This is a genomic window from Heterorhizobium halophytocola, from assembly GCF_017873095.1.
Taxonomy (GTDB): domain Bacteria; phylum Pseudomonadota; class Alphaproteobacteria; order Rhizobiales; family Rhizobiaceae; genus Allorhizobium; species Allorhizobium halophytocola.
The window spans coordinates 224,453-279,360 of the sequence record NZ_JAGGJU010000006.1 but is presented as its reverse complement, the minus strand read 5'-3'; the positions used below and the strand labels follow the sequence as shown (position 1 = coordinate 279,360).

54 protein-coding genes and 1 tRNA gene (2 of these 55 running past the window's edge) are annotated in these 54,908 nt (G+C 64.1%); 22 read left to right on the top strand and 33 right to left on the bottom strand.

All coding sequences use genetic code 11. The annotated features are described in order from the left end of the window. A protein-coding gene (locus J2Z17_RS13015) for a hypothetical protein (protein WP_209945630.1) crosses the window boundary here: on the top strand, positions 1 to 5 show its end. It extends 199 nt beyond the left edge of the window; the window shows 5 of its 204 coding nt (coding positions 200-204); its start codon lies beyond the left edge, outside the window; it ends in the stop codon at positions 3 to 5. A 79-nt stretch (positions 6 to 84) separates the two neighbouring features. On the opposite strand, the gene J2Z17_RS13010 is transcribed toward J2Z17_RS13015, so the two are convergent. Together J2Z17_RS13010 and dusA are read right to left on the bottom strand one after the other, a co-directional pair. Then, complete coding sequence (locus tag J2Z17_RS13010) at positions 85 to 684, bottom strand: J domain-containing protein (RefSeq protein WP_209945628.1); 600 nt, start codon at positions 682 to 684, stop codon at positions 85 to 87. A gap of 338 nt (positions 685 to 1,022) precedes the next feature. Then, positions 1,023 to 2,084 (bottom strand): tRNA dihydrouridine(20/20a) synthase DusA, encoded by a 1,062-nt coding sequence (gene dusA, locus J2Z17_RS13005; RefSeq protein WP_209945626.1) that lies wholly within the window; start codon positions 2,082 to 2,084, stop codon positions 1,023 to 1,025. A gap of 513 nt (positions 2,085 to 2,597) precedes the next feature. Here dusA and J2Z17_RS13000 point away from each other — a divergent pair. Further along, positions 2,598 to 3,761, top strand: coding sequence for a trans-sulfuration enzyme family protein (locus J2Z17_RS13000; RefSeq protein WP_209945624.1), 1,164 nt, complete (start codon positions 2,598 to 2,600; stop codon positions 3,759 to 3,761). Between the two features lie 258 nt (positions 3,762 to 4,019). Here J2Z17_RS13000 and J2Z17_RS12995 read toward each other — a convergent pair whose 3' ends face one another. The 3 genes from J2Z17_RS12995 to J2Z17_RS12985 are packed head-to-tail and all read right to left on the bottom strand — an operon-like array spanning position 4,020 to position 7,767. Further along, the gene (locus tag J2Z17_RS12995; RefSeq protein ID WP_209945622.1) at positions 4,020 to 6,314 is read right to left on the bottom strand and encodes a xanthine dehydrogenase family protein molybdopterin-binding subunit; all 2,295 of its coding nucleotides are present in this window, start codon (positions 6,312 to 6,314) and stop codon (positions 4,020 to 4,022) included. Next, the gene (locus J2Z17_RS12990) at positions 6,311 to 7,294 is read right to left on the bottom strand and encodes an FAD binding domain-containing protein (protein WP_209945620.1); all 984 of its coding nucleotides are present in this window, start codon (positions 7,292 to 7,294) and stop codon (positions 6,311 to 6,313) included. The genes J2Z17_RS12995 and J2Z17_RS12990 overlap by 4 nt, the downstream gene beginning before the upstream one ends. Then, positions 7,291 to 7,767 (bottom strand): (2Fe-2S)-binding protein, encoded by a 477-nt coding sequence (locus tag J2Z17_RS12985; protein ID WP_209945618.1) that lies wholly within the window; start codon positions 7,765 to 7,767, stop codon positions 7,291 to 7,293. Before J2Z17_RS12985 ends, J2Z17_RS12990 begins: the two co-directional genes overlap by 4 nt. Positions 7,768 to 7,992: 225 nt before the next feature. Here J2Z17_RS12985 and J2Z17_RS12980 point away from each other — a divergent pair, with 225 nt between their 5' ends. Beyond that, entirely contained in the window at positions 7,993 to 8,604 is a 612-nt protein-coding gene (locus J2Z17_RS12980; protein WP_342454404.1) for a TetR/AcrR family transcriptional regulator, read from the top strand. A gap of 53 nt (positions 8,605 to 8,657) precedes the next feature. Here the strand turns inward: J2Z17_RS12980 and J2Z17_RS12975 are convergent, their stop codons facing one another. Next, positions 8,658 to 9,194, bottom strand: a complete 537-nt coding sequence (locus J2Z17_RS12975) for a DUF6428 family protein (protein WP_209945614.1) — start codon at positions 9,192 to 9,194, stop codon at positions 8,658 to 8,660. A 43-nt stretch (positions 9,195 to 9,237) separates the two neighbouring features. Here J2Z17_RS12975 and J2Z17_RS12970 point away from each other — a divergent pair, with 43 nt between their 5' ends. From J2Z17_RS12970 to J2Z17_RS12945, 6 genes are read left to right on the top strand one after another with little or no spacing between them, the layout of a single operon-like run. Continuing rightward, positions 9,238 to 9,594, top strand: coding sequence for an ArsR/SmtB family transcription factor (locus J2Z17_RS12970; RefSeq protein WP_209945612.1), 357 nt, complete (start codon positions 9,238 to 9,240; stop codon positions 9,592 to 9,594). Next, entirely contained in the window at positions 9,591 to 10,622 is a 1,032-nt protein-coding gene (gene arsB, locus J2Z17_RS12965; protein WP_209945610.1) for an ACR3 family arsenite efflux transporter, read from the top strand. Before J2Z17_RS12970 ends, arsB begins: the two co-directional genes overlap by 4 nt. A 3-nt stretch (positions 10,623 to 10,625) precedes the next feature. Next, a complete protein-coding gene (gene arsC, locus J2Z17_RS12960; RefSeq protein ID WP_209945609.1) occupies positions 10,626 to 11,048 on the top strand; it encodes an arsenate reductase (glutaredoxin) in 423 nt (140 codons plus the stop codon). Further along, entirely contained in the window at positions 11,041 to 11,751 is a 711-nt protein-coding gene (arsH, locus tag J2Z17_RS12955) for an arsenical resistance protein ArsH (RefSeq protein ID WP_209945607.1), read from the top strand. The genes arsC and arsH overlap by 8 nt, the downstream gene beginning before the upstream one ends. Beyond that, entirely contained in the window at positions 11,748 to 13,067 is a 1,320-nt protein-coding gene (gene arsK, locus J2Z17_RS12950) for an arsenite efflux MFS transporter ArsK (RefSeq protein WP_209945605.1), read from the top strand. The genes arsH and arsK overlap by 4 nt, the downstream gene beginning before the upstream one ends. Then, a complete protein-coding gene (locus J2Z17_RS12945; RefSeq protein ID WP_209945603.1) occupies positions 13,067 to 13,480 on the top strand; it encodes a (R)-mandelonitrile lyase in 414 nt (137 codons plus the stop codon). The genes arsK and J2Z17_RS12945 overlap by 1 nt, the downstream gene beginning before the upstream one ends. Positions 13,481 to 13,507: 27 nt before the next feature. Here J2Z17_RS12945 and J2Z17_RS12940 read toward each other — a convergent pair whose 3' ends face one another. Beyond that, positions 13,508 to 13,945: a DUF1489 family protein gene (locus tag J2Z17_RS12940; protein ID WP_209945601.1), complete on the bottom strand. Its 438-nt coding sequence runs from the start codon at positions 13,943 to 13,945 to the stop codon at positions 13,508 to 13,510. A 75-nt stretch (positions 13,946 to 14,020) separates the two neighbouring features. Further along, the gene (locus tag J2Z17_RS12935; RefSeq protein ID WP_209945599.1) at positions 14,021 to 15,421 is read right to left on the bottom strand and encodes an L-serine ammonia-lyase; all 1,401 of its coding nucleotides are present in this window, start codon (positions 15,419 to 15,421) and stop codon (positions 14,021 to 14,023) included. Between the two features lie 591 nt (positions 15,422 to 16,012). Here J2Z17_RS12935 and J2Z17_RS12930 point away from each other — a divergent pair. Genes J2Z17_RS12930 through J2Z17_RS12920 form a run of 3 tightly spaced genes read left to right on the top strand, consistent with a single transcriptional unit; the run spans position 16,013 to position 18,215 of the window. Further along, positions 16,013 to 16,774: a DUF599 domain-containing protein gene (locus J2Z17_RS12930; protein ID WP_209945597.1), complete on the top strand. Its 762-nt coding sequence runs from the start codon at positions 16,013 to 16,015 to the stop codon at positions 16,772 to 16,774. After that, positions 16,771 to 17,736 carry an acetyltransferase domain-containing protein gene (locus tag J2Z17_RS12925; RefSeq protein WP_245224075.1) on the top strand — a complete coding sequence of 322 codons (966 nt, stop codon included), beginning with the start codon at positions 16,771 to 16,773 and terminating at the stop codon, positions 17,734 to 17,736. The genes J2Z17_RS12930 and J2Z17_RS12925 overlap by 4 nt, the downstream gene beginning before the upstream one ends. Positions 17,737 to 17,747: 11 nt before the next feature. Beyond that, complete coding sequence (locus J2Z17_RS12920; RefSeq protein WP_209945595.1) at positions 17,748 to 18,215, top strand: methyltransferase family protein; 468 nt, start codon at positions 17,748 to 17,750, stop codon at positions 18,213 to 18,215. 70 nt (positions 18,216 to 18,285) lie between these two features. Here the strand turns inward: J2Z17_RS12920 and J2Z17_RS12915 are convergent, their stop codons facing one another. Together J2Z17_RS12915 and mgtE are read right to left on the bottom strand one after the other, a co-directional pair. Continuing rightward, a complete protein-coding gene (locus tag J2Z17_RS12915) occupies positions 18,286 to 18,681 on the bottom strand; it encodes a MerR family transcriptional regulator (RefSeq protein WP_209945593.1) in 396 nt (131 codons plus the stop codon). A gap of 166 nt (positions 18,682 to 18,847) precedes the next feature. Beyond that, positions 18,848 to 20,269, bottom strand: a complete 1,422-nt coding sequence (gene mgtE, locus J2Z17_RS12910; protein ID WP_209945591.1) for a magnesium transporter — start codon at positions 20,267 to 20,269, stop codon at positions 18,848 to 18,850. Positions 20,270 to 20,443: 174 nt separating this feature from the next. On the opposite strand from mgtE, the gene J2Z17_RS12905 reads away from it, so the two are divergent. Beyond that, the gene (locus tag J2Z17_RS12905) at positions 20,444 to 20,953 is read left to right on the top strand and encodes a peptide deformylase (RefSeq protein ID WP_209945589.1); all 510 of its coding nucleotides are present in this window, start codon (positions 20,444 to 20,446) and stop codon (positions 20,951 to 20,953) included. 57 nt (positions 20,954 to 21,010) lie between these two features. Then, positions 21,011 to 21,508 carry a BON domain-containing protein gene (locus tag J2Z17_RS12900; RefSeq protein WP_209945587.1) on the top strand — a complete coding sequence of 166 codons (498 nt, stop codon included), beginning with the start codon at positions 21,011 to 21,013 and terminating at the stop codon, positions 21,506 to 21,508. A 101-nt stretch (positions 21,509 to 21,609) separates the two neighbouring features. Here J2Z17_RS12900 and J2Z17_RS12895 read toward each other — a convergent pair whose 3' ends face one another. Continuing rightward, positions 21,610 to 21,945 (bottom strand): hypothetical protein, encoded by a 336-nt coding sequence (locus J2Z17_RS12895; RefSeq protein ID WP_245224074.1) that lies wholly within the window; start codon positions 21,943 to 21,945, stop codon positions 21,610 to 21,612. 381 nt (positions 21,946 to 22,326) lie between these two features. Beyond that, positions 22,327 to 22,411: transfer RNA gene (locus J2Z17_RS12890), tRNA-Leu, on the bottom strand. 194 nt (positions 22,412 to 22,605) lie between these two features. Between J2Z17_RS12890 and lipB the strand changes: the two genes are divergently transcribed. Continuing rightward, positions 22,606 to 23,322, top strand: a complete 717-nt coding sequence (lipB, locus tag J2Z17_RS12885) for a lipoyl(octanoyl) transferase LipB (RefSeq protein WP_209945585.1) — start codon at positions 22,606 to 22,608, stop codon at positions 23,320 to 23,322. Between the two features lie 27 nt (positions 23,323 to 23,349). Here the strand turns inward: lipB and J2Z17_RS12880 are convergent, their stop codons facing one another. After that, entirely contained in the window at positions 23,350 to 23,754 is a 405-nt protein-coding gene (locus J2Z17_RS12880) for a helix-turn-helix domain-containing protein (protein WP_342454403.1), read from the bottom strand. A 294-nt stretch (positions 23,755 to 24,048) separates the two neighbouring features. Here J2Z17_RS12880 and J2Z17_RS12875 point away from each other — a divergent pair, with 294 nt between their 5' ends. The 4 genes from J2Z17_RS12875 to J2Z17_RS12860 all read left to right on the top strand — a co-directional run bounded on the left by J2Z17_RS12875 (position 24,049) and on the right by J2Z17_RS12860 (position 27,836). Beyond that, positions 24,049 to 25,026 (top strand): DMT family transporter, encoded by a 978-nt coding sequence (locus J2Z17_RS12875; protein ID WP_209945583.1) that lies wholly within the window; start codon positions 24,049 to 24,051, stop codon positions 25,024 to 25,026. 85 nt (positions 25,027 to 25,111) lie between these two features. Continuing rightward, positions 25,112 to 26,419, top strand: coding sequence for a hypothetical protein (locus J2Z17_RS12870; RefSeq protein ID WP_209945581.1), 1,308 nt, complete (start codon positions 25,112 to 25,114; stop codon positions 26,417 to 26,419). A 293-nt stretch (positions 26,420 to 26,712) separates the two neighbouring features. Continuing rightward, positions 26,713 to 27,162 carry a YaiI/YqxD family protein gene (locus J2Z17_RS12865; RefSeq protein ID WP_209945579.1) on the top strand — a complete coding sequence of 150 codons (450 nt, stop codon included), beginning with the start codon at positions 26,713 to 26,715 and terminating at the stop codon, positions 27,160 to 27,162. A 17-nt stretch (positions 27,163 to 27,179) separates the two neighbouring features. Beyond that, complete coding sequence (locus J2Z17_RS12860) at positions 27,180 to 27,836, top strand: DUF1345 domain-containing protein (protein WP_209945577.1); 657 nt, start codon at positions 27,180 to 27,182, stop codon at positions 27,834 to 27,836. A gap of 6 nt (positions 27,837 to 27,842) precedes the next feature. On the opposite strand, the gene J2Z17_RS12855 is transcribed toward J2Z17_RS12860, so the two are convergent. From J2Z17_RS12855 to J2Z17_RS12815, 9 genes are all read right to left on the bottom strand, one after another. After that, entirely contained in the window at positions 27,843 to 29,450 is a 1,608-nt protein-coding gene (locus J2Z17_RS12855; protein ID WP_209945575.1) for a glycoside hydrolase family 43 protein, read from the bottom strand. Positions 29,451 to 29,566: 116 nt separating this feature from the next. Then, complete coding sequence (gene mgrA, locus J2Z17_RS12850; RefSeq protein ID WP_209945573.1) at positions 29,567 to 30,613, bottom strand: L-glyceraldehyde 3-phosphate reductase; 1,047 nt, start codon at positions 30,611 to 30,613, stop codon at positions 29,567 to 29,569. Positions 30,614 to 30,742: 129 nt separating this feature from the next. Continuing rightward, positions 30,743 to 31,876, bottom strand: a complete 1,134-nt coding sequence (locus J2Z17_RS12845) for a Gfo/Idh/MocA family protein (RefSeq protein WP_209945571.1) — start codon at positions 31,874 to 31,876, stop codon at positions 30,743 to 30,745. A 27-nt stretch (positions 31,877 to 31,903) separates the two neighbouring features. Then, positions 31,904 to 32,665, bottom strand: a complete 762-nt coding sequence (locus J2Z17_RS12840) for a sugar phosphate isomerase/epimerase family protein (RefSeq protein WP_209945569.1) — start codon at positions 32,663 to 32,665, stop codon at positions 31,904 to 31,906. Between the two features lie 73 nt (positions 32,666 to 32,738). Next, entirely contained in the window at positions 32,739 to 35,192 is a 2,454-nt protein-coding gene (locus tag J2Z17_RS12835) for a beta-mannosidase (protein WP_209945567.1), read from the bottom strand. Positions 35,193 to 35,272: 80 nt separating this feature from the next. Next, positions 35,273 to 36,364: an ABC transporter ATP-binding protein gene (locus tag J2Z17_RS12830; RefSeq protein WP_209945564.1), complete on the bottom strand. Its 1,092-nt coding sequence runs from the start codon at positions 36,362 to 36,364 to the stop codon at positions 35,273 to 35,275. Positions 36,365 to 36,370: 6 nt separating this feature from the next. Beyond that, positions 36,371 to 37,312 carry a carbohydrate ABC transporter permease gene (locus tag J2Z17_RS12825; protein ID WP_209945562.1) on the bottom strand — a complete coding sequence of 314 codons (942 nt, stop codon included), beginning with the start codon at positions 37,310 to 37,312 and terminating at the stop codon, positions 36,371 to 36,373. Continuing rightward, positions 37,305 to 38,207, bottom strand: coding sequence for a carbohydrate ABC transporter permease (locus tag J2Z17_RS12820; protein ID WP_209945560.1), 903 nt, complete (start codon positions 38,205 to 38,207; stop codon positions 37,305 to 37,307). Before J2Z17_RS12820 ends, J2Z17_RS12825 begins: the two co-directional genes overlap by 8 nt. A 192-nt stretch (positions 38,208 to 38,399) precedes the next feature. Continuing rightward, entirely contained in the window at positions 38,400 to 39,638 is a 1,239-nt protein-coding gene (locus J2Z17_RS12815; RefSeq protein WP_209945558.1) for an ABC transporter substrate-binding protein, read from the bottom strand. Between the two features lie 448 nt (positions 39,639 to 40,086). Here J2Z17_RS12815 and J2Z17_RS12810 point away from each other — a divergent pair, with 448 nt between their 5' ends. Continuing rightward, positions 40,087 to 41,121 carry a LacI family transcriptional regulator gene (locus J2Z17_RS12810; RefSeq protein WP_209945556.1) on the top strand — a complete coding sequence of 345 codons (1,035 nt, stop codon included), beginning with the start codon at positions 40,087 to 40,089 and terminating at the stop codon, positions 41,119 to 41,121. 130 nt (positions 41,122 to 41,251) lie between these two features. Next, complete coding sequence (locus tag J2Z17_RS12805; RefSeq protein ID WP_209945554.1) at positions 41,252 to 42,055, top strand: ion transporter; 804 nt, start codon at positions 41,252 to 41,254, stop codon at positions 42,053 to 42,055. Positions 42,056 to 42,154: 99 nt separating this feature from the next. Here the strand turns inward: J2Z17_RS12805 and gndA are convergent, their stop codons facing one another. The 5 genes from gndA to ccoG form a co-directional block, all read right to left on the bottom strand. Next, positions 42,155 to 43,588, bottom strand: coding sequence for an NADP-dependent phosphogluconate dehydrogenase (gene gndA, locus J2Z17_RS12800; protein ID WP_209945552.1), 1,434 nt, complete (start codon positions 43,586 to 43,588; stop codon positions 42,155 to 42,157). Between the two features lie 105 nt (positions 43,589 to 43,693). Continuing rightward, a complete protein-coding gene (gene ccoS / locus J2Z17_RS12795) occupies positions 43,694 to 43,849 on the bottom strand; it encodes a cbb3-type cytochrome oxidase assembly protein CcoS (protein WP_209945550.1) in 156 nt (51 codons plus the stop codon). Beyond that, positions 43,846 to 46,164: a cation-translocating P-type ATPase gene (locus J2Z17_RS12790; RefSeq protein ID WP_209945548.1), complete on the bottom strand. Its 2,319-nt coding sequence runs from the start codon at positions 46,162 to 46,164 to the stop codon at positions 43,846 to 43,848. Before J2Z17_RS12790 ends, ccoS begins: the two co-directional genes overlap by 4 nt. Continuing rightward, a complete protein-coding gene (locus J2Z17_RS12785; protein WP_209945545.1) occupies positions 46,161 to 46,658 on the bottom strand; it encodes a FixH family protein in 498 nt (165 codons plus the stop codon). The genes J2Z17_RS12790 and J2Z17_RS12785 overlap by 4 nt, the downstream gene beginning before the upstream one ends. After that, positions 46,655 to 48,241 carry a cytochrome c oxidase accessory protein CcoG gene (ccoG, locus tag J2Z17_RS12780; protein ID WP_209945543.1) on the bottom strand — a complete coding sequence of 529 codons (1,587 nt, stop codon included), beginning with the start codon at positions 48,239 to 48,241 and terminating at the stop codon, positions 46,655 to 46,657. Before ccoG ends, J2Z17_RS12785 begins: the two co-directional genes overlap by 4 nt. Before the next feature lie 224 nt (positions 48,242 to 48,465). Between ccoG and J2Z17_RS12775 the strand changes: the two genes are divergently transcribed. After that, positions 48,466 to 49,893, top strand: coding sequence for a DUF2235 domain-containing protein (locus tag J2Z17_RS12775; RefSeq protein ID WP_209945541.1), 1,428 nt, complete (start codon positions 48,466 to 48,468; stop codon positions 49,891 to 49,893). 122 nt (positions 49,894 to 50,015) lie between these two features. On the opposite strand, the gene ccoP is transcribed toward J2Z17_RS12775, so the two are convergent. From ccoP to J2Z17_RS12745, 6 genes are all read right to left on the bottom strand, one after another. After that, on the bottom strand, positions 50,016 to 50,879 hold the full coding sequence (ccoP, locus tag J2Z17_RS12770; protein ID WP_209945539.1) for a cytochrome-c oxidase, cbb3-type subunit III: 864 nt from the start codon (positions 50,877 to 50,879) through the stop codon (positions 50,016 to 50,018). Positions 50,880 to 50,882: 3 nt separating this feature from the next. Further along, a complete protein-coding gene (locus J2Z17_RS12765) occupies positions 50,883 to 51,035 on the bottom strand; it encodes a cbb3-type cytochrome c oxidase subunit 3 (protein ID WP_209945537.1) in 153 nt (50 codons plus the stop codon). Between the two features lie 11 nt (positions 51,036 to 51,046). Then, positions 51,047 to 51,775: a cytochrome-c oxidase, cbb3-type subunit II gene (ccoO, locus tag J2Z17_RS12760; RefSeq protein ID WP_209945535.1), complete on the bottom strand. Its 729-nt coding sequence runs from the start codon at positions 51,773 to 51,775 to the stop codon at positions 51,047 to 51,049. Positions 51,776 to 51,787: 12 nt separating this feature from the next. Then, a complete protein-coding gene (ccoN, locus tag J2Z17_RS12755) occupies positions 51,788 to 53,416 on the bottom strand; it encodes a cytochrome-c oxidase, cbb3-type subunit I (protein ID WP_209945532.1) in 1,629 nt (542 codons plus the stop codon). Between the two features lie 273 nt (positions 53,417 to 53,689). After that, on the bottom strand, positions 53,690 to 54,100 hold the full coding sequence (locus J2Z17_RS12750; protein WP_209945530.1) for a hypothetical protein: 411 nt from the start codon (positions 54,098 to 54,100) through the stop codon (positions 53,690 to 53,692). A gap of 284 nt (positions 54,101 to 54,384) precedes the next feature. Beyond that, positions 54,385 to 54,908: the 3' portion of a lipid A biosynthesis lauroyl acyltransferase gene (locus J2Z17_RS12745; protein WP_209945528.1), read on the bottom strand. It continues 406 nt past the right edge of the window; 524 of the gene's 930 nt are visible here — the last part of the coding sequence; its start codon lies beyond the right edge, outside the window; it ends in the stop codon at positions 54,385 to 54,387.

Below are 54,908 nucleotides of genomic sequence, written 5' to 3'. Positions count from 1 at the left end.
TCTGAGCGCGATCGCCAGAGCGGCAAGAGCGACAAGAGCTGCAAGACCGGGCAGCCAGGCTGCCGGTCCGGCCGGACGCCAATTCTATTCCGCCGCCTTGGCGTGTTCTTCGTCCATGTCCGTGCGGTCGATTTCGTAGGAATAGGATTCGAGCATGGTATAGGCCTGCTCGATCGCGTCGATCTGGATCTCCGACTGCTTGATCGCCTCGGAAATCGACTGCGAGCGGGCCCGCAGCATCGATCCCAGCACGTCGGTGTCCGGCCGCTTGCCGAGCCGGTCCATGTGCTTGCGCACCCGGGCGCGGTGACGCTCCAGCTCGAGAATGTGGAACCGGTTCTTCAGGATATCGTCGGACAGCTTGCGGCGCATGGCCGCCACCGGGTCGAAACTGCCGGGTTCGCGCTCGTCGAGAATGAAGTCGTTGACCAGCGTCTCGATCATCATCAGGACCTTCAGGTCCTTCTGGTCGGCCATTTGCGGGTCGTAGCCGGTATCGTCGTAGACCCGCCGGCGCACCGGATCCTTCAACAGGTCGAAGGCGCTCTGCAGGCGGGCGAACTGTTCGCTGTCGCCGCCGGAATCGGGATGCGCATTCTTGGCTGCCTTGCGATAGGCAGACTTGATCTCCTGGTCGTCCGCATCGCGTTCGATGTCGAGCATCATATAGGGATCGATTACCATCGCCAACCTGTCTTCAGTCGTTCAATTGCGTCCCAGACGAGCCGCCATTTCACGCCCAGACCTCTACCGGGTTGGGCCGGTCGCTACACGTCTCGCCAGTCATGCCGCTCGCGTGGCGGCAACTACGCGAATACCGGGAGTCGCTGCCGTCACCGCCGAATGCTGCGGTATACAAAGGGCGAGATTGTGGTGAAACTTGACTCTTGCAGGCTTCATCCCCAAGCGGCCACCCCTTGTTTCCGCTCATTGAGAGACAGCGGATTAGTATATGCATTGTCGGAAATTCTCAAGCGTCGGGCCCCGGTGTCCTGAGGATATGGTTAGCGTGCGCAGCAATCTCACTCTGCGGCCTGCGCGTCAGCCGCTGTCGGCGGCGCCGCGGAAGGCCGTGCGGTGCCTTCCGTCTTGGGTCCGCCGGCAATGTCGACAGCCGAAAAGGCGTCGAGGATCACCTGCGGCGTCGCGCCGGGCTTCGTTGCCTCCGACGACAGGATCTGGCGATAGCGCCGGGCTCCGGCATAGCCCTGGAACAGGCCGATCATGTGTCGCGTCACATGGTTCAGCCGGCCGCCCTCGTCCATCCAGCGCGCGGCATAGGCCGCCATCGTGTCGCGCACCGCATCCCAGTCCGCCGCGATTGCCGGCGCGCCGTAGATCGCGGCATCCACTTCCGTCAGCAGGGTGGCATTGTGATAGGCGGCACGGCCGAGCATCACCCCGTCCATCACCGTGAGATGGGCGACGGCATCGTCGATCGTCGCGATGCCGCCATTGATGCCGAGGAAGACATCCGGGTTCTCGCGCTTCATCTGATGCACGAGATCATAATCGAGCGGCGGGATGTCGCGGTTTTCCTTCGGTGAAAGCCCCTGCAGCCAGGCCTTGCGCGCATGGATCCAGATCGCGTCGGCCCCGGCGCCGACCATGCGGGCGAGAAAGTCCGGCAGCACGACCTGCGGCGCCTGGTCGTCGACACCGATCCGGCATTTGACGGTGACCGGAACGGGCGAGACAGCCTTCATCGCCGAAACACACGCGGCCACGACATCCGGTGTGCGCATCAGGCAGGCGCCGAAGGTACCGGACTGGACCCGGTCGGAGGGACAGCCGACATTCAAATTGATCTCGTCATAGCCGAGGTCCGCCGCGATCTTCACCGCCTCGACCAGCTTTGTCGGATCCGAGCCGCCGAGCTGCAGCACGACGGGATGCTCCTCCGGCGAAAACCCGAGCAGCCGCTCGCGCTGCCCATGGATGATCGCATCGGCGACGATCATCTCGGTGTAGAGAACCGCATGCTGCGACAGCTGCCGGTGGAAGAACCGGCAATGCCGGTCGGTCCAATCGATCATCGGGGCGACGGCGAAGATTTTCTCGCCGTGAAGGTGTTGATTCGTCATGGTTTAATTCTGCTGTGCCGGGCGGCGATCGTAAGCCGCCTTTTCAAATTTGGCACTCTGTAACACATCCAACCCTTTGAAACCACTCGATAGCCAGTTGGGCAGATCCCGGCCTGTGTCAGGAATTGTGCCAGCCGTCGTGCGCGATTGTGCCAGAACGGGCTCTTGCGTGATGCAAACGCCTTCCTGCGTTCGTCAGCTATCCAGCCTTCATTTGGTTGATATTTGCCGGCATCGGGACGGATGTTAGACGCTCTCGGCCAATCACCCGGCATAGCGGCGCGAAAAACTCAGCCTGCAAAACGCCATCGATGTCCCGGCGTCCCCCTATCGACCATATGCAGACGCCCTGCGCAGATCACCAGAGGCACGGCACTACCGGCGGGGCCTGGCCGTATGGCGAGACATCGCGAGGGCGCCCGAGACAATTTGGCCGTGGAGCCGAAGCGATTGCAAATTGTATCTCCGGTCCCGCTCGTCATAGGGTGCCACAACTGTCAATGAGGACCTGCCATGCGTGACGAAACCCTATGCGTGAAGAAACCAGTCGTCTCCGAGGAGGGCTTCGCCACCCTGGCGACGCCGACCTACCGGGCCTCGACCATTCCGTTTGCGGATGCCGAGGCCTATGCCAGCCGCGGCGAAAGGGGGCCGGACGGTTATACCTACGGCCTGCATGGGACACCGACGACGCGGACGCTGGAGGCGGCGCTATCGGCGCTGGAGGGGGCTGAACGCACGGTCCTGGTGCCATCCGGCCAGGCGGCGATCACCGTGGTCCTGTTGGCGGTGCTGATGCCGGGCGATACGGTACTCATCCCCGATACTGCCTATCCGCCGGTCGCCGGGTTCTGCGAGAACTACCTGGCGCCGCGCGGCATCTCCCACCGGGTCTATGATCCGATGATCGGTGCCGGCATCGAAGCGCTGATCGACGACACGGTCAAGCTGATCTGGATGGAATCGCCTGGCTCGACCACCATGGAAGTGCAGGATATCCCGGCGATCGTCGCGGTGGCGAAAAGGCACGGCGTGCTGACCGGCTGCGACAACACCTGGGCGACGCCGCTCTATTTCAAGCCGCTCGCCCATGGCGTGGATTTTTCCGCCCAGGCGCTGACCAAATATGTCGGCGGCCATTCCGACCTGCTGATGGGCTCGATCGCCGTTGGCGATCTCGATCTGCGATCGAAGCTTAAAGATGTGCTGCGGATGATCGGCATCGGGGTTTCCCCCGACGATGCGGCGCTGGCGCTGCGCGGGCTGGAGACCATGGCGGTGCGGCTTGCCCATTGCTCCCGCGTCGCCAGGGACCTTGCCGAGCGGATGGCGGCGCGGGTCGGCGCCGACAGGGTTCTGCATCCCGCCCTGCCCGGCTGTGCCGGCCACGCGGTCTTCGAGCGCGATTTTACCGGCGCCAGCGGTGTCTTCTCGCTGATCATTCCGGCCGCGGCAGAGGAGGTCCTGCAGCGCCATCTGACGGCGGCAAAGACCTTCTCGATCGGCGCATCCTGGGGCGGCACCCACAGCCTGCTTGCGCCGATGCGCATCCGCAGGACGGTGCGCAAAGAGGGTCATCAGGGCACCTATCTCAGGATCAATATCGGCATGGAGGCGCCCGAGGACCTCTGGGCCGATCTGGAGCCGATTGTCGAGGCCGTGGCCGCGACGCGCTGACCCCAGTCGAGACACGCCCGAGGCGGGGCAAGACGGAGGAGGACGCGGCGGACGGCAGTCGCCCCGGGCGGAAGGCAATCGGGCTTGTGGCCGAAGTCTCTGCTCCCCCGTTTTGCGGGGCAGCGCAGTACGCTTCTTGCGCGATTCCGGCCGTGCCGTGCGATGGTGAGCGGCGGGCAAGGTCGCCCACAAAAAAGGCCCCGCCGCGGGGGAGCGACGGGGCCGGGTACTGCTCTTCAGCTTTTCAGGCGACGGACCTCAGAGCAGATCTTCGATGCTGATCGGCAGGCTGCGGACGCGTTTGCCCGTGGCGTGATAGACGGCGTTGGAAATTGCCGCCGCGACGCCGACGATCGCCAGTTCCCCCACCGCCTTGCCGCCGAGCGGGGTTGCCTGGAAGTCCGGCACCCCGACGGAGATGGTCTGGATCTCCGGGACATCGGCATTGGTGGCGATCCGGTAATCGGCCAGATTGGCCGAGAGAATGCGGCCGTTGCGCGGATCGGTGACGCCCTCTTCGAGCAGCGCCATGCCGATCCCCATGATGATGCCGCCCTTGAACTGGCTGTCGGCGAGCTTGGTGTTGTAGAGCCGTCCGGCATCCACTGCCGTCACCACCCGCGAGACCCTGACCGTGCCGAAATCCTCGTCCACGCGCACCTCGATGAAGTGGGCGCAGAAGGAATGGCGCGAGACGGCAAAGTCGCTTTCCTTGTGCCCGCTGGCAAAGGTGGCGAACATCTGCCGGCGTTCCTGCGGCGTGCGCTCGGCCTCAGGCAGCGTGTCACGGGTAAGCTCCACCGCGTCCCGGCCGGTCGCCGCCAGCAGTTCGGCAAGGGTGATCCCCTCGCCTGCCGGTGTGGCGATGCGGCCACCCGACAGCATCAGGTTGTTGGCCTTGTCGCGCAGCGGCGAGTTCGGATCGGAAAGCCCGAGCTGCACCAACTCGTCGCGCACCGCCATCGCCGTCTTGTGGACTGCGCCGACCATCAGGTTGGCGAGCTTGGAGCCGCCGGCCACCGGCGCACCCGCATAGCGGCTGTCGCCGAGCTTGACCGCGACGCGCTCGACCGGCACGCCCAGCGCATCGGCGGCCGTCTGGGCGAGGATGGTATAGGTGCCCTGCCCCATGTCGATGGCGCTGGAGGACACCTCGACCGTCCCGTCGGCCTTGACCGAAACAGTCGCCTCGCCGCCGCCGGAATAGACCGGGTGGGTGCCGACCGCCATGCCCCAGCCGATCAGTTCATGGCCGTCGCGCATCGAGCCGATCTCGGGATTGCGCTTGTCCCAGCCGAAGGCTTCGGCACCTGCGGCATAGGCTTCGCGCAGCTTGCGCGTCGACCAGGGCTTGCCGGTCTCCGGGTCCTTCTCCGGCTCGTTCCTGAGCCGCAGTTCGACAGGGTCCATGGAAAGCTTGATCGCCAGCTCGTCCATCGCCGTTTCCAGCGCGAACCCGCTCGGATTCTTGCCCGGTGCGCGGAACGGGCCGGGCAGCACGGTGTTGACCGGCACGGTGCGCTGGCGCGACCGGAAATTCGGCACGTCGTACATCATGCCGGTGACGATGCCGGTGGTCTCGGTGAAATTGGCATAGGTCGCCGTCTCGTTGACCCCGTCATGGTCGATGGCGAGCAGCTTGCCATCCTTCGTCGCGCCGAGCTTCAGCGTCTGGCGCGTCGCCGGACGGCCGCCGAAGGCGGTGAAGGTCTGCGGCCGGGTGACGGCGAGCTTCACCGGTTGCTTCAGAAGCTTCGAGGCGATGGCGGCCGCCAGTGCATGCGGCTGCACCTGCGCCTTCGAGCCGAAGCCGCCGCCGATATAGGGGCAGACCATCCGCACATTGTCGAAGGGAATGGCGAAGGCGTCCGCATGATATTTCGCCATGCCGTCGATCCACTGGCTGTGCTCGTAGAGCGTCAGGTGATCGTCGTCTTCCCAATGGGCGATCAGGCCATGCGGCTCGATCGGCACGTTGTATTCGCGCGGCGTCTCGTAGGTCGCCTCGACGACGACAGGCGCGTCGGCGAGTGCGGCGTCCGGATCGCCCCAGTCCTTGCTCATGGCGGCGATGACATTGCCCTCGCCGGCGGCCGGATCGTGGAAGGTGGAGACAACCTTGCCGTTTTCCACCGCCACGGTGACGGCCCGGGCCGCGGCCCGCGCCTGTTCCAGCGTTTCGGCGACGACGGCCGCGACCAGCTGGCCGTTGAAGGCGATCTCGCGGGCGAAGGGATTATAGCTGTCGCCGGCCGGCCGGTTGCCGAAGAAATCGGCCTGCGGCACCAGTTCCAGGCTGTTGCCGGCATGCAGCACCATGCGAACGCCGGGCATGGCCTCGGCCTTCTGGGCATCGACCTGCACCACCCGCCCGGCGCCGATGGTCGAATTGACCATGACGCAGTAGAGCAGACCCGGCAGGCTGTGCTCGATCGCGTAGACCGCATCGCCGCGCACCTTGGCCGCACCGTCATGGCGGGCAACGCCCGTCCCGAGGATGGCGCCGCCATCGGAGGCATCGCCGCGTTTGGTGTTGACGTCCTGATAGTTCATGTCCGACCTCCGAGCTGAAGAATGGCCCGGGCGACGACGCGCGGTGCCAGGTCAATCTTGTAGGCATTGGCGCCGCGAGCAACAGCACCCTCGACCGCAAGGCGGCTCGCCTCGCGAACGGCCTGTTCGTCGAAGATCTGGCCGCGCAGGGCCTCCTCGACAGCGGTGCAGCGCCAGGGCCTCGTGGCAACCCCGCCGATGGCGACGTGGATGTCGCGGATCGTCCGTCCATCGTCCTCGAATGCGAGCCCGACGGCGGCACTGGCGGCGGCGAACTCGTAGGAGGCGCGTTCCCGTACCTTCAGATAGGTCGAGTTTTTTGCTGCCGGAGAGGCCGGCACGAAGATGCCGGTGATGATCTCGCCGGCCTCAAGCACGGTCTCCCGCTCCGGCGTCTCGCCCGGCAGCAGGAAGAAGTCGGCAACCGGGATATCTCGGTGATCGGTCTTCACCACCGCATCGAACGCCGCCAGCGCCACCGCGAGGTCGCCGGGATAGACCGCGATGCAGGCATCACTGGTGCCGAGCACCGCCTCGTTGCGGGTGACGTTGTCAAGCGCCGAGCAGCCCGAACCGGGATTGCGCTTGTTGCAGGCGGGATAGGCTTCCGGGTCGCGGAAATAGGCACAGCGCGTCTTCTGCAGCACATTGCCGCCGATCGTCGCCATGTTGCGCAGCTGCGCCGAGGCGGCGAGCAGCAGCGACTGGGAAATGGCCGGATAGGCCGCGCGGATCGCAGGCGCCTCCGCGGCGTGACTCATCTTCATCAGCGCGCCGATGGTGACGCCGTCCGGGGTCTGCTTGGCCTCGTCGAGACCGGAGAGATGGGTGATGTCGACCAGTGTGGCAGGTCGTGCGACATCACACTTGATCAGGTCGAGCAGCGTGGTGCCGCCGGCAAGGATGACGGCGCCCGGATCGACGCTGAGGGCGGCCGCCTGCGCAACGCTGCCGGCGCGGGAATAGGTCTGATCGCTCATGCCAGCGCCTCCGCTGCCTTGCGGACCGCCGCGACGATATGGGGATAGGCCCCGCATCGACAGAGATTGCCCGACATGAATTCGCGGATCTCGTCGTCCGAGCCCGCATGGCCTTCCTTGATGCAGGCGACCGCCGACATGATCTGGCCCGGCGTGCAATAGCCGCACTGGAAGGCATCCTCGTCGATGAAGGCCTGCTGAACCGCATGCAGCGTGCCGTCGGCCCCGGCCAGCCCTTCGACCGTGATGATCTCGCGTCCCTCGACCTGGGCGGCCAGCGTCAGACAGGCCAGCACCCGCTCGCCGTCGACATGGACTGTGCAGGCGCCGCACTGGCCCTGGTCGCAGCCCTTCTTGGTGCCGGTGAGCCCCGCCGTCTCGCGCAGGGCGTCGAGCAGGGTGGCGCGCGGATCGACGTCCAGGACGTGCCGGCTCCCGTTGATGTGAAGTTCCAGTGAACTCGGACTCGCCATATGCGGTCTCCCCGAAATTTGGATTGGGCGGCCCGACGATGCGGGCCTTCAGCAAGAAGATGACAGTGGCAGGCTGCGGAATGGATGACACGCCGCCTGCAAGAGGCTAGAATGAAGCGATGCGACAATAAACGGAGGCCCCTCCGTTTGCGAACTTAGGGACCGGCCCGGAAAATTCCAAGAGGCCGGTCGATTATTTTTTACGGGATGATGTCAGGTGAGGATGTGAAGGGACAGCAGGCGCGCGAGCAACGGGACGACACATCGCCGGCGAAGCCCACCCTCCGCGCCGATGCGCGCCGCAATCGTGAAAAGCTGGTGGATGTCGCGGCCGAGGCGTTTTCGCAGTTCGGCGTCGATACCTCGCTCGAAGCGATCGCCCGACAGGCGGGTGTCGGCATCGGCACGCTCTACCGGCATTTCCCCACCCGCGAGGCGCTGATCGAGGCGGTCTATCGCCACGAGGTCGAGGCGCTGGTCGCCTGCGCCGAACATCTGATGGCGGAAAAGACGCCGGAGGCGGCGCTGGCGGAATGGATGCAGCGCTATGTCGGCTACATGGCGACCAAGCGCGGCATGCGCGACAATCTGAAAGCGATGATGGAATCGAAGTCGCAGCTGTTTGCCGAGACGCACGGGCTGGTGCCGCGCACGTTTACCCGGATGATGGAAAATGCCCAGGCCAGCGGCGCGATCCGCGCCGACGCGGAAAGCGGCGATGTGCTGCACGCCCTCTCCAGCATCTATTCCTATTCCGACGGCCCCGACTTCAAGGCCCGCGCCCACCGGCTGGTCGGCCTGTTGATGGACGGGCTGCGCTACGGCGCCCCGGAATAGAGCCTCCAGGGCCTGCCGCCGGCAGCACCGGCGACCGCCCCTTCCCCCATATCTCAGCAGCAGGCCGGCTGGCGTGCGCCGCAGCAGGCGGATGCCGCCGCGGCGGCGGCCAGCGGCGTTGAGTGCGCCGTCTCCTGTCCGGCCAGCCAGCGATCGCGCGGCTTGCAGCTCGCGGGCCGGGGGTGGAGCGAAACCTGCCAGCGACCGTCGACCAGCACCGGGCTTTGCGCACAGTAGATGGCGATCGGCGCGACGCCGTCGCTGAGCTCGAAGGTCAGCTGCGCGGAACCGTCGAGACGAACATGGTCGACGACCTTGGCGATGATGGCGAGGAAGCGCCCGGCCGTCATCGGGCCCCGGTCGGAGGTGTCGTCGACGTCCCACAGCTGGACGAAGATTTCCGACCACGCTTCCGGATTGGCGCCACAGTCTAAAGCGGAGAAATGGCCCGCCTTCACCTCGGTCACGTGATAGCCCTGTTTCAGCGACTGCCCGTCATGCAGAAAGAGGAGCGGCGCGGACCGCTCTGTTGCGAGGCTTTCGGTCAGGCGCTGCAAGGTGATGTCATGCGTCTTGTCTACGGCAATCATCGGTGCTACTCCTCGGCTTCAACACTTCAAGAGTTATTGAAATATGGACCAGGGTCAAGCCCTCAATTGTTTCGCGGCCCTCTCTCAGGAGACGCGGCTGCAGATTGTCCGCCAGCTGGTGGTCGCAGGCCCGGACGGCATGGCCGCGGGCGCCATCGCCGCGGCGCTCGACGTCTCGCCCTCCAACCTCTCCTTTCACCTGAAGGAGCTCGACCGCGCCGGGCTGATCAGCCAGGCACGGGAATCGCGCTCGATCATCTATGCGGCGAATTTCGAGGCGCTCGGCGGTCTCGTCACCTTCCTGATGGAAGACTGCTGCGGCGGCCATCCGGACATCTGCCGGCCGGGCGGGGCAATCTCGGGTGGCTGTGGGCCACGGCCAGGACGGGAAACGCCATGAACCTCTTCGAGCGCTATCTCACCCTCTGGGTCTTTCTCTGCATCGTCGCCGGCATTGCGCTCGGCCACGCCCTGCCCGGCCTGTTCCAGCAGATCGGTTCGGCCGAGATCGCCAAGGTCAACCTGCCGGTCGCAGTCCTCGTCTGGCTGATGGTCATTCCGATGCTGCTGAAGATAGACTTTTCGGCGCTGACGCAGGTCGGTCGCCACTGGCGCGGCATCGGCGTCACGTTGTTCGTCAACTGGGCGGTGAAGCCCTTCTCGATGGCCCTGCTCGGCTGGCTCTTCGTCGGCTGGCTGTTCCGGCCGCTGCTGCCGGCCGACCAGATCGACAGCTATATCGCAGGCCTGATCCTGCTGGCGGCAGCCCCCTGCACCGCGATGGTCTTCGTCTGGTCGAACCTGACGCGCGGCGAGCCGCATTTCACCTTGTCGCAGGTGGCGCTGAACGACGTCATCATGATCGTCGCCTTCGCCCCGATCGTCGGCCTGCTGCTCGGCCTTTCGGCGATCACCGTGCCGTGGAACACGCTGCTGCTGTCGGTCGTGCTCTACATCGTCGTGCCGGTGATCGTGGCCCAGCTCCTGCGCCGCACGGTCGATGTCGAGGCGCTGCAGCGCCGGCTGCAGCCGGTGTCGCTCGTGGCGCTGCTGGCGACGCTGGTGCTGCTGTTCGGTTTTCAGGGCGAGCAGATCATCGCCGAGCCGGGTGTCATCGCGCTGCTCGCCGTGCCGATCCTGATCCAGGTCTATTTCAATTCCGGGCTTGCCTATCTGCTGAACCGCTGGTCGGGCGAGCAGCATTGCGTCGCCGGTCCCTCGGCACTGATCGGTGCGTCGAATTTCTTCGAGCTGTCGGTTGCCGCCGCCATCAGCCTGTTCGGCTTCCATTCCGGGGCAGCGCTGGCAACCGTCGTCGGCGTGCTGATCGAAGTGCCGGTCATGCTGTCGGTCGTCTTCATCGTCAACCGCTCGAAGGGCTGGTACGAAGAGGGCCGGACCGTTTCGCGCCAGAACCAGGAGGTCTGAACCATGGACGTGACCATCTACCACAACCCTGCCTGCGGCACCTCGCGCAACACGCTGGCGCTGATCCGCAATGCCGGGATCGAACCCGAGATCATCGAATATCTGGCGACGCCGCCGTCGCGCGCGACGCTGGAAAAGATGATCGCCGACGCGGGGCTGAGCGTGCGCGACGCGATCCGCAAGAAGGGCACGCCCTATGACGAACTCGGGCTGGACGATGCCGCGCTTACCGACCAGCAGCTGCTCGACGCCATGCTGGAACACCCGATCCTGATCAACCGCCCCTTCGTCGTCACGCCGCTCGGAACGCGGCTCGCCCGCCCGTCGGAAGTCGTGCTCGATATCCTGCCGGATAGCCACAAGGGGGCCTTTGCCAAGGAAGACGGCGAAGCCGTTCTCGACAGCGAGGGCAAGCGCCTTGTCTGACCAGCTTCCCGCAGCTTCTGCCGATCACCTCGCCCGCCCCGACCCCGATAGGCTCAAGCCGCTCACCTCCACCCACAAGCCGCGCATCCTGATCCTCTACGGTTCCTTGCGCGAAGTCTCCTACAGCCGGCTGCTGGCCGGGGAATGCCGGCGATTGCTGGAGCATTTCGGCTGCGAGGTCGAGATCTTCGATCCGGCCGGCCTGCCGCTGCCCGACGCGGCGCCGACCGATCATCCGCGGGTCGCGGAACTGCGCCGGCTGACCCAATGGTCCGAGGGCCAGGTGTGGATCAGCCCGGAGCGTCACGGCGCCATGACCGGTATCATGAAGGCGCAGATCGACTGGATCCCGCTTTCGGTCGGCGCGGTGCGCCCGACCCAGGGCAAGACGCTGGCGGTGATGGAAGTGTCCGGCGGCAGTCAGTCATTCAACGCCGTGAACCAGCTGCGCATTCTCGGCCGCTGGATGCGGATGGTCACCATCCCCAACCAGTCCTCGGTGCCGAAGGCCTTCCAGCAGTTCGACGACGACGGCCGGATGAAGCCTTCCGCCTATTACGACCGGGTGGTCGATGTCTGCGAGGAACTGGTGAAATTCACCTGGCTGATCCGCGACGCCTCGCCCTATCTGACCGAGCGCTACAGCGAGCGGGTGGAGAGCGCAGCCGAACTCGAAAAACGCGTGACGTTGACCTCGATATGACCCGGGAGCGCGTCGATATCACCCCGGTCCTGCTGCTCGGCCTGACGCAGATCATCGGATACGGCACGCTCTATTACAGCTTTTCGATCCTTGCCTCCGACATGGCGTCGGATTTTTCCTGGCCGCGCGAATGGCTCTTCGCGACCCTGTCGATCGCGCTGGTAGTCGGCGGTTTCACCGCGCCGCTGCTCGGCGAACTGTTCGAGCGGATCGGTGCCGGCCGGGTGATGGTGCTCGGTTCGGCGCTCTGTGCCGCAGCGCTTGCCCTCTGCGCGCTGGCGCCGGTGAAAAGCGTCTTCGTCGGGGGACTGGTCGCCGCCGAGATCGCCGCCAATCTCGTGCAATATGGCGCGGCATTCGCCCTTCTGGTGCAGCTGAACCCGCATACCGCAAGCCGCAGCATCACCTATCTGACGCTGATCGCCGGATTTGCCTCGACAGTCTTCTGGCCGCTGACGACGGCCCTGCATGCAAGGCTCGACTGGCAGGCGATCTACCTGATCTTCGCCGGCCTCAACCTCTTCGTCTGCCTGCCGGTGCATGCCTATCTGGCCGGCCGCGCGGGCCATGGCGCAAGGACGCGCAAGACCGTCTCCGGGCCGGTGGCCGGGGTGATCGCCGGCCACCGGCGGCGTCACGCCTTCCTGCTGATGGCGATCGCCTTCGCGCTGCAGGGCTTTCTGACGTCGGCGATGCTGATCCATATGGTGCCGCTGCTGTCCGGCCTCGGCCTCGGTGCCAGCGCCGCCCTGGTCGGCACGGTGTTCGGCCCGTCGCAGGTGGCGAGCCGGCTGATCAACATGACCTTCGGTCAGCGCCTGCCGCCGATCGGTCTGGCGCTGGTCTCGGCGGCGCTGATGCCGGTCGGCATCCTCATTCTCTGGCTGAGTGCGCCCTCGCTGACCGGGGGCGTCGCCTTTGCGATCATCTTCGGCATGGGCAACGGCATTCTGAGCATTGCCAGTGGCACGCTGCCGCTCTTTTTGTTCGGCAGCGAGGGCTATGGCCGGCTGCAGGGCCGGGCGATGTCTGCGCGGCTGATCCTCTCGGCCTCGGCGCCCTTCGTGCTGGCGGTGGCGATGCAGCGGATCGGCGTCGGCCCGGCGCTTGCCGGCACGACGGCGCTCGGCGCCCTCCCGGTCATGCTGCTGCTGGCGATCGGGCTTTCGATCTGGCGCAGGCCCGGCCTCGCCTTGAAAGCCGGCGCGCCGACGGCAGATATGAACGAGGTCAGGTCCGCGCCGTCAGCGCTTCGCGACATGCCGCCGACCACCGATGCCAAGGATCTGGCCGCAACGCAGAGAGAGGCTCCCTGATGGATATTATTCGCAATGCAAGCCGGCCTTCCGGTCGCGGACCCGCCGACTGGTTCACCGGCCAGGTGCGCATCGACCCGCTGTTCTCGCCGAACGAGGCACGCCGTGCCGCGGCCGCGCTGGTCACTTTCGAGCCCGGCGCGCGCACGGCATGGCACACCCATCCGCGTGGTCAGACGCTGATCGTGGTGTCCGGCCGCGGCCTTGTCCAGCGCCAGGGCGGTCCGGTCGAAGAGATCCGGCCCGGCGATGTCGTCTGGTTCGAACCGGGCGAGAAGCATTGGCATGGGGCTGCGCCCGAAAACGCCATGAGCCATATCGCCACCCAGGAGGAACAGGACGGCAAGACCGTCGACTGGATGGAGCATGTGAGCGATGCCGAGTACGCAAAGGCACCGACGACGCAAGGATAGCGGCGGAAGGCAAGCATTGGCGCGACCTCAGAGAAGCCCGAGATCTGCGAGTTCGCGCTTCAGGTCATCGGGCATCTCGGACAGATCCGCGCCGCCGGCCGACAGGTCGCGCGGGGCGGCATCCGGCTCCAGATAGCGCCAGCCCTGGAACGGACGGCGCGGCGCCGGCGCGGTCTCGATCACCTCGGGGCCGAGCACCAGCTCGCAGCGGCCGATCCCCTGCTCGTCCTTGAAGGTATTGATGCCGATCAGTTTTTGCCGCGCCGCGACCTGGCCCTTGATGATCCAGTAGAGCGAGCCGCCATCGAGCAGTTCCTCGGCGCGCTTCGGTGCCATGCGGGTTACATGGCTGGACTGCGGCTCCAGCCCGGCCGCAACGGCGGTGAGCGCGCGATGCGCCACCCATTCCCGGAGATCGTCGACGGAATCGGCGCCGACGCAAAGCTTGATCATGTGAAGTGTCATGGCACCGGAGATACTCTCTGACGCGGCCGCGTCAAGTCGGATCGGATGTCGCCGCCGTGATCGCGCGCGACCGCCTCAGCATTCCACCACATTGACGGCGAGACCGCCAAGCGAGGTCTCCTTGTATTTCTCGCTCATGTCGTTGCCGGTCTGGCGCATGGTTTCGATCGCGGCGTCGAGCGGCACGAAATGCACGCCGTCGCCCTTCAGCGCCAGCGAGGCGGCGGTCACAGCCTTGACAGCGCCGAGCGCATTGCGCTCGATGCAGGGCACCTGCACGAGGCCGGCGACCGGATCGCAGGTCATGCCGAGATGGTGTTCCAGCGCGATTTCGGCGGCGTTCTCGATCTGCTCTGGCGAGCCGCCCATGACGGCGGCAAGGCCCGCGGCGGCCATGGCGGAGGCGGACCCCACCTCCCCCTGACAGCCGACCTCGGCGCCGGAGATCGAGGCATTGTGCTTGATGATGCCGCCGACGGCGGCCGCCGTCAGCAGATAGTCGCGGATGCCGTTCTGGTCGGCGTCCGGGTGGAAATGCAGGTAGTATTTGATCGTCGCCGGCATGACGCCTGCGGCACCGTTGGTCGGCGCCGTGACGACGCGTCCGCCGGCTGCATTCTCCTCGTTGACGGCCATCGCATAGACCGAAAGCCAGTCATTGGCGAGCAGCGGATTGGCCCTGTTGGAGCGCCATTCCTCGTTCAGCTTGTCGTGGATCGAACGCGCCCGGCGGCGCACTTTCAGGCCCCCCGGCAGAATGCCGTCCTGCTTCAGCCCGCGGTCGATGCAGCCGTTCATCGCATCCCAGAGCCGGTCGAGGCCGGCGTCGAGGTCGGCCGGCGCCATCACCGTCTCTTCATTGGCCCGCTTCATCTGGGCGATCGTCAGCCCCGAGCTTCGCGCCATCGCCAGCATTTCCTTGGCCGACGCAAAGGGATAGGGCACCTTCTGGCCGCCGGCGCTCTTCGACGCATTCTTCATCCGCTGCAATTCGGTCTCGGTGACGACGAAGCCGCCGCCGATCGAATAGTAGACGGTGGTGAGCAAAAGACGACCGTCATGGTCGAAGGCGGAGAAGCGCATGCCGTTGGCGTGGCCCGGCAGCGGCTGCTTCTTGTCGAAGACAAGATCTTCGTCCGGCTTGAAGCCATAGGCCGGGTGGCCGGCGGGCTCCACCTTGCCGCTCGCCTCGACCGCCTCGATGATCTGGTCCATCCGGTCGGGATCGACCCCGTCGGGCGCCTCGCCCGTCAGTCCGATGATCACCGCCCGGCCCGTGCCGTGGCCGATGCCGGTATAGGCAAGCGAACCGTGCAGGCTGACCTTGAGCGCCGCGACTTCGGCGCCGGCGGGCCGCGGCCATTCGTCGGAGGCGATCAGGTCGAGAAACCGGTTGGCGGCCGTCATCGGTCCCATGGTGTGGGAGCTCGAGGGGCCAACCCCGATCTTGAAGACATCGAATACCGACAGAAACATGAGAATTCCCCTTGAGGCCTGACCCTGTGAGGCTAGACCAGACGCGGTCATGGATGCGGTGGAACTCCGACATCGCGTTTCACCGGAACGACACGACGCCATTCGGGTGGCTGAAATGAAGAACGGCGTGACCCGGGAAAGGTCACGCCGCCAAATTGGTGCTGACAGTCACGTCAGGGCTTAAAGATGCGCCCAGAGATAAGCGACTGCCAAAATCCCTGCAAAACCGACCAATGCACGAAAGGTCACAGTCCAGCAGGACTTTTGGATGCTGTTGTCCATCAATGACTCCGAAAAGGGTCCGCCATTTCATTCGGAGCGCCGTCCCCCGAACCGCGTTCCGTGAAAGGCATTTATTAAATTTTGTGTGGCGACGCAACCACCAAAAATGGCAAAACCAAGGCATTCTTGGGGGTGCCTCTCCAGATAATTAAGGGATTTGTTAGTGATATCCGCGCGTTAGTGCGTCAAAAAGAGAGTTGTGCGTAGCTTGCATAGCCGCAATTCCAACGCAGACATTGCCGAATGTTAAACCTCTTGCACTTGAAATTGCAGGCATCCTAGATGGGACAGGCCGCAGAGGAGAATCTCATGAACCTGCCCGACTATCTGGCGCTCGCATTGTTTTCGGTCTGCTGGCTCGCCTTTGCCTGGGTGACCGGGCAGAAAAAGGTCCTGCCGCGGGTCAGCCTGACGCAGGCGATGGGCGAATGGCGGCGCCACTGGATCATGAATTCCCTCTACCGCGACCTGAAGATGATCGACACGCAGATCATGGCCGGGCTGCAGAACGGCACGGCCTTTTTTGCCTCCACCTCGATTTTCGCCATCGGCGGCTGTTTCGCGCTGCTGGGCGCGACGCAGGAGGTCGATGCGGTGTTTCGCGACCTGCCGCTGCTGTCGCATGGCGGCCGCTCGGCCTTCGAACTGAAAGTGTGCGGGCTGACGGCGATCTTCGGGTATTCCTTCTTCAAGTTCGGCTGGTCCTACCGGCTGTTCAACTATTGCACGATCCTGTTCGGCAGCATGCCGATGGCCGAGCGCGCGCGTCAGGCGCCGGAAGCCGCCCGCGCCGCGGCCGAGCGGGTGATCCGGGTCAACATCCTGGCGGCCGCCAATTTCAATGCGGGCCTCAGGGCGATCTTCCTGTCGATAGGCTATCTCGGCTGGTTTGCCGGCCCTTACGTCTTCATGCTGACCACGCTGTTCGTCTTCTTCGTCCTGCTTCGGCGGCAATTCTTTTCCGACGCGCGCCGCGTTGTGCTGGCCGATGTCATAGAAAGGTCGGATTCCCCCTCTGAAAGCGGGGTTTTCAAGCCCGATCCCATCGGCCACCACGAGGATAGTCTTTGACCGAAACGATCCCCGTATCTGCCCCGCGCCCATCGGGCCGGGTGAAGATCATCGACACCGCGCGCGCCGTGGCCCTGATTGCCATGGCCTCCTATCATTTCAGCTGGGATCTCGAGTTTTTCGGCTATCTCGATGCCGGCATCACCACCCATGGACCGCTGAAGGTCTATGCCCGGATGATCGCCGGCAGTTTCCTGTTCCTGGTCGGCGTCAGCCTGGTTCTGGCGCACAGGCCGCAAATCCGCTGGCGCGGCTTCGGCAAGCGGCTGGCCATGGTCGTCGGCGCTGCCCTGCTGATCACGGTCGCCACCTATTTCGCCACGCCGGACGCCTTCATCTTCTTCGGCATCCTGCATGCGATCGCGCTGTTCAGCCTGCTCGGCCTCGCCTTCCTGCGCCTGCCGTTCCTGCTGACGGCCGTGATCGGGGCGGGCTTTATCGCTCTTCCACAGTTTTATGTGGCACCCGTGTTCGATCAACCGCTGCTGTATTGGGTCGGACTTTCCGATGTGTTGCCGCGGACAAACGACTATGTACCGCTGTTTCCCTGGTTCGGCATGGTGCTTTTCGGCATCGCCGCCACCCGTGCCGCTCTGGCGGCCGGTCTGATCGAGCGGCTTTCGCGCATACCGGCCGGTCCGAAGGTCCTGCAACTGGCCGGCCGTCACAGTCTTGCCTTTTACCTGGTTCATCAACCGGTGCTGATCGGGATCGCTTATCTGTTGACGCTTGCAGTTCCCCCTCCGGCACCGGATCCGGACGCAGGCTATCTCAGCAACTGCCAGATGAGTTGTACCGCGGACGGCAATGACGTGCCGCTCTGCACGCGGTTCTGCGCTTGTACGCTGGAGCGGCTGCATGCAGAAAACCTGCTTGAGGGCCTCCAGTCTGGCGCAATCTCGGCAGGCGATGATGAACGAATAAGGACACTTGCCAGCGGTTGTACGGCCGCCAGTCAGTGACGGAGCGGAAAATGAATGCCTATCGCCTGAAGCCGATGGCCTTTCCCTGGCCACCCATGCTGTACACCGCAGCCATTGCCGGAGCTTTCGGGCTCGGACGGCTGATCGACCTGTCGATGCCGGCCCGCACGCAGCTGATGGTGTCCGGCTTCATTCTGCTGGCCCTCGCCCTGGCGCTGATGCTGTGGTCGATGAAATCCAAGATCGATGCGCATGTCTCGCCCTTCGGACTGCGCAAGCGCCCGACGCTGATGACCACCGGTCCCTACCGCTTCACCCGCAATCCGATCTATCTCGGCTATACCCTGGCAACGATTGCCGCCGGGCTGCTGAGTGCCAATCCCTGGTTTCTGCTGGGCGCGCTGACGGCTGCGATCGTGACGACGCAGATCGCCATCCGCCGCGAGGAAATGCTGCTTCTGGCCCGCTACGGCATCGACTACGAGCGCTATTGTCGCCAGGTGCGCCGCTGGCTGTGAGCCGGGCCACGTCTGAGGGACAAATCTTGTTCCATCCGGTAAAGGCCGCGCGCCGGCGCGGCAAAGCCGCTCAGGTCCCGACGCCGATTTCCACCATGCGCGACAGGCAGGCCTCCTCGGCCTGATCGAGTTCGCTCAGGGTTTCGTCGATATCCTTGCGCTTCTGGCGCAGGTCGTCGCGCTTCTGGTCGATGCGCGTCATCATCAGCTTCAACTGTCCGATTTCGCCGGGCGGTGCCTTGTAGACCTGCACGATTTCGCGGATTTCGGCGATGGTGAAGCCGATGCGGCGGCCGCGCAGGATTTCCTGGATGAGCCGGCGATCGGCGCTGCGATAGAGACGCGTGCGGCCACGCCGCTCCGGCTGGATCAGCCCCTCATCCTCATAGAAGCGCAATGTCCGGGTCGAAACACCGAATTCACGGGTCAATTCGGTGATGCTATAATGTTTTTTCACGGCCGTCATGCTCCTTGGACGACGGCATTGTATTAACTCTTACGTAAAAGTCAATTTTCAGCCGGGCCACCGACAGCTCGCCGCGCCCGACAGGTTGCACGGGACATGGCCTGCCTGCGCGCCCTGCCCTGCAGCGATGCGAAACCACCGCTGAACTGGCGGCGGCACGCAGCTGTCAGCTGATGGCGAACCACCAGGTGGCAAGCCCCAGAAACGAGAAGAAGCCGCAGACATCGGTAACGGTGGTGACGAAGACGGTCGAGGCGACCGCCGGGTCGGCACCGAAGCGATCGAGCAGCAGCGGGATCAGGATGCCGGCGATTGCCGCTGCCATCATGTTGATCAGCATGGCGACCGCAATGATCCCGCCGAGATTGATATTGTCGAACCAGACGCCGGCCACCACACCGATCAGCACGCCGAACAGCATGCCGTTGATCAAGCCGACGCCGGCCTCGCGGCGGATGATCCGCCAGGCATTGTGAATGTCGATGTCGCGGGTGGCGAGCGCGCGCACCGTCACGGTCATCGTCTGCGACGCGGCATTGCCGCCCATGCCGGCGACGATCGGCATCAGCACGGCAAGCGCCACGATCTTCTCGATCGTCGCGTCGAAGAGCCCGATCACCGATGCGGCGAGGAAGGCGGTCAGGAGGTTGACGCCGAGCCAGGGGACGCGCGAACGGGTGGTGGCGCGCACGCTGTCGGACAATTCTTCGTCGCCGACGCCGCCGAGGCGCATCAAATCCTCTTCAGCCTCTTCCTGGATCACGTCGACGACGTCGTCGATCGTCAGGATACCGACCAGCCGGCCGTTTTCGTCGACCACGGCCGCCGACAGAAGGTCGTATTGCTCGAACAGTTGCGCGGCTTCTTCCTGGTCCATCTCGGCCGGGATCGGATGGTTGGTCTCGCGCATGATCGCTTCGATCTTGCCGAGGCGCGGCGTGCGCAGCACCTTGTCGAGATCGACGGCGCCCAAAAGCTTGAAGGTCGGGTCGATGACGAAGATCTGGGAAAAGCTTTCCGGCAGGTTTTCTTCGTCGCGCAGGTAGTCGATCGTCTGGCCGATTGTCCAGAACGGCGGGACGGCGACGAATTCCGTCTGCATGCGCCGGCCGGCCGAGCTTTCCGGATAATCGAGCGCCCGGCTGAGGCGGACACGCTCGGTGAACGACAGCTTGGAGAGAATTTCGTCCCGGTCGACCTGATCGAGGTCTTCCAGAATGTAGACGGCGTCGTCGGAATCCAGGTCGCCGATCGCCGCGGCGATCGTGTCGTTCGACAGCTGCTCGACGATCTGCAGGCGGATGCCCTCGTCGACTTCGGTCAGCGCGGTCAGGTCGAAATCTTCGCCGAGCAGGTTGATCAGCGCGATCCGCTGTTCCGGCTGGATCGCCTCCAGCAGGTCGCCCAGTTCGGATTCGTGCAGGCGGGCCACGTTCTGGCGCAGGAAGAGCACGTCGCGATCGGCGATCGCGGCGCCCACCAGCATCAGGAAATTGGAGCGCACATAGCCGTCTTCGTCATAGATATCGGTGGCAGGCTCTTCTGCGGCGGGAGCAGGCTGGAGGATGGTTTCGTCGATTTCGTTCATCGATCCACCTCTTGGGTTCTTGGTCGCGTCAGACCGCCTCAGACAGCCCGGGTCCTACCCTATTCCGGGGGGAAGGTCCAGCGGGCGGCGGCGCCGGGCCCTGTTGTAAGCATATTGTTTTTCGGCTTTTTCGCCGCTATCGCAGATGCGGTTCGAACGGAGATCGCCCACGGCATGCAACGCGCCATCCTCACCTTTCCCGATCCCGGCCTGACCAGGGTCGCAAGTCCCGTGATCGCTTTCGACCCGGCGCTGCAAACGCTCGCCGACGACCTTTTTGACACCATGCGGGCCGCCCCGGGGGTCGGCATCACCGCGCCGCATATCGGGGTGGCCCAGCGGCTTGTGGTGCTCGATCTGCCGGCACTCGGCGGACGCCGCGATTTTGCAAATCCGCAGATACTGTCGGTTTCCGGCACCCTGATGCGCCATGACGAGGGCAGTGTCTCGATGCCCGGCATGGTCGAGGCGCTCGAGCGGCCCGACGCGGTGCGCCTGCGCTACCAGGATCTGCAGGGCAATGGCCACGAGACCGAGCTTCAGGGCTTTCCGGCGATCTGCATGCAGCATGAAATCGATCAGCTCGACGGGATCTTCTGGATCCTGCGCCTGTCGCGGCTGAAGCGCGAGCGGTTGTTGCGCCGGTGGGAAAAGCACAAGCGCGGTCAGACGTCTTTGTCGTGAACCAAGCCGGCTCCCGGACGTTGTTTTGCCAGATCCCAACAGACCTGGAGACATCCGATGGCAAACGAGAAGAACGACCTGTCGCGCGAGGAGGATTACCGCGATTTCAACCAGCACAACGTCGAGGATGGCTGGCCCTATGACGACGAACCGGGCGGTGCGGCCAAGCCGGTCGGCAACGGCGCCTATGGCGAAGGCGAAGCCAATTTCGACCGAGACCGCAATCACGGTTTCCGGGTGACGGAAGCGGAAGCCAGCGGACTGGAGCATGCCGCACGCGCACCCGTGCTTCCGGAGACGGACCACCGCGAGGACAGCGATGATATCGAATCGCGCGTCGAAGAGGCGATCGAGGCAATCGACGGCGTCGACGTACTGGAACTCGACCTGCATGTGGACGGCCACCGACTGACGATCAGCGGATCGGTCGATACGCCGCAGGAGCGCCGTCAGGTGGAACTGGCAGCCCTCTCGGTCAAGGGTGTTGCCGAAGTGCGCAACGAGGTGCGCACCCGCGGCGTCGATACGCATATTCCGGCGGATGCCGACGAATAAGACCGTTTCGGCGCCCCTGCTTCGTACGGGAGAAAAGAACAAAAGGCCCGGTCGGCATGATGCCGGCCGGGCCTTTGATCTTATGCCGGACAGCGCACACCTTAGGAATGGTGCAGCGGATCGGTCTTCAAGACGTTTCGGTCCACATGGCCGTAGATGACCGAGCGCGGTCCCTCGCTGTCGAAGCGGCCGCTTTCATCGAGCAGCACGCTATAGAGCTTGTCGTCGCGGAAGGCCGAGGCATTGGCGGTGGACACGCCTTCGGCGGGCTTGCCATTGGTCGCGGGGAAGTCGTTTTCGGCCTCCTCGGCGACGATGCGCGCATCGCCGGTCGACAGCGCCCGTACGAAGAGTTCGCCCTGTGGCGGGCTGTTGTCCCAGCGCGGGTCGTCCGGCGCGGCCTTGGGTTTCAGGCAGTAGATCTTGAGGTCATTCATGGCACGTCTCCTTGCTTGGCGGGTCTCCGGTATGAGAGCCGCAATGGCGGACAGCCCTGGACGTGGAGGGCCATCCCTGGTCCGGCACGAAGGCCTGGATTTCAGACGAGGTCAAATCTGCGACATGCCGGCTTGAGGCCGCCGGCAAAAATCAACGGCGGCCGAGGCCCATTCTGCACGCTCCTGCGCAGCGCCTCATCCCAGATGAAACAGGCGGAGTGCGGGATTGTTCCGGTGCAAAGGACGGATCGGCAGAATCATCTTTGGCACAGAGGAGAGCATCGGCCTCGCAACCATCGCCCCTGCGGCATCCAATGCATGAGAAAATGCCGGCAAGAAGCCGCAAGACAACAAAAAACCCGGCTTAAAGCCGGGTTTCTTTGGTGCGGTCGAGAAGACTCGAACTTCCACGGGTTGCCCCACAGCGACCTCAACGCTGCGCGTCTACCAATTCCGCCACGACCGCATCGTGGTAGAGCCGACTGTCGCCGGCGGGGCAGCATGTATCAAAACGATTTCACCCGCACAAGGGCGCTGTGACAGATTTCTGATAAAACTTTCAAGCCTCCCACAGGCCTTGGGAAAGTGCGGGCGAGAGCCTGCGGCTGCGCCTCTTGATCTGCGCCTTATCCGCTGCCAAGTAAGGGGCCGAGGTGCCCCATGCTCAGAACCGAACTGTCCATCGACATGCCCGCCATTCCAGGCTCCCCGCCCGTCCGCTGGCGGATCAGCGACGGTCTCGTCTCCTATGATGACGCCGTGGCGACGATGGAGGCCGAAGTCGGGCGCATCGCCGATGGGACCGCCGACGAGCTCGTGTGGCTGGTCGAACATCCGCCACTCTATACGGCAGGCACCAGCGCTAATGCGGCGGACCTGATCGATCCCGACCGGTTTCCCGTCCATGCTACAGGGCGTGGCGGCGAATACACCTATCACGGCCCCGGCCAGCGCGTTGCCTATGTGATGCTCGATCTGAAGCGCCGGCGCCAGGATGTGCGCGCCTATGTGGCAGCCCTGGAAGAGGTGATCATCCGCACGCTCGATTCGATGAATGTGCGCGGCGAACGGCGCGAGGACCGCGTCGGCGTCTGGGTCCGCCGGCCGGAAAGGCCGCCTCTGCCCGACGGCACGGTCGCCGAGGACAAGATCGCCGCGATCGGAATCAGGCTCCGCCGCTGGGTCAGCTTTCACGGGCTGGCGATCAATGTCGAACCCGACCTCAGCCATTTCGGCGGCATCGTGCCCTGCGGCATCAGCCAGTACGGCGTCACCAGCCTCGTCGATCTCGGTCTGCCGGTGATGATGGCGGATGTCGATATGCGGCTGAAGGACGCCTTCGAATCGGTGTTCGGCGAGACCGCGCTGGAGGCCTGACGGCCTGCGCCCGGCCGCGAAGCCGGGTCAGCTGTCCAGGTCGCTCCCGCGGGCTGCCACCCTGCGGATCTGCTCTTCCAGCGACTGGATGACCCGACCCATGTCCTGATGCATCTCCCTCAGGCGGGCGAGTTCCATCTCGACCGTTTCCATCGAGGCGACCTCGGCCGTCATCACGGGGCCCTCGCCGCGGCCGATCATCAGCCACATCGGCGACACGCCGAGAATGCCGGCAAGGTTGACCAGTCGCGACGGACGGGGTTCGGAGCGGTCGGTCTCCCAGGCCTGCAGCGTGTCGCGCTTGACGCCGAGCTGGTTGGCAAGGGCGCTCAAGGACACGCCGGCCGCATCACGGGCGCTCGATAGCCGCCCGCCAAGCGTGTCGTCGCTGGCATCGGTGAAGAACTGATCCGAGGACATGGATGCATTCACGTAGATTATCCTTCCTGCTGGAGGGCTGCCGACCATCGCCCGGACGGTCGTCACAGCCCCCTTGAAGACCGGCGGCAGGAAGGCCGCCCGGTCCGCTCGCGCCCATTCGGTCGGGCAGCGCTAGAATGCCTACCATAGGCAGTGGTTCCGGCACATGCCAGCCTCAAGGCGCCACAAAATCTCGTGGGCGCGACCGCGAGGGCCTCTAAACACCGAACCGGATTGCCCGCATGCCGTCTTGCGGGCCCCCTACCCGGCGTGCCAGATGGCACTTTCCTCGGACGGATCAGAGACATGACAATTGCGGTGAAGGGCGGACAGGACAGCACGGTGCAGGGCATGGCGCTGATGGCGTTCTGCATGATGGTGCTGCCGCTGATGGACACCATCGCCAAGTATATGTCGACCTTCGAGGGCATGTCGCCGGGCCAGGTGACCTTCTACCGATTCTTCTTCCAGATGGTCTGCACCCTGCCCATGCTCGTCGCGCTGCAGGGTCGCGCAGCGTTCAAGGCCAAGCGGCCCTTCGGCAATCTGTTGCGCGGCGTGCTGCATGGGGCCGCAAGCCTGATGTTCTTCACCGCCGTCACCTACATGCCGCTGGCCGATGCCTTTGCCATCTATTTCGTCGAACCCTTCATCCTGACGGCGCTGTCGGCGGTTTTTCTCGGCGACAAGGTCGGATGGCGCCGCTGGCTGGCGATCGTCATCGGCTTTGCCGGGGCGATGATCGTCATCCAGCCGAGCTTCGAGATCTTCGGGCTGACGGCGCTGCTGCCGGTCGGTGCCGCCTTTCTGTTTGCCATCTACATGTTTCTCAACCGGGCACTGGGCGACGCCGACACGCCGATGACCATGCAGACCATGGCCGGCATGGGCGGCACGATCTTTGTCGGCCTGGCGCTGATCGGCGGGCATGCCGCGGGGAATGCGGATTTTGCGCCGTCCCTGCCCCACAGCCTGCTGGGCCTTGGCCTGGTCGTGCTGCTCGGCTGGATCTCCGGCTATATCCACCTGCTGGTGGTGCGCGCCTTCCGCATGGCGGCCCTCTCCGTTCTCGCGCCCTTCCAGTATTTCGAGATCATCGCCGCCACCGTGCTCGGCTATGCCCTGTTTAACGATTTCCCCTCGCTGTCGAAATGGTCGGGCATCGTCATCATCGTCGGATCCGGCCTGTTTATCCTGTGGCGCGAACGCCGCAATGCACAACGGCTCACTTTATCCGTGCCGGATATCGAGACTGCACGTACAGAAATTAACCCTGACGGTTGATCCTCCCGAAAGCTTTTGCCCTCAGGATGGCCGCCGAGGCCCGGTCCCGATTGCCGTCGCAGGACGGTGCGCGCCGGGTGCTTGCATGCCATTCGAACTGCCCGTGGAGCCTTCCGTCGTGCAATTGACCACCATCGTGCTTCTGCTGTGCAGTCTCGTCGCCATCTGGTTGCTGATGGCCGCCCCGATCGGCAGGCGGACCGTCCGCCTCAGCCGTGTCGTCGATGCCCGGCCGGAGACTGTCGCCAGACTGCTGGAGCCGGCGCGTCTCGCCCAATGGAACGACGACCTGACCGCGGCTCGCGCCCTCGACAACCCCGATCGGGACGATGCGCGGCTGGTCGAACTCACCTACAAGGCGGCGGGGCGCAAGGGCGAACCGATCCGGCGGACGGTGCGGGCGACCGCGCTGCCGGATGCCGCCGGCCAGGTCTTCGGCGAAGAGCGCAGCGTCGTCGACGACACCGTGTTGGCGCAGAGCTTCTGGCAGCATTTCAGCGAGCGCCGGATCATATCGCGCGAAGCCGGTGGACAAGCGCGGATCACCTTCGAACAGAGCGACCGCTACCGCGGCTTCGGCGGCCTTCTCTTTCGCCGCCGCTGGATGCAGCGCGAACTGGAACGGCTGAGCGCGGCGGCGGAAAACCGCGAGCCGAAAAGCATGGGGCATTTCGGCCATCCGGCCGTGCAGGTCGGCCTCGCCATCCTGTCGACACTGATGCTCTGGCCGTTTTTCGGCCGCAACGCCTCCGGCCTGATGCTGTCGACCATCCTGACCCTGGTGATCGTGCTGCACGAACTCGGCCATATGGCCGCCTACCGTGCCTTCGGCCATGAAAAGGTGCGCATGCTCTTCCTGCCGATCCTCGGTGGCGTGGCGATCGGCGGGCGCCCCTATGACAGCCGTTTCGAGGCGGCCGCCTGCGCGCTGATGGGACCGGGGCTGTCGGCCTTCTTCGTGCCGATCCTGATTTCGGCGATCCGCACCGGCGGTTTCGGCCTGTCCTCGGCCACGACCCATGTGCTGGCGATCGCGCTGCTCATTCTCGGCGCCTTCAATCTGCTGAATCTGCTGCCGATGAGCCGTTTCGACGGCGGCCAGGTGCTGCGGCAGCTTTGCCCGAACCGGCCGACGCTGTTGCTCGGCAGCCTTGCGGCGAGCGCGCTGATCGTCGCCACCGGCTGGCATATCGGCGTGCCGCCAATCGCGCTGATCGCAAGCCTTGCGGTCTTCACCCTGCTCAGCCTGATCGGCGGCCAGTCGTTCAGCACGCGACTGGTGCTGGAGGATATCACGCTGTCGCAACGCGTGATGATCGGGCTCGGGCTTTACGGGACGATCGCGCTGCATGCGCTCGCCGTTAGCGTCGCCTGCGACCTGTTGCTGATCTAGATCAAATCCGGCAAACACGCGTTCACCGGACGGGGCCTAGCTTTTTTATGCATTTGCGGACGGAAAAACCGCGGTGACACTTTTCCTGGCAATGCTCTCCAGCACATTGCGGTCGGCCGTCGCGTCGCCTGCCATGCGCTATCGCCCGGGTGATCCGCAATGCGGCACGCAAAGAATGCAGCACACAAAGCCGGCTTTCGTTTTCGCGGCCCTTGCAGCAGCCCGTAGCGGCCTCAAGGCTGGCGTGCTAAGCCGCCTGTGATGTCCCGATGAAAGCAGATAAAACGCCCTCCATGACCCGTATCTATGTCGATGCCGATGCCTGTCCGGTGAAGCCGGAAATCCTGAAAGTGGCCGAACGCCACGACCTGCCGGTCACGCTGGTCGCCAATTCCGGCCTGCGCCCGTCGCGCGACCCGATGGTCGAGAACGTCATCGTCTCGGCCGGCTTCGATGCCGCCGACGACTGGATCGCCGAGCGCTGCGGACCGGGCGACATCGTGGTGACCGCGGACGTGCCGCTGGCAGGACGCTGCGTCGGCGCCGGCGCACTGGTCACCGGACCGACCGGGCGGATCTTCGACGAGACCAATATCGGCATGGCGACCGCGATGCGCGATCTCGGCGCGCATCTGCGCGAAACAGGCGAAAGCAAGGGCTACAACGCACCCTTCGGCCCGCGCGACCGTTCGAGCTTTCTGGAAACGCTCGAACGGCTCTGCCGCCGCGCCAATTCCATCTAGACCCGGGACAGACCGGCATGCTCGGATCCAGACTCTTTCACCATCGCCATGGCCCCTTCCTCTTCGGGCTCACCGGCGGCATTCTCAGTCTGCTTGCCACGCTGGCGCTGCAGCCGAAACTGGCGCTCGGCATACCGATCAATGTCTTCTTCCTGATCTATCTGGTGATGATGGGCTACCGCATTCCGCGGCTTGATGCGGACGCCTTGAAGGCACGGGCGAGCAATGACGACGAGCCGGCGCCGCTCATCCTTACCGTCACCCTGGTGGCCGCCGCCGGCGCGCTGGTGGCACTGTTTCACGCGATCAACCGGCAGACCTTTCCGGGGATGACGGAGATCACTGCCGCCTTCCTGTCGGTGTTCCTCGGATGGGTGACGCTGCACACCATGTTTGCCCTGCATTATGCGCACCATTACTGGCGACCGGCCGAGCAGGAGCGCGAAAACGAGACGCAGCGCGGCGGGCTGGATTTCCCGCAGACGCCGGACCCCGGCGCCTGGGATTTCCTCTATTTCTCCTTTGTCATCGGCATGACGGCCCAGACCTCGGACGTGGCGATCACCACCAAGACGATGCGGCGGATCAATCTCGTCCACGCCGTCGTATCGTTCTTCTTCAACACGGTTCTGGTGGCCGCCAGCGTCAATGCCGTGGTCTCGCTCGCCGGCTGACCCTCGTCAGAGCGGCATATAACGGAAGCGGTCGAAATCGGCAGCCTTCGCCCGGCCACTGGTGTCGAAGGCAAAGACGCCGCAGAAGGCACCGGTAAACGAGCCATGCTCGCCGCGCCCGCCCTGGTCGGATACGACGCCGGCGTCGAGCACCGGACCGAACGCCTGCCACTGGGTCTCGCCGCCGCTGCGATGGTAGAACCGCAGATCGTTGTGGCGGATCTCCATGGCAAGTTCGACCGGGCCCTCGCCGATTGTCTCGCCGGCTCCGACCGGAAATTCCAGGCGGCCATGCGGGAAGTCGCCCGGGCACGAGAGAATGGTAACGACGCGTCCGAGCTTCTCGTCGAGGGTGACGGCGAGCGCGTGGAACTTGTGGCGGTTGTAGTAATGCGTCAGGCCCGCGACCTGCTGGTAGGTGTCGGGGGTAAACTCGACCACCGTTTCGGCCCGGAAGGCATGATGTTCCTGCCGTCGGGCAACCAACGCCTGTTCGAACCAGGCGCCGATGCTTTCACGGCCGTAGAGACGCAGGTGGCCGGGGCGATCGGCGAGCGAGAAGATGCGGTCCGGTTCGGGCGTGCGCAGCCACTGGAAGTCGGCCGGCAAGGACGTCTCGTCGAAATCGTAGAGGCAGGTTTGCGGCCGTTCGGATGCGACATCGGTAGGCGCCGATACGTCGACGGCAGGCACCGGCCCGCCATCGGCAAGGTAGAGCCAGCCGTCGTCCTTCCAGCTGCATTTCTGCAGCGCGGTCTCGCGGCCGAGCGTGCAGCGGCGCTGCGGCGGCAGGGGCCGGCCGCAGAGATGGGTGTGATAGGCAGCGCCATCCGGCGTTTCGACATATTGGCCGTGCCCTGCCCGCTGCAGGCTTGCCTCCGGGTGATCCTTCGACGTGATCAGATATCTGTCGGGATGCAGATCATAAGGACCCTCGATCGTCCGCGATCGGGCCATGGTGACGGCGTGGTCATAACCCGTGCCGCCCTCGGCCGTCGTCAGATAGTACCAGCCGTTGCGGCGAAAGAGATGCGGCCCCTCGACCAGGCCGAGCTCGGTGCCGGCAAAGATATTGCGGATCGGGCCGACAAGTGTGCCCGAGGCGGCGTCCCATTCCTGCAGCAGGATGCCGTCGAAAGCCGGCGATTTCGGCTGGCCGCCATAGCTCTGCGTGCGGTGGTTCCATTGCATGTTGAGGAACCACTTGCGGCCGTCATCGTCGTGAAACAGCGAGGGGTCGAAGCCGGAGGAGTTGACGTAGACCGGATCGGACCACGCACTCTCTATGGTGTCGGCGGTCACGATATAGTTGTGCGCGTCCTTGAAATTGCCGTCGAACCGCTTGACGTCGGTATAGACCAGCCAGAAGCGGCCATCGGCATGGGAAAGGCAAGGCGCCCAGACGCCACAGCTGTCGGGATTGCCGCGCATGTCGAGCTGGGAGGCGCGCTCCAGCGGACGGCGCACCAGCGTCCAGTTGACCAGATCGCGCGAGTGGTGGATCTGCACGCCCGGATACCATTCGAAGGTGGAGGTGGCGATATAATAGTCTTCGCCGACCCGGCAGATCGAAGGATCGGGATTGAAGCCCGGCAGGATCGGGTTGCGGATCATGGATGGCTCTCCTCCTCGAGATACGATCGATGCTGTGTGCGGATGCGATTGCCTTCGCCAGCGGAGAAGGCGGCGGCAACCGGATGAGGGTTGCCGCCAGGCCCTGACGCTGGCGGTTATTTGCGCGCCGGCCCCTGGCGCTCGGCGGAAGCGGCCCAGAGGTTGATGTCGGCCTCGCGGGCGAAGCTGTCGATCTCGGCCAGTTCCGCATCGGTAAAGTCCGGATTGTCGAGCGCCTTGACGCAATCGACGATCTGGGCGGCCCGCGAGGCGCCGATCAGCGCCGAGGTGATCCGGCCGCGCCGCAGCACCCAGGCAATCGCCATCTGCGCCAGCGTCTGGCCTCGGCCCTCGGCGATGCGGTTCAGCTGGCGGATGTTCTCGACATTCTTGTCGTTGAGGAAATCCGGGTTCAGCGACTTCGATGCCGCCGCCCGGCTCTCCTCCGGCACGCCATTCAGGTATTTCGTCGTCAGCATGCCCTGGGCCAGCGGCGAGAACACGATCGACCCGATGCCGAGCTCCTCCAGCGTATCGATCAGCCCGTCGTCCTCGACCCAGCGGTTGAGCATGGAATAGCTCGGCTGGTGGATGATGCAGGGCGTGCCGAGCGATTTGAGGATCGCCGCCGCCTCGCGGGTGCGCTGCGAATTATAGGAGGAGATGCCGACATAAAGCGCCCTGCCCGATCGGACGATATGATCGAGCGCGCCGCAGGTTTCTTCGAGCGGCGTGTCGGGGTCGAAGCGGTGCGAGTAGAAGATGTCGACATAGTCGAGGCCCATGCGCTTCAGGCTCTGGTCGCAGGACGCGATCAGATATTTGCGGCTGCCCCATTCGCCGTAGGGGCCTGGCCACATCAGGTAGCCGGCCTTGGACGAGATGACCATCTGGTCGCGCAGGCCGGAGAATTCATCCTTCAGGATGCGGCCAAAGGCCGTCTCGGCCGAGCCGGGCGGCGGGCCGTAATTGTTGGCAAGGTCGAAGTGGGTGATGCCGAGATCGAAGGCCGTGCGGCACATCTCGACCTTGCGCTGGTGCGGCGTGTCGTCGCCGAAATTGTGCCAGAGGCCAAGCGAGATCGCCGGCAGCTTCAGGCCGCTGTTACCCAGGCGGTTGTATCTCATCTTCTCGTGGCGGTTTTCAGCCGGTGTCCAGGCCATGGTGCAATCTCCCAAAATACAGTCTTCGCGATCCGCCGCTTGTCGCCCCGCGGGTCCGTCTCCCGGCAAAGCGGGAAACGGACGACAGGGCCGGATGAGCGGCAGCGCCAGTTATGGCATGTCGTCGCCTTACCGCAACAGCGCCTGCGCCTCGTCGACCCCGAGCGCCGCCGGCTGGGTGCAGCTTGTCGAGAGCGTGACGAACTCACCGGTCTCGCCCGACTTCAGGATCGAGGTCATCACGTCGACGCCGTGCAGCGCGCGGTCGAGCGAGCAGCGGGCGTCGCGTTTCTCGATGATCGCCATCGCCATGTCGGCCAGACCCGCCGTGCGATAGTTGGCGCGGGGGCCCTGCGGGCTCTCCTGGTTGTTCTTGCCGAAGGGATGGTTCCAGTTTTCGAGCGCGGCGATATCCTTGTTGCGGCCGGACGCCTCGACCGTACCGCCGAAGAAGTTCGGATCCGGCACATAGAGCGAGCCTTCGGTGCCGTAGAGCTCCATGTTGGCGTGGCGATGGCTCCAGACGTCCCAGCTGGCCGACAGCGTGATCGTCGCGCCGTTCCGGAACTCGAGCAGCGCATGAATATTGGTCGGAGTCTTGACCGGAATCGTCTCGCCGGAGCGCGGCTGGCTGGTGATCGTGCGGGTCTCGCTCGCCATCGAGGTAAGCGCGCCCACCCGCTTCACCGGGCCGATCAGGTTGATCAGGTTGGCGATGTAGTAGGGTCCGAGATCGAGTATCGGGCCGCCGCCGGGCAGGAAGAAGAAGTCCGGGTTCGGATGCCACATCTCCATGCCCGGGCTCATCACATGGCAGGTGCCGGAGGTGATCCGGCCGAGCTTGCCGTCATCGATCTGCTTGCGGGCGAGCTGGTGCGCGCCGCCGAGAAAGGTGTCCGGCGCGCAGCCGACCGACAGGCCCTTTGCCGCCGCCAGCCGGCGGAGTTCCTCGCCTTCCGCAAGCGAGAGCACCAGCGGCTTTTCCGAATAGACATGCTTACCGGCCTCGAGCCCGGCCTTGGAGACGGCGAAATGGGCGGCGGGTATCGTCAGGTTGACGATCACGTCGATCTCGTCATTGGCCATCAGTTCGTCCATCGGCTGGGCCGTGACGCCATATTCGTCCGCCCTGATCTCGGCGGCATTCATGTTGAGGTCGGTGCAGGCCAACACCTTCAGTCCCTTGAAGAGCGGCGAAAGCGAGAAATAGGTGGTCGAGATATTGCCGCAGCCGACAATCCCGACGCCGAGTTCACGTGTCATGGAAGAATTCCAATCTATCTCGTTGAATCAATATGTCTTGAACGATGCAATGGACCGATCGATCAGACGCTGGATATCGTTCGGATTGTCGTGTTCGACGATGAAATGACGCACCTTGTAAGGCTGTAGCGCGGCCATGATGCCCTTCCAGTCGACCGTGCCGTGGCCGACATCGGCCCAGCCATCCTCGTCGGCATTCTCACCCGCAGGCGCGATGTCCTTGACGTGCACGGCGGTGATCCGGTCACCGTATTTCGAGATCCACGCCAGCGGGTCGGCGCCGCCGCGGATGACCCAGGCGATGTCTGCCTCCCAGGAGAGATCCGGCCCGCCGTCGAAGATCAGGTCCATCGGGATCGCGCCATCCGGCAGTGCCTTGAACTCGAAATCGTGGTTGTGCCAGCCGAAGTCGAAGCCGGCATCCTTGAACGGCTTGCCGGCCCTTTGCAGCCGTTCGCCGAACGCCCTCCAGACGGCTGCATCGGTCGGGCGCTGGTCGGGCATCAGGAAGGGGCAATAGACGGCATCCATGCCGAGCGCCCTGGCGATGGTCAGCACCTTGTCGGTTTCGCTCTCCAGCATGTCGATGCCGAAATGACCGGTCGGCATGGTCAGGTCATGCTCGGCCAGTTCGTCCTTGAGCTTTTGCAGGGCGTCGGGATCAACGGTGGCATAGAGCGCGCCATAGCCTTCGACCTCCTTGTAGCCAGCCTTGGCGAGTTTCGGAAAGATCTCTGAAAAGGGCTGGTAGTTGCGGGCACTGTAAAGCTGAAAACCAAGTGCAGTCATGCGCGTTTCCTCCTCGAAACAAAATGAATATGCCGCGACAACCCTCTGTTATCGCGACGAAAACACACCTGCGTCAGCCGGATTGCTGGCAGGAATGGAGATCGTAGATGGTAAAGACCGGCATTGGCCCGGCCGCCCCGGTGTCGGACGGGGTAAAGACGATCCGCTTCTGGCCGCCGGCTGCCAGATCGAAGGCATTGTCGGTGAAGCGGCCGGGGCGGTCGCATTCGACCATGACGAAGAGCGCCAGCCCCTTGGCGGTCACGGTGATCTCGACGGAGCCGTCGCCGAGCGCGGTCACGTCCTGCACCAGGCCCGCCGGTTCGAGGTCGAGCGCCTTGTAGGTGGTCGGCGCATGGTGTCCCTCGCCGGCCATGCCGTTGGACGCGATGAAATTCCAGCCGAGCAGCGCGTGCTGCGGCAGGTCCTCGAGCCGGATGCTGCCGAGTTCGGCGGCGCGATCGGCGGGGCACTCGGTGCTCAGCGTCTGCAGCGGTACCTGCTCGCCCTGCAGCGTGAGCGCGAAGATATTGGCATCGACCGCCACCGTATCGGCCGTGTCGTTGACCAGCTTCAGCGCGATCGTTTCGCCATCGGCAGACGGGATCGCCATCAGGTTGACCGGCTGGAAGAAGCGCCGCGCCATGTAGTGCATCGCCTTCCAGCCACCGCCGTAATCGAGGCTCGCCCAGGAGGCGACCGGCCAGGTGTCGTTCAGCTGCCAGTAGACGGTTCCCATGCAATGCGGCTTCAGCGAGCGCCAATAATCGACCGCGGTGCGGATGGCGAGCCCCTGCTGGATCTGGCTCAGATAGACGAAATTGGCAAAGTCCTTGGGGAAGCGGAAATAGCGGAACATGGTGCCGGCGATACGCTCGTTGCCGCCGGCATTCTTCTGGTGCAGTTCGATCACCGGCGAGGCGATGTTCATGTCCTTGGCTTCGGCGAAACTCTCGATCACCGGCAGCGAGGTATAGGACTGGAAGCCGAACTCCGAGCAGAAGCGCGGATGGACGGTGCGGTAATCGTCGAACGACTTGTTCTCGTGCCAGACCGACCAGTAATGCATGTCGCCGGAGCCGTCGGCATGCCAGGCGTCGCCGTAGTCGAGATAGCCCGAGGCCGGGCTTGAAGGCCACCAGAGCGCCTGCGGTGCCGCCTTCCTCAAGCCCTGCTCGATCACCCGGTTCAGCCGGTCATAGGCGACCAGATAGCGGTCCCGGTTGTCGATCGATTCCTTAAACCAGGTGAGCGCGCCGACGATTTCGTTGTCGCCGCACCACAGCACGATCGAGGGATGCGACGACAGGCGCCTGACCTGGTAATCGACCTCGTCCGCCACATTGGCGAGGAAGTCGTCCGAGCAGGGATAGAGATTGCAGGCGAACATGAAGTCCTGCCAGACCATCAGGCCGAGTTCGTCGCAAAGGTCGTAGAACCAGTCCTGCTCGTAGAAGCCGCCGCCCCAGACGCGGATCATGTTCATGTTGGCATCGACCGCCGAGCGCAGCAGCGCTTCGGTCTTGGGTCGCGATGTGCGGGAAAAGAGCGCGTCGGCCGGAATCCAGTTGGCGCCACGGCAGAAGATCTCGCGCCCGTTGACCCGGAAGGCAAAGCGGTTGCCGACCGCGTCCCTGTCGGTCAGAAGTTCGACCCGGCGAAGGCCGATTGTTCGTTGCACGGCGCCGCCTGGCACCTCGACCGACAGCGTGTAGAGCGGCTGCTCACCGCTGCCGACCGGCCACCAGAGGCGAGGCTCGTCGATGACGAAGACATGGCGGATGCAGGTCTGGCCGGCGCCAACGCCGCAATCGAGGCGCACACGCTCCTCGCCGAAGCTGAAATGCACCGGCAGCACGGCGGGTTCGGCGGCAAAGAGCGTCGCCTCGACATGCAGTTCGACGCTGCCGTCTTCGCGGTGCACCTGCTCGGTCGTCACATGTTCGATGCGGGCCGGATCGAGTTTCTTCAGCGCGATCGTGCCGTAGAGCCCGAGCGGCGCGATGGCGATATTCCAGTCCCAGCCGAAATGGCATTGCGGCTTGCGCAGCATGTTGCCGTTGGCAATCGGCGAATTGCCGGGGTGGTAGGGGATGTAGAAGGGTTGATGGGCCTGCCGCTCGGCACCCGCCCTGATCGCCGAATGGATGACGATGCGGATGGTGTTCTCGCCCTGCTGCAGCAGCTTGCCGACATCCGGCCGATAGCGGCGGAAGCAGTTGTCGGCCGACAGCACCGGCGCATCGTTGATGAAGACAACGGCGACGGTGTCGAGATAGTCGATGTCGAGATACCAGTCGCCATCCGCATGGTCGACCTGGAAGGTCTGCTCCAGCACCCAGTCCTCATGCGCCACCCACTGGACGACCTCCTCGTTGCGGCCGTGATAGGGGTCGGGGATGATCCCGGCCGCCAGCAGCGCGGAATGCACGTCTCCGGGAATGGCGATCTCTGTCGCATGCGTGCCGTTGCGGGTCGCCAACTGCCAGGTGCCGGAAAGATCGTGAGCGTTGGATGGGATGGTCATGCGGAGATCCTGTGGTGTTCATGATGGCGGCCCGCCTGCCCCGGCCGAGGACCGGAAATGGCCGACGGGTAGCCCTTGCCTCAGAGGCGCATTTCGCTGGCGGCGTCGAACAGCGAGGCGACCGACATGTCGTAGCCGAGACGAACGGGGGTGCCGGGGCGGAAGCGTCGCGTCCCGCCGGTGCGCACCGACAGGACGTGATCGCCCTGCTTGACCCAGAGCAGGTTGTCGGCGCCCATCGGTTCCTCGATATCGACGACACCGTCCTGGGCCGCGGCACCCTGCGGGATATCCTCATCGACCTGGATATGCTCCGGGCGGATGCCGAGCACCACCGCCTGGCCGTCCTTGAGCGGGCTGTCGGCGTGGTAGCCGGCGAGCGACAGGCGGGTGCCGGGGGCGACGAAATGCATCGTGCCATCGACCGCCTCCACCCTGCCCTTGAAAAAGTTCATCGACGGCGAGCCGATGAAGCCGGCAACGAACAGGTTGACCGGTCGGTTATAGATCGTCGTCGGCTCGTCGAGCTGTTGGATCACGCCGTTCTTCATGATCGCGATGCGGTCGGCGAGCGTCAGGGCCTCGATCTGGTCGTGCGTCACATAGATCATCGTGTTCTTCAGCGACTGGTGCAGGCGCTTGATCTCGACACGCAATTCCGACCGCAATTTGGCGTCGAGGTTGGAAAGCGGCTCGTCGAACAGGAAGACGTCGACGTCGCGCACCAAAGCGCGTCCGATGGCGACGCGCTGGCGCTGCCCGCCCGACAGCTCCGCCGGCTTGCGATCGAGCAGCGCCTCGATCTGCAGGATCTCGGCGGCGCGTGCGACCTTCTTCCTGATTTCGTCCTTCGGCACCTTGGCGACCTGCAGGCCGAAGGAGAGGTTCTTCTCCACCGTCATCTGCGGATAGAGCGCATAGGACTGAAACACCATGCCGATGCCGCGGTCCTTGGGTTCCTCCCAGGTGACGTTGCGGTCCTTGATGTAGATCTGCCCGTCGGTCGGCTCCAGGAGACCGGCGATGCAGTTCAGCAGCGTGGACTTGCCGCAGCCCGAAGAGCCGAGCAGGACGAGGAATTCGCCGTCGTCAATGTCGAGATTAAGGTCCTTCAGCACGGTGACCGCGCCGAAGCTCAATGAAAGGTCCTTGATCGATACACTATGAGACATGCGAAATTACCCTTTGACGGCGCCGGCGGCGATGCCGCGCACGAAAAGCCGGCCGGAGACGAAATAGACGAAGAGCGGAACGGCGCCGGTCAGAATGGTCGCCGCCATGTTGACGTTGTATTCCTTCACCCCCTGGACGGAGTTGACGATGTTGTTGAGCTGGACGGTCATCGGATAGAGATCCGGCTTGGTGAAGACGACGCCGAACAGGAAGTCGTTCCAGATGCCGGTGATCTGGATGATCATCGCCACGACGAAGATCGGCAGCGACATCGGCACCATGATCTTCAGATAGATCTGCCAGAAGCCCGCCCCGTCGATGCGTGCCGCCTTGAACAGCTCGCCCGGCAGCGAGGTGAAGTAGTTGCGAAACAGCAGCGTCAGGATCGGCATGCCGAAGATCGTGTGGACCATGACGAGCCCGGTCAGGGTGCCGTAGATGCCCATCTCCCTGAGCACGATGACGATCGGATAGATCATCACCTGATAGGGGATGAAGGCGCCGATGACGAGGATGGTGAAGAAGGTCTCCGCGCCCTTGAACCGCCAGTTGGCGAGCGCATAGCCGTTGACCGAGGCGATCAGGATCGAGATCAGCACCGAGGGGATGGTGATCCGGACCGAATTCCAGAAGCCGCGCGACAGGCCGTCGCAGTTGAGCCCGGTGCAGGCTTCGGCCCAGGCCTTGATCCAAGGCTGGAAGGTGATGTCGGAGGGCGGCGAGAAGATGTTGCCGAGGCGCACCTCCGGCATGGTCTTCAGCGACGTGACGACCATGACATAGAGCGGCACGAGATAGTAGATCGCAGCCAGCGTCAGCGTGCCGTAGACGATCAGGTTGCGGGTCGAGAAGATCCGCTTCGGGCGTTTGCCGCGCGGTCCCGAAAGCGTCTCGGCGGACGCGTTAACGGCCGCGGCGGTGGTGTTGAGGGTTGCGATATCAGCCACGCTTCTTGCCTCCGAATTCCAGATAGGCCCAGGGGATGATGATGATCGACACCGTGATCAGCATCATGGTGGAGGCGGCAAAGCCCTGCCCCAGGTTCTGCGCCTGGAACATGTAGTCGTAGACATATTTGGCCGGGACTTCCGAGGCGATGCCGGGGCCGCCGCTGGTCTGGGCGACGACGAGGTCGTAGACCTTGACGATGCCCGAGGCGATGATCACGAGCGTGGTGATGAAGACCGGGCGCATCATCGGGATGACGACGAAGAGATAGGTCTTCCACATCGGAATGCCGTCGACGCGGGCCGCCTTCCAGATGTCCTCGTCGATGCCGCGCAGCCCGGCGAGCATCAGGCAGAGAACGAGGCCCGTCCCCTGCCAGAGGGCGGCGATCAGGATGCCGTAGATGACGATCGACGAGGTGTAGAGCGGATTGAAGGTGAAACTCGCCCAGCCGAGCGAGCGCACCACCGACTGGACGCCGAAATCCGGATTGAGGATCCACTGCCAGACCAGCCCGGTGACGATGAAGGACAGGGCGAAGGGATAGAGGAAGATCGTGCGGAAGGTGTTTTCAAAGCGGATCTTCTGGTCCATCAGCGCGGCCAGGACGAAGCCGATGACCATCGAGAAGATCAGCGAGAGAATGCCGAAGATCGCCAGATTCTCGATCGAGATGATCCAGCGCGGTGCGGCCCACAGGCGCTCGTACTGGTCGATGCCGACCCATTTCATCCGCGGCAGCAGTTTGGAATTGGTGAAGGAATAGACGATGGTCCAGACCGTGCCGCCGAGAAAGATCACCAGCGCAGTGAGGATCATCGGGATCGAGGCAATCTTCGCATTGAGATTGCGGAACAACTGGTTCGGCCGACGTGCGGGCGCCCTGTCCGTCATGAAATCTGTTCTCCCGTGTCGCATGCGGCCAACGTCTCGCCGGCTGTCCGGCGTGCCGATGGCGCGAGCCTCCGCCGATCCGGTCCGCCTGGACGGACCGGATCGGCAGGCCGCTGAAGGACACGACCGCCACCACGCGGGTGGCGACCGTGGAAACGGCGGATCGGGAGCCTGCCCGATCCCTTTGACCCGTCAGTCGGCCGAAGCGACGATGTCGGCGAAACGCTTCTGCGCGTCTTCCGGCGTCATCGATTCATTGGCAAAGAATTCGGACATCAGGTCCTCCTTCTGCTTCTGGCTGTCGGCCGAAAGCAGCTGGTCGGTCCAGTCGACGACATTGCCCTTGGAGAGAATGTCGAGGCCCTTCTTCATGCAGTCATTGGCAGCCGCCAGATCGACGTCACCCCGCACCGGCAGCGAACCCTTCTTCAGGTTGAACGCGACCTGGGTCTCCGGCGACAGCAGGACCTTGGCGAGATCTTCCTGCGCCTTGGACTTGGCCTCGTCGTTGAGCTTCGGGAAGTAGAAGGCGTCGCCGCCCGTCCCGATCATCGGATTGTCGTAGCCAAGGCCCGGCAGGCAGGAATAGTCCTTGCCGGCGACCTTGCCGGCGAGCGCGAATTCACCCTGCGCCCAGTCGCCCATGATCTGGCCGCCGGCCTTGCCGGTGATCACCAGATTGGTGGCCTGGTTCCAGTCCTGGACATTGGTGCCCTTGGACATGGTGCGGGCATCATTGGCGGCCTTGAAGACCTTGGCCATATCCGGCCCGGCTGCAGCCTCGGCATCCTTGTCCTTGTAGACCTTGTAGAACAGGTCCTTGCCGCCGAGGCCGAGCAGCAGCACGTCGAAGGCACCGGACGCCTGCCACGGCTGGCCGCCGATGGCGAGCGGGACAATGCCGGCGTCGCGCAGTTTCGGCGCATCGGCGACGAATTCGTCCCAGTTCTTCGGCACATCGAGCCCAACCTTCTGGAAGGCGTCGTTCGACAGCCAGAGCCACGGCCAGGAATGGATATTGACCGGGACGCAATAGATGTGTCCGTCGAGCGTGCAGCTGTCGAGCAGGCTCTTCGGACGGATGACGTCGGTCCACTTGCCCTCGGCAGCGACGCTGTCGAGATCCCGCATCATCCCGGCCTGGACAAGCTCCTCCGCCTGGCGACCGTGGTTGAACTGGGTGGCGCCCATCGGGTCACCACCGGTAATGCGGCTGATCATGATCGGGCGGGCGGTGCCGCCCGAGCCTGCTATGGCGCCATCCACCCAATGATTGCCGGTGGCGTCGAATGCCTTGGCGAGCTCGGCGACGGCGGCTGCTTCACCGCCCGAGGTCCACCAATGGGTTACTTCCAGATCTGTGGCGTGTGCCAGCCCGAACGGCATGGCGACGGTGGCGGCCAATACGGCCACCGCGCTACGGATTTTCATGAGTCTCCTCCCTCACTGAAACGTTGCCGGAAAACGTTATGATAAAGCCATGGACCGCGCAACCACTCCGCTAGAGAATTTTCACGACAACCGGATATTCAACCCCTGTGTGTGGCGTGGGTCCGGTTCGCCATGCCGGTCAAGCGAGCTCGCGGGTGCAGTGCAAAAAGTAGAAAAGCCGATTTGCATGCGTTATTTAGGTCGAAATCGCGCCGTCCCGGACGAATGCGGGACATGGGAGACTTTGCAGCCGCAGCATCAGGGCCGTATGCGACCAAGGTTCAATCGCCGGTTGGAGTTTTTTCCCTCGTCGCCAGATTATGCTCGACAAGATAACTGTAACGTTACAGTTTATGACGGCCGTCCGCGGGTGCGATTGACCTCTCTTTGCCGAGAGGCCTAAGAGAACCGTCCCCGAGAGAAGAAGCGGCAACGAGGCGGGGGAGGAATGACAGACAGTCCAGAGGAGCAGCCGGCCCGTCCGGCGCAGACGCGTGAACGTCCGACGCTGAAGACCATCGCCTTCATGACCGGGCTTGGCATCACCACCGTTTCCCGGGCGCTGAAGGATGCGCCCGATATCGGCGCCGAGACCAAGGCGCGGGTGCGCATGGTCGCACGCCAGCTCGGCTACCAGCCGAACCGCGCCGGGGTGCGGCTTCGCACCGGAAAGACCAATGTGATCGCGCTGGTGCTGTCGATCGACGAGGAGATCATGGGCTTTTCCAGCCAGATGGTCTTCGGCATTTCCGAGATGCTGTCGGGCACCCCCTATCACATCGTCGTCACGCCGCATTCCCACCTGAAGGACCCGATGGCGCCGATCCGCTATCTGCTCGACACCGGGTCAGCCGATGGCGTGATCATCTCGCGCACGGAGCCCCAGGACGCCCGCATCCGCCTTCTGCAGGAGCACAATATTCCGTTTGCCACCCATGGGCGCACAGACATCGAGACGGCGCATGCCTATCACGACTTCGACAATGATGCCTTCGCCTATCAGGCGGTGACCAAGCTTGCGCGCGAGCGCGGCCGCAGGCGCTTTGCATTGCTGCGCCCGCCAGCCTCGCTCACCTATCATCACCATACCCGCGCCGGCTTCATGCGCGCCCTGGCCGAACACGGTCTGCAGGAGGTCGCCCTGCCCGTGACGACCGACACGCCGCTCGACGAAATCCACGCGGCGATCGAAACCATGATGCGGCGGGCCGATGCACCCGACGCCATCATCTGTTCGGCCGGCAGCGCGGCCATCGCGGTCAACGGCGCGGTGGCGGCGGCGGGCAAGCAGGTCGGTCGCGACGTCGACCTCGTGTCCAAGCAGTCGACGCATATCCTCAACTGGATCCAGCCGGAAATCTTCACGGTCTACGAGGATGTTAGGCTCGCCGGGCGCGAGCTCGCAAGGGCGGTCATCGCCCAGATCGCCGGCGAACCGGCGGAAAGCCTGCAGAGCATCAGCCAGCCGGCCTGGCCCGATTGAGTGACCCCTCGTTGGGAATGCCCTGCCCGCGATCTCTTGCCGTTTCGTGCAAAGCCTTTATCGCCCGGTGCAACCCGGCTTGACGGGCCAGACAGCACCCCCTGTAGTGCCCCTTTGACAGGGGGCCGTCGTGCGAAGAAGTCTCGCAGCCATTCTGCAGTCCAATCGCTTCGAGCGGTTGATCATCGCCATCATCCTGATCAACTCCGTCACGCTGGGACTGGCGACCAATGAGGCGGTCATGGCAAGCGCCGGGCCGCTGATCGACATGCTCGACCATGCCATTCTCGCTATCTTCGGGATCGAGATCGTGGCCCGGCTGTTCACCTTCCGGGCGCGGTTCTTCCGCGATCCCTGGAGCATCTTCGATTTCGTCATTGTCGGCCTGGCGCTCATTCCGGCCGTCGGTCCGTTCCAGATCGTGCGCACCCTGCGGATCATGCGGCTGCTGCGGCTGATCTCCATCCTCCCCTCGCTGCGCCGGGTCATCGGCGGGCTCGTGCTGGCCCTGCCCGGCATGGGCTCGGTCGTCATCTTGCTGGCACTGCTGATGTATGTCGCAGCCGTGATGGCGACGACGCTGTATGGGGCGCAGTTCCCGGACTGGTTCGGCACCATCGGCGCCTCGCTCTATACGCTGTTTCAGGTGATGACACTGGAGAGCTGGTCGATGGGGATCGTGCGTCCGGTGATGGAAGTGAGCCCCCATGCCTGGCTGTTCTTCGTTCCCTTCATCTTGCTCAGCACCTATTCGGTGCTCAACCTGGTGATCGGCGTCATCGTGTCCGCCATGCAGCAGGAAGGCGATATCCAGACCGATGCGGAGTTGCAGTCGCTGCATGGCGACAACACCACCGTGCTTAAGGAACTGCGCGCGCTGCGGGCCGAAATCAGCGGCCTGCGCCGGCAACTTGAAAGGGGCGCGGCCCAATAGCGGCAAAGGCCTGCTTGCGAAAAGGCAGGCCGGCAGCCACAAGGCAGAAAGCCCGGCGCAGGGCCGGGCTTCCTCTCATGCAGGGATGGGCCGGACGGCTCAGAAGTCGGCGAGACCGCTGCCCCAGGGGCCGTGATGCTTGTCGGCGCCATCGGTGCGATCGAAACCGTGGGCACCGAAGAAATCGCGCTGGGCCTGGATCAGGTTGGCCGTGCCGCGGCCCCGGCGATAGGCGTCGAAATAGCCGAGCGCCGAAGCGAGTGCGGGAACCGGCATGCCGCCGAGCGCCGCAAAGGAGATGACGCGGCGCAGCGCCCCGTCGGTGTCCTTGACCATGTCGGCAAAGGCCGGCGTGACGATCAGGTTGGCGACATCGGGATCCTTGGTGAAGGCCGAGGTGATCTCGTCGAGGAACTGCGAGCGGATGATGCAGCCGGCGCGCCAGATCTTGGCGATCGTCGGCATCGGCAGCGACCAGCCGAATTCCTTCGAGGCTTCCGCCATCACCGCGAACCCTTGCGCATAGGCGCCGATCTTGCCGGCCAGCAAGGCCTGCTCCAGATCGTCGATCAGCTTGTCGCGATCGACATTGCCATGGTCACCGGATGCCGGAAGGCCGAGGATCTTTTCGGCCGCTTCCCGCTGGTCCTTGAACGAGGACAGGCTGCGGGCGGCAACGGCGGCCTCGATGCCGGTTGCCGGCACGCCCATGTTCTGTGCCTCGATCGCCGACCACTTGCCGGTGCCCTTCTGGCCGGCCTTGTCGACGATCATGTCGACCATCGGACGGCCGGAGATCGGATCTTTCGCGCGCAAAACCTTCTCGGTGATTTCGATCAGGTAGGAATTCAGACGGCCTTTGTTCCACTTGGCAAAGACGTCGGCGATCTCCACGGCCGACATGTTCAGGCCGTCGCGCAGGATGCCGTAGATTTCGGCGATCATCTGCATGTCGGCATATTCGATGCCGTTGTGGATGGTCTTGACGAAATGGCCGGCGCCGTCATTGCCGAGCCAGTCGACGCAGGGTTCGCCGTTGAATTTGGCAGCAATCGAGGTCAGCACCGGCTCGACGCGTTTCCACGACTCTTCGGTGCCGCCGACCATGATCGACGGACCATGGCGGGCACCCTCTTCGCCGCCGGAGACGCCCATGCCGATAAAGGTCAGGCCCGAATCCTTCAGGCTGTCGAAGCGGCGGATGGTGTCGCGGAAATTGGCATTGCCGGCATCGATCATGATGTCGTTCTTTTCCAGATGCGGCTTCAACAGCTCCATCTGCTGGTCGACCGGATCGCCGGCCTTGATCATGATGATGATCGGCCGCGGCGGCCGGATGGCGGCGACGAATTCCTCGATCGTCTTGCAGGGAATGATGCGGTCGGCGAGCTCGCCGGCATCCTTCATGAACTGTTCGGTGGCAGCGTAGGTCCGGTTGAAGACCGCGATGCGGTTGCCCTTTTCGGCAATGTTGAGGCTGAGATTGGCGCCCATGACGCCCAGTCCGATCAATCCGATTTCGGCCTGTTCCATGACATACACTCCGTAACGAAATTCAAGGCTTACAAGGAGGCCTCTTTTGGCACTCCTGACAGGCCGGAGCAAGCGCAAAGGCAGTGCACAAAGGCGACTGCGCGTTCACTCTTGCGGGCGGTCGTCGCCGTCGTCGAGCACACGCCAGGCCGCGCCGTCGAGGTCCTCATACTGCCCCGACCGGATCGACCAGAGGAAGGCAAAGAGGCCGAGACCGCCGAGGAACAGGGCGATGGGAATGAGATAGATCAGCATGGTCATGCGGCGTGTCCGATCGGCAGGCGGGTCGCCCGGGCCGCGGTCGTCCCTGCAACGGCGATCTCTTCGGGCAGTTCCAGCCGGTTGAGCCGCAGCGCATTGAGGACGACGATGATCGAGGAGCCCGACATGGCGACGGCCGCAATCAGCGGGGTTGCATACCCTGCCAGCGCCACCGGCACGGCAATCAGGTTATAGGCGATCGCCAGGCCGAAATTCTGCCGGACCAGCCGCCCCGCGGCCTTCGACGCCCGGATGGCGAAGGGCACCGCGTCGAGGCTCTTGCGCAGGAAGACGAAGTCGGCGGCCTGCCGGCCGATATCGGCGGCCGTCGCCGGCGCCATGGAGACATGCGCGGCCGACAGCGCCGGCGCATCATTGATCCCGTCGCCGACCATCAGCAGCCGGTGGCCATCGGCCGAGGCGGCTGCGATGAAATCGACCTTGTCCCCGGGCTGCAGGCCCGCCTTCCAGTCGGCGATGCCGATCCGCGCCGCCAGGGCCTCCACGACCCCCGGCCGGTCGCCGGACAGGATGCCGAGCGAGAGGCCCTGCGATTGCAGCGCCGCAATGGCCGCACGGGCGCCGGGACGCAGGGCATCCTCGAAATGGAAGGTGGCAAGTTCGCGCCCATCCAGCGACAGCACCACTTCGGACAGCGCCGCATCTGGCGCCGCCACCGAGACATGGTCTGCGCCGGCGGCGGCACCGGCAAACGCCCGGCTGCCGAGACGGTAGACCCGGGGACCGCACGAGGCCTGGAGACCGGCACCTGGAATTTCCCGAACATCGTCGAAGGCGGGACCGGCAGCGTCGGCTACCTGTGCAAGCGTCTGCGACAGCGGATGGCGGGACTGCCGCCCAAGCGCTGCTGCCAGAGCCAGCGTCTGCGGGTCGAACGGGTCGGCGGTGACCAGTGCGGGCCGGCCGAGCGTCAGCGTGCCGGTCTTGTCGAAGGCGACCGTGTCGATCTCGGCAAGCCGTTCCATTGCCGAGCCGTCCTTGACCATGATGCCGGCCTTGAACAGGCGGCCGGCGGCGACGATCTGCACCACCGGCACGGCAAGGCCGATCGCGCAGGGACAGGTGATGATCAGCACGGCGACCGCGACCACCAGCGCATGCTTCCAGTCGCCGTCGTAGAGACCCCAGAAGACGAATGCAAAAAGCGCCGTCAGATGCACGACCGGCGCATAGAGAGCCGCTGCCCGGTCGGCCATCCGCCGATAGCGTGCCCTGCCCCCTTCGGCCGCCTCCATCAGATGGATCACCTCAGCGAGAAAAGACGATCTGGCCGGAGCGGTCGCTTCGACCACCAGGGATCCGGTCAGGCTGAGGGTTCCGGCCTGGACGGGGTCGCCGACCGTCACGCCGACGGCGGCACTTTCGCCATTGACGATCGACATATCGAGATCGCTGCTACCGGCGATCACCAGGCCGTCGATCGGGATCCGGTCGCCCGCCGAAACGGCGATGCGGTCGCCCACCTCGACCTCGTCGAGCGGCCGATAGTCGCGGCTGCCGTCGGCGCCCAGCACCATGGCGCCGCGCGGCGACAGGGCCGCCAGTCCGGTGATCGCCGACCGGGCGCGCTCGCGCATCACCTGATCGAGCGTGCGACCGATCAGCAGGAAGAACAGCAGCGACGCGGTCGCGTCGAAATAGGCATGCTCCCCGTGATGCACCGTCTCCCAGAGCGACATCAGATAGGAGATGCTGATGCCTATGGCGATCGGCACATCCATATTGGTGCGCCCGTGCTTCAGCGCGCTCCAGGCGGAGAGGTAGAAGTAGCGGCCGCAATAGATCAGCGCCGGGGCGGCGATCAGCGCCGATATCCAGTGGAACATGTCGCGGGTCGCAGCGTCCGCGCCGGCCCAGACGGATACCGAAAGCAGCATGATGTTGGCCGCCGCAAAGCCGGCGACGGCCACCGCCCGCAGCAGCTGGTTGCGCAATGCGTCGCCCGCCCGGTCGTCCAGCATGAACAGATGTGCCTCGTAGCCGACCGACGCAAGTTGCCGCGCAATGACCTGCGGATCCGTCGGCTCGTCGCCGACACGCGCCTTCCAGACCACGGCAACCCGCCGTGTCGAGAGGTTGACGCGGGCGCGCTCGACCGACGGCAAGGCCCTGAGGGCGCGCTCGACCGTTGCGATGCATGCGCCGCAATGGACCGCCGGCAAGCTCAGATCCGTCTGGTAGAGACCCTCGCCGACGCTCCGGCTCGCCAGTCTCATCTCCTCGGAAGACGGAAGCGCATGGGCGGCCCGCTCGACCTCCAGCGCGCCTTCCGTTCCGGCAGCGCAGCAGCTCATTTCCGCCCCCCGATCACGGCGATGCGGGTCGCTTCATGCATGATCAGCTTGCCGTCCTTCACCGCCTTGACCTCGACGATCCAGTGTCCCGGCAGCACGGCGTGATCGGCAACATAGAGGCCGTTGCCGGCAGGCGTAAGCTCGGCTGCGAAATCCTGGTGCTCGCCAACGGGGCGCCGGAAGGCCGCGGTGACGCTGTCTGCGGTGACGGCCCTGCCGTCGGGCATCGTCAGGCTGTAGCGGATCTCGTGCTCGCTGGCGTGCAGCTTGCTGCGGATGCCGCTTGCCAGCATGTCGCGGATCGTGCCGGCCTTGCCGTTGAACTGCTGGCTGGCGACATAGGTGTTTTCCACCACCAGCCCGCTCCAGGACGTTTCGGCGAAATAGGCCATGGTGAAATTGACCGTGATGATCGTGCCGAAAAAGGCGACCATGGTGGCCAGCATGTGCCTGCCGGTGAAGACGAAACCTGCTTTTTCCTGTCTGACGGTCATTGTCTGATCCCCGGACCGTTGAACACGGCGTTGTAAGTGGCGGTCTCGCGCCCTTCGGCGTCGGTGGCGACGAAGTGGAAGTCCTGCGTCGTGGCACGCGCGCCCTCGCCCGGCAGCGTCACATAGACCTTCAGCGTCGTCGCCTCGTCCGGCTCGACCGCGACGGTGATGCTGCGGCTGCTGGCGATATCCATGCCGTTGATCTTCATCACCGCCGCGTCCATGCCGTCGAGCGTGAGCGTGATGTCGCGCGGCTGCGGCACCATGTTGAGGATGCGTACGGTATAGCCGTTGCGGATCGATCCATCCGATTCCAGCACATATTGCGGATTGCGGTCGTGCAGTACGTTGACGTCGAGCCGCTCGCGGGTGACCAGTGCCACCAGAAGGCCGATCCCCATGGCCGACCAGACAGCCATATAGAGCAGCGTGCGGGCCCGAAAGATCACCCGCCAGTCGAAATGGCGGACCTTGTCGCGAAAGCGTCCATTGGGTTTTCGCACCCGCCGCGGATCGATGCCCATGCGGCCATTGTCGGTCGCAAGTGCCATGTTCGACTGGTATTCGTCGAGCGTCGCATAGGCGATCAGGCCGCGCGGCCGACCGATCTTGTCCATCACACCGTCGCATGCATCGATACAGAGCGCGCAGGTGATGCATTCGAGCTGTTGCCCGTCGCGGATGTCGATGCCCATCGGACAGACCGCGACGCAGGCATTGCAGTCGACGCAGTCGCCGACCGGCTGGCCGCTGGCCGCCGCCTTCTTGGCATGGCGCGAACGCGGCTCGCCGCGCCAGTCGTTATAGGTGACGACCAGAGAATTTTCGTCCAGCATGGCGGCCTGGATGCGCGGCCACGGGCACATATAGATGCAGACCTGCTCGCGCATCAGCCCGCCCAGCGTATAGGTGGTGAAGGTCAAAACGGCGATCGTGCCATAGGCAACCGTGGCGGCCTGCCCGGTGAACACCTCGACGAAGAGGGTCGGCGCGTCGGCGAAGTAGAAGATCCAGGCGCCGCCGGTGGCGACCGCGATCAGCAGCCAGACGGCGTGTTTGGCGACCCGCTTCCAGACCTTGTCGAATGTCCAGGGCGCCGCTTCCAGCCTGATGCGTGCGTTGCGGTCGCCCTCGATGGCGCGCTCGACGACGAGGAAGACATCGACCCATACCGTCTGCGGACAGGTATAGCCGCACCAGGCGCGGCCGACGGCGGAGGTCAGCAGGAACAGCCCGAAGCCCGCCATCACCAAAAGGCCGGCGACGAAAAAGAATTCCTGCGGCCAGATCTCGATGAAGAAGAAATAGAAGCGTCGATGCGCCAGATCGATCAGCACCGCCTGATCCGGCGCGTAGTGGCCCCGGTCGTAGCGCAGCCACGGTGTAAGGTAGTAGATGCCGAGCGTGACCGCCATCACCAGCCATTTGAACCGGCGAAACCGGCCGGATGCCCGTTTCGGGAAGATCTTCTTGCGTGGCTGGTAGAGCGGCTGGCGGTTTTTAGCCGCCATCACCGGCTCGGCGTCGAGCCGCTCGACGGTCTCGCGCGGCTCAGTTCCCGGCGGGTTGATGGTAACAGTCATGAGACGACCCCTTTACTGGAAGTCTTCTCCCACTTCGGCCCGCCCCTCTCCTTGACATATGTCAAGCAGCGGCGAACTGGCGCAGCCCGTCGGCCGATCACCTCGGCTGCCGGTCCAGCCTCCTGTTGAATACGGGCAAAAATGCTTTCAATCGTACCACCATAGGGCGATACTAAAAAGCATTTCAATCATCTGTTTAATTGATCGATTCCAAGGGGACCAGCGTGCCGAAAAACATCCTGATCTTTTCCGACGGTACCGGCCAGATCGGTGGCCAGAAACCCGACCAACTGCTTTCCAATGTCTATAAACTCTACCGTGCAACGCGCCCGGGACCGGAAAGCCCGATCCGGCCAAGGGACCAGGTGGCCTTCTACGATCCCGGTCTCGGCGTCGGCGAAGTCGACGGCATGACGCTGCACCGCATCCGCAATGCGCTGGAAACAACCGTCGGTGCGGGAATCGATGACAATGTGATCGACTGCTACGAGGCGATCATCGCCAATTACGAGCCGGGCGACAGGGTCTGCATCTTCGGCTTCTCGCGCGGTGCCTACACGGCCCGTTCGGTGGCCAATGTGATGAACCTCTGCGGCATACCGACGAAGATGCCGGATGGCTCTCCGGTGCCGAAATATGGGCCGGAACTGCGCAAGATCGCCAGCGATGCCGTCAAATACGTCTATAATCACGGTGCGGGTCACGAGCGAGCGCGCTACGAGGCCGAGCGCGAGGAAAAGGCCCGGCGCTTCCGCCGGAAATACGGCTCCTGTGCCGAAGGAGACAAGGCGGACCAGCGGGGCAATGTCCAGCCGACCTTCGTCGGTGTCTTCGACACGGTCGCGGCGCTCGGCAATCGCCTGCTCAACATCCTCGTGCCCACGGTCTTCCTCGGGCTGGTCGCCTTCCTGGTGGTGTGTATGATCCGCGGCTGGCCCTGGTACGTCACCGGGATCCCCGCGGTTCTCGTGACTGCCGCGCTCTATTGGCTATTCATAATCCTGAAAAGCCAATGGAAATATTTCTCGCCCGATCCGGAAAAGCCGCTCTCCTTCAGCAATCCCCTCGACTGGCCGGCCATCTGGAAACATGGCCATCGCGCCGTCTGGAGCCGGAAGCACTACGACAAATATCTGGACTCGGACGTCCTCCATGCCCGGCACGCGCTGTCGATCGACGAGCAGCGCAAGGATTTCGACCGTGTGCCATGGGGCAGTGCTGCCGAAGCGGCGAAAGCATCCGGTCGGTCGCCCGAATGGCTGAAGCAGGTCTGGTTCGCCGGCTGCCACAGCGATATCGGCGGCAGCTATCCGGAGCCGGAATCGCGGCTGAGCGACATCTCTCTGCAATGGATGATCGACGAGTTGCGCGAATGCGTGCCCGGCATCCAGATTCGCGACGAGATCGTCGTCACCTCCCCGGACCACGCGGGCCTGCAGCATTCGGAGATCTACATGATCGAAAGCCTGCGGATGAAATGGCCCGTGGCGTTTCGCCAACCGGGCGACGCGACGCTGCATCCGACTGTACTGGCGAGAATGCAGGCCGAGGCGGTGCCGCAAATGGGCGAGGTCAAGGCCTACCGGCCGGCCTCGCTGGCGCAGCATCCCGAGGCCCGCATTTTTTATGAGGACGCAACGGAAATCCCCTGAGGGCAACGCGATTACGCCCGTAAAGCAAAACGGGTCGCACCCGAAAGAGTGCGACCCGCAATGCCTGCCTCTGAGGCGGCAATGGAGACGGCGCGACCGTCAGCCGCTCAGGGACATGATGCCTATTCCCCGCCGCCCAGCGAGTGGACGTAAATCGACAATTCCTTGACGGTGGTCTCGCCCAGGCGGCTGCCCCAGGCCGGCATGACGCCGTGCCTGGGATGGGATACCTGGGCGGCGATGCCGGCCTCCCCCTGCACTTTCAGCCAGATGGCGTCGGCAAGGTCCGGCGCGCCGAGCTCGCGGTTGCCCTTTGCATCCTCACCGTGACAGGCGGCACAATTTTCAGCAAAGACCTGCGCACCCGGTTCCACCATCTCGGGATGCGCCGAGGTTCCGCTGAGGCTGACGACATAGGCTGCGACCTGGCGGATCTGCTCGGGTTCGAGAATGTCGGCAAAGGCCGGCATCTCCGAAATCCTCGTGTCCTCGTCATCCGGCGCGCGGATGCCGTGCAGCACCGTGGTCTGGATCTGGTCCAGCGTGCCGCCCCACAGCCAGTCGTCGTCATTGAGGTTGGGATAGCCCTGCCCGCCCTCGGCGCCGGAGCCGTGGCAAGGCGTGCAGTTGACCTTGAAGGCGGCAGCCCCCGCAGCAATGGCGAAGGTGTTGAGATCGCGGTCGGCGGCGACCGCGTCGATCGGCATGGCGGCGATCTTGTCGACGAAGACGGCCTGCGCCGCCCTGGCCTCGGCCATGTCGCCGGCAAGCTCGCCCCGTGTCGAATAGCCGAGAACACCGGGCGTTGCCCCGTGGATCAGCGGCCAGGCCGGATAGAAGATCGTGTAGCCCAGCGCCCAGACGATGCAGGCGTAGAACACCAGAACCCACCAGCGCGGCAGGGGGTTGTTGAGTTCGCGGATGCCGTCCCACTCGTGACCGGTCGTCTCGACACCGCTGATCTCGTCAATATGCTTGTCAGCCATGTCTCAATCCTCCTTGAGAGGGATATTGGCGGCCTCGTCGGCGGATTTCTTGCCGCCTGGCCGCAACGTGAAGGCGATCACGCCGACGAAGAACAGCGCCATGGCCAGAAGCACCCAGCTGTCGGCGAAGTGGCGCATAGCCGTATAGGTTTCCATGTTTCACCCCCTCAACGATAACCGGTGGCGTCGTCATACGTGGAGAAGTCGACAAGCGTGCCGAGCATCTGCAGGTAGGCGATCAACGCATCCATTTCGGTCAGCTGTGTCGGATCGCCGTCGAAATCGCCGGTCTTGGCCTTGGGATAGCGGGCCAGCAGATCGGTCGTGTCGGCGTCCGGATTGGCCTGGGCCAGGAGATCGGCCTGGGCGTTTTCGATCATCGCGTCGGTATAGGGCACACCGACGGTGCGGTTTGCCTTCAGATGGCCGGCGGCATCGACCTTCAGCGGCGTCTGCTTCAGGAAGGAATAGCTCGGCATCACCGATTCCGGCACCACATCGCGCGGTTCGGTCAGGTGTTGCACATGCCATTCGTTCGAGTAGCGGTCACCGACGCGGGCGAGATCGGGGCCTGTGCGTTTCGAGCCCCACTGGAACGGATGATCGAACATCGATTCGGCGGCGAGGCTGTAATGGCCATAGCGTTCGACCTCGTCGCGGAACGGACGGATCATCTGGCTGTGGCAGACATAGCAGCCCTCGCGGACATAGATGTCGCGACCGGCGAGTTCGAGCGGCGAATAGGGCCGCATGCCCTCGACCTTCTCGATGGTGTTTTCGAGGTAGAACAACGGGGCGATCTCGACGATGCCGCCGATCGACACCACCAGAAGCGAACCGAGGAACAGCAGGCTGGTATTCTTCTCGAAGATTGCGTGTTTATCCAAGAGTGACATGGTGCCCTCTCCTTATTCTGCGGGCTGCAGGCGGGCGGGCATGACGGCGCCGGGCATCGGCGCCTCCTGCCGCTCGTGGCCGAGAATGGTCATCCAGATGTTGTAGGCCATGATCAGCCCGCCCAGGAGGTACATGCCGCCACCGACGGCGCGCAGCACGTAGTAGGGGAACATGGCGGAGACGGCTTCGGCGAAGGAATAGACCAGGAAGCCCTCGTTGTCGTATTCGCGCCACATCAGGCCCTGCTGGATGCCGGCGACCCACATGACGGCCGCGTAGACGACGATGCCGAGGGTGGCGAGCCAGAAGTGCCAATTGACCATTCTGAGCGAATAGAGCCGTTCGCGGTGCCAGAGCTTCGGTGTCAGGAAGTAGATGGCGCCGAACGAGATCATGCCGACCCAGCCGAGCGCACCGGAATGCACATGGCCGATCGTCCAGTCGGTGTAGTGGCTGAGCGAATTGACCGACTTGATCGACATCATCGGGCCTTCGAAGGTCGACATGCCGTAGAAGGCAACCGCCATCACCATCATGCGGATGATCGGATCGGTGCGGATCTTGTCCCAGGCGCCCGAAAGCGTCATCAGGCCGTTGATCATTCCGCCCCAGGAGGGCATCCACAGCATGATCGAGAACACCATGCCGAGCGTCTGCGCCCAGTCGGGCAGCGCCGTGTAGTGCAGGTGGTGCGGACCGGCCCAGATATAGAGGAAGATCAGGGCCCAGAAGTGGATGATCGACAGCCGGTAGGAATAGACCGGCCGATTGGCCTGTTTCGGGATGAAATAATACATCATGCCCAGAAAGCCGGCGGTCAGGAAGAAGCCGACCGCGTTATGGCCGTACCACCACTGGGTCAATGCATCCTGCACGCCGGAGAAGGCCGAATAGCTCTTCGATCCCAGGAACGAGACCGGCACCGACAGATTGTTGACGATATGCAGCATGGCGATCGTCACGATGAAGGCGAGGTAGAACCAGTTGGCCACGTAGATGTGGCTTTCCTTGCGGGTGAAGATCGTGCCCATGAAGGCGATCAGATAGGCGACCCAGACAACGGTGAGCAGGATGTCGACATACCATTCCGGCTCGGCATATTCGCGCCCCTCGGTGATGCCGAGAAGATAGCCCGTGGCCGCCATGACGATGAAGAAATTATAGCCCCAGAAGACGAACCAGCCGAGATTGCCGCCGAACAACCGCTGCCGACAGGTCCGCTGGACCACGTAGAAGGACGTGGCGATCAGCGCATTGCCGCCGAAGGCGAAGATGACCGCCGAGGTGTGCAGCGGGCGCATCCGGCCGAAATTGAACCAGGGCTCGATGTTGAGGTCGGGAAAGGCCAGCTGCAGGGCGATGACGACGCCGACCAGAAAGCCGACCACGCCCCAGAACACGGTCGCGACGACGCCGTATTTGACGACCTCGTCGAAATATTCGCTGCGGATCTCGCCCGCCGTCCTGGCCCCTGCCGATGCGAACTGCACCCGGCGCAGCAGCACGGTCACGCCGATCAGCAGCACGACGAAGGCGATGCCCATATGGGCCGCAAACAGACTGTCGGCGGCAAAAGCCGCACCGAGCAGTGCGAGGAAGGCGAGAACCGCCATCCCCACGATCTCGAAAGTGTAACTCATTGTTGGTATCCCCCAACGCTTGGCTTGCATTGGCAGGAGAACGGTCGGCGCGACATGCGGCGAAAGCTTCCTGCTTGCCGCCACTGTTGGCATTGCCCGTGCCGCGCCACCTTGATCCAGATCAAGGATGGGCGGGCGTCAACAGGTCACAGCCACAAGCCGCCGCAGCCTCGGGAAACGGGCGCATCGGTCGGAAAAGGAGGATAGAATGAAGGCGCCATCGGCAATCCGACGGCCTCGCATGGGCGTTGATAGCGGGGAAAAGCCGGCGGCTCAGGAGCGGCTGATAAACTGGTCTTCGCCGAAGTCGCCGTCGCTCAGATACAGGCCATCCTTGCTCTCGCGGCCGTTCCAATGCGTCGTATCGGCGCTTGCCGTCTGTCCCTGGCGGCCGAAATAGCGCTCGAGCAGCATCGACATCAGCGATGCGTCCCGCAACACGCAGCCGCGGTCGTCGGCGTCCTTGCGGATCAGGTTGGCGATGAATGCCAGCTGCTGGTGGACTTCCGTCGAGGTCTTGGCCCGGTATTCGACAACCTCGGCGATCAGCGGATTGACCTCCTGGTCGATCTGCCAGACCAGGTGATCGTCGCCGTTGCGAACCGCATCATGCAACTGCTGCCACTTCGATCCGACGGACTCGAAGAGCGAGATCAGTGTGCTATCCGGAATTTGCTGCCTCATCGACATCGACTCTTTGACCACTTGAAAATTCGCTGCGTCAGGCCCCGAAAGCATGGCCCTGATAAGAAATATGTCGTCATGCGAGTAACATGAAGAATGTTCACATTCAATATATGAGATTTGTCCAGCCGCCGGGCAAATGCGCACCCCAGCAGACTGACTTCACGCATAGGACGTAAACATCTGCTTTCAAAGCGAACTTTTATTGGCACTAACCATCAACAGGTTGCAGGCCATCTATCAGCGCCCCTTTGCTCGCGAAAACGTGAACGGGGCGCGGAAGTTCAGAGGGTTTTCTTGATATTCCAGCGGTCGTGATACCAGAGCCATTGCTCCGGATATTGCCGTACCCACGACTCGACCTTGTCGTTCAGCAGCTGTGCGGTGGCATCCACATCGATCTGGCCGCGCTCGGTGCGCGGCAAGGTGACCGCCGGCTCGATTTCCAGCCGGAAGCGGTTGCCGGGCAGCCGGATGCAGCGCGCCGGATAGACCTCGCAGTCGAACTGTCGCGCGAGCTTGGCCAGCAGCGGATTGGTCTTGACCGGCTGGCCGAAGAAGGTGGTGTCCCTGCCCTTCCTGAATTTCTGGTCGACGAGCACGCCGACCCCGCTTCCGGCTTCCAGCTGACGGGCGAGCGCGAAGGACGAGCCGGCATGGGACGGCACAAGCTTGCCCATCCGTCTGGCGCGAAAGTCGAACACCTTGGCGGCGACATAGGGATTGTTGGGCGGACGGAAGAGCACGGTCACATAGAGCCCGAAGGCCGCACCGGCGACCGGCAGCATTTCGAAATTGCCGCTATGGG

What these genes read in the sequence shown, in the direction of transcription:
- ccoO (WP_209945535.1), bottom strand. Translation starts at nt 51,775, where the DNA reads ATGTCACTCTTGGATAAACACGCAATCTTCGAGAAGAATACCAGCCTG.
- J2Z17_RS12845 (WP_209945571.1), bottom strand. Translation starts at nt 31,876, where the DNA reads ATGACACGTGAACTCGGCGTCGGGATTGTCGGCTGCGGCAATATCTCG.
- J2Z17_RS12945 (WP_209945603.1), top strand. Translation starts at nt 13,067, where the DNA reads ATGGATATTATTCGCAATGCAAGCCGGCCTTCCGGTCGCGGACCCGCC.
- J2Z17_RS12920 (WP_209945595.1), top strand. Translation starts at nt 17,748, where the DNA reads ATGAATGCCTATCGCCTGAAGCCGATGGCCTTTCCCTGGCCACCCATG.
- J2Z17_RS12895 (WP_245224074.1), bottom strand. Translation starts at nt 21,945, where the DNA reads ATGAATGACCTCAAGATCTACTGCCTGAAACCCAAGGCCGCGCCGGAC.
- gndA (WP_209945552.1), bottom strand. Translation starts at nt 43,588, where the DNA reads ATGGAACAGGCCGAAATCGGATTGATCGGACTGGGCGTCATGGGCGCC.
- J2Z17_RS12915 (WP_209945593.1), bottom strand. Translation starts at nt 18,681, where the DNA reads ATGACGGCCGTGAAAAAACATTATAGCATCACCGAATTGACCCGTGAA.
- J2Z17_RS12840 (WP_209945569.1), bottom strand. Translation starts at nt 32,665, where the DNA reads ATGACTGCACTTGGTTTTCAGCTTTACAGTGCCCGCAACTACCAGCCC.
- lipB (WP_209945585.1), top strand. Translation starts at nt 22,606, where the DNA reads ATGCTCAGAACCGAACTGTCCATCGACATGCCCGCCATTCCAGGCTCC.
- J2Z17_RS13000 (WP_209945624.1), top strand. Translation starts at nt 2,598, where the DNA reads ATGCGTGACGAAACCCTATGCGTGAAGAAACCAGTCGTCTCCGAGGAG.
- J2Z17_RS12750 (WP_209945530.1), bottom strand. Translation starts at nt 54,100, where the DNA reads ATGAGGCAGCAAATTCCGGATAGCACACTGATCTCGCTCTTCGAGTCC.
- J2Z17_RS12860 (WP_209945577.1), top strand. Translation starts at nt 27,180, where the DNA reads ATGCTCGGATCCAGACTCTTTCACCATCGCCATGGCCCCTTCCTCTTC.
- mgrA (WP_209945573.1), bottom strand. Translation starts at nt 30,613, where the DNA reads ATGGCCTGGACACCGGCTGAAAACCGCCACGAGAAGATGAGATACAAC.
- ccoN (WP_209945532.1), bottom strand. Translation starts at nt 53,416, where the DNA reads ATGAGTTACACTTTCGAGATCGTGGGGATGGCGGTTCTCGCCTTCCTC.
- J2Z17_RS12815 (WP_209945558.1), bottom strand. Translation starts at nt 39,638, where the DNA reads ATGAAAATCCGTAGCGCGGTGGCCGTATTGGCCGCCACCGTCGCCATG.
- J2Z17_RS12830 (WP_209945564.1), bottom strand. Translation starts at nt 36,364, where the DNA reads ATGTCTCATAGTGTATCGATCAAGGACCTTTCATTGAGCTTCGGCGCG.
- arsB (WP_209945610.1), top strand. Translation starts at nt 9,591, where the DNA reads ATGAACCTCTTCGAGCGCTATCTCACCCTCTGGGTCTTTCTCTGCATC.
- J2Z17_RS12790 (WP_209945548.1), bottom strand. Translation starts at nt 46,164, where the DNA reads ATGAGCTGCTGCGCTGCCGGAACGGAAGGCGCGCTGGAGGTCGAGCGG.
- J2Z17_RS12765 (WP_209945537.1), bottom strand. Translation starts at nt 51,035, where the DNA reads ATGGAAACCTATACGGCTATGCGCCACTTCGCCGACAGCTGGGTGCTT.
- J2Z17_RS12870 (WP_209945581.1), top strand. Translation starts at nt 25,112, where the DNA reads ATGCCATTCGAACTGCCCGTGGAGCCTTCCGTCGTGCAATTGACCACC.
- J2Z17_RS12970 (WP_209945612.1), top strand. Translation starts at nt 9,238, where the DNA reads ATGGACCAGGGTCAAGCCCTCAATTGTTTCGCGGCCCTCTCTCAGGAG.
- J2Z17_RS12865 (WP_209945579.1), top strand. Translation starts at nt 26,713, where the DNA reads ATGACCCGTATCTATGTCGATGCCGATGCCTGTCCGGTGAAGCCGGAA.
- J2Z17_RS12785 (WP_209945545.1), bottom strand. Translation starts at nt 46,658, where the DNA reads ATGACCGTCAGACAGGAAAAAGCAGGTTTCGTCTTCACCGGCAGGCAC.
- mgtE (WP_209945591.1), bottom strand. Translation starts at nt 20,269, where the DNA reads ATGAACGAAATCGACGAAACCATCCTCCAGCCTGCTCCCGCCGCAGAA.
- J2Z17_RS12940 (WP_209945601.1), bottom strand. Translation starts at nt 13,945, where the DNA reads ATGACACTTCACATGATCAAGCTTTGCGTCGGCGCCGATTCCGTCGAC.
- J2Z17_RS12855 (WP_209945575.1), bottom strand. Translation starts at nt 29,450, where the DNA reads ATGATCCGCAACCCGATCCTGCCGGGCTTCAATCCCGATCCTTCGATC.
- J2Z17_RS12875 (WP_209945583.1), top strand. Translation starts at nt 24,049, where the DNA reads ATGACAATTGCGGTGAAGGGCGGACAGGACAGCACGGTGCAGGGCATG.
- J2Z17_RS12810 (WP_209945556.1), top strand. Translation starts at nt 40,087, where the DNA reads ATGACAGACAGTCCAGAGGAGCAGCCGGCCCGTCCGGCGCAGACGCGT.
- J2Z17_RS12835 (WP_209945567.1), bottom strand. Translation starts at nt 35,192, where the DNA reads ATGACCATCCCATCCAACGCTCACGATCTTTCCGGCACCTGGCAGTTG.
- J2Z17_RS13010 (WP_209945628.1), bottom strand. Translation starts at nt 684, where the DNA reads ATGGTAATCGATCCCTATATGATGCTCGACATCGAACGCGATGCGGAC.
- arsC (WP_209945609.1), top strand. Translation starts at nt 10,626, where the DNA reads ATGGACGTGACCATCTACCACAACCCTGCCTGCGGCACCTCGCGCAAC.
- dusA (WP_209945626.1), bottom strand. Translation starts at nt 2,084, where the DNA reads ATGACGAATCAACACCTTCACGGCGAGAAAATCTTCGCCGTCGCCCCG.
- J2Z17_RS12900 (WP_209945587.1), top strand. Translation starts at nt 21,011, where the DNA reads ATGGCAAACGAGAAGAACGACCTGTCGCGCGAGGAGGATTACCGCGAT.
- J2Z17_RS12905 (WP_209945589.1), top strand. Translation starts at nt 20,444, where the DNA reads ATGCAACGCGCCATCCTCACCTTTCCCGATCCCGGCCTGACCAGGGTC.
- J2Z17_RS12820 (WP_209945560.1), bottom strand. Translation starts at nt 38,207, where the DNA reads ATGACGGACAGGGCGCCCGCACGTCGGCCGAACCAGTTGTTCCGCAAT.
- J2Z17_RS12990 (WP_209945620.1), bottom strand. Translation starts at nt 7,294, where the DNA reads ATGAGCGATCAGACCTATTCCCGCGCCGGCAGCGTTGCGCAGGCGGCC.
- J2Z17_RS12975 (WP_209945614.1), bottom strand. Translation starts at nt 9,194, where the DNA reads ATGATTGCCGTAGACAAGACGCATGACATCACCTTGCAGCGCCTGACC.
- J2Z17_RS12930 (WP_209945597.1), top strand. Translation starts at nt 16,013, where the DNA reads ATGAACCTGCCCGACTATCTGGCGCTCGCATTGTTTTCGGTCTGCTGG.
- arsK (WP_209945605.1), top strand. Translation starts at nt 11,748, where the DNA reads ATGACCCGGGAGCGCGTCGATATCACCCCGGTCCTGCTGCTCGGCCTG.
- ccoS (WP_209945550.1), bottom strand. Translation starts at nt 43,849, where the DNA reads ATGACCATGCTGATCTATCTCATTCCCATCGCCCTGTTCCTCGGCGGT.
- ccoG (WP_209945543.1), bottom strand. Translation starts at nt 48,241, where the DNA reads ATGACTGTTACCATCAACCCGCCGGGAACTGAGCCGCGCGAGACCGTC.
- J2Z17_RS12985 (WP_209945618.1), bottom strand. Translation starts at nt 7,767, where the DNA reads ATGGCGAGTCCGAGTTCACTGGAACTTCACATCAACGGGAGCCGGCAC.
- J2Z17_RS12935 (WP_209945599.1), bottom strand. Translation starts at nt 15,421, where the DNA reads ATGTTTCTGTCGGTATTCGATGTCTTCAAGATCGGGGTTGGCCCCTCG.
- J2Z17_RS12995 (WP_209945622.1), bottom strand. Translation starts at nt 6,314, where the DNA reads ATGAACTATCAGGACGTCAACACCAAACGCGGCGATGCCTCCGATGGC.
- ccoP (WP_209945539.1), bottom strand. Translation starts at nt 50,879, where the DNA reads ATGGCTGACAAGCATATTGACGAGATCAGCGGTGTCGAGACGACCGGT.